Raw genomic sequence first — 54,866 nt, 5'->3', positions numbered from 1 at the left:
GCCGGTCGCCTGAGCGGCGTCGACGTGGAAAATGATGCCCTTTTCGCGGCAGATTTCACCCAGCGTTTCCACGTCCTGGATCACGCCGATTTCGTTGTTCACCATCATCACGGACACCAGCACGGTGTCGGGACGCAGCGCAGCCTTGAAGACGTCCAGGTCGATCAGGCCGTTGTCCTTGACGTTCAGATAGGTGACTTCGAAGCCCTGGCGCTCCAGCTCACGACAGGTGTCCAGAACCGCCTTGTGTTCGGTCTTGACCGTGATGATGTGCTTGCCGCGCTCGGCATAGAAGTTTGCCGCGCCCTTGATGGCGAGGTTGTTGGATTCGGTGGCGCCGGAGGTCCAGACGATTTCGCGCGGGTCGGCATTGACCAGCTTGGCGACTTGTTCGCGGGCGCGTTCGACGGCCTCTTCGGACTCCCAGCCAAATGCATGGCTGCGCGATGCCGGGTTGCCGAAGTTTTCGTACAGCCAGGGCACCATGGCATCGACGACGCGGGGATCGACGGGCGTCGTGGCCGAATAATCCAGATAGATCGGACGGGTGGTCATTTCAACAACTCCTACTTCTTATACGGTGGCGTTGGCAGCAACAGTGGTGGTCGGGGCGTTGGCGGCGGTAGCGCCTCCCACCCGGTTCACGCGCACTGCGCAGGCCTGCGCTTGATTGGTCGCTTCCTGCAATTGGCGCACACGCTGCTGGTCGACGAGATCCTGCAGGGACACCGAATCCAGGTAATCCACCATCTTGCGATTCAACGTAGCCCAGAGTTCATGCGTCATGCACTTGCCCGGCTTGCCGTCGTTGCCGCTCGTACAGTCCCGCTTGCCGCCACAGCTCGTGGCGTCCAGCGGTTCGTCGACGGCAAAGATGATGTCTGCAACAGTCACGTTGCGCGCCAGGCGCGCAAGCGAATAACCGCCGCCCGGGCCGCGGACGCTGTCCACGAGCTCGTGACGACGGAGTTTTCCGAAGAGCTGTTCCAGATACGAAAGCGAAATGTTCTGACGCTGGCTGATGGCCGCAAGAGTGACCGGGCCGCTATGCTGCCGCATAGCCAAGTCGATCATGGCAGTCACGGCGAAACGCCCTTTGGTAGTTAGCCGCATGGTGAATTCCCTGTGATTCCGGCAGTGGCCGCCAGCGAATCCAGCGGTCAATACCCGAGTAATTGGCTCAAGTATAGCCTATTCCCGACTAATTTGGTATGGCTCCCGGCTACAAAAAACCGCGCATCTGCGCGGTTTTTTACTGCCTTCTGCCCTGAGAGCCGCTCTGCGAGCGACTCTGCAACCGGCCGATCAGGCAGCCTGGTACTGGGTAGCGCGCTTGCGGACCAGTTCGAGAACACCCTGACAGGCATCTTCGAGGTAGTCCAGGACTTTGCCGAAACCGTCGGCGCCACCGTAGTACGGATCGGGCACGGTGGCTTCTTCGAACTCATTGGCAAAGCGCATCAGGAGCATCAGCTTGTGCTGGTACGCCTTGGGGCATTGCTGCTGCATGGCGGACAGATTGTCCCAGTCCATGGCGAGGATAAGATCGAAGTCACGGAAGTCTTCCGCGGTGACCTGACGCGCCTCGCAGTGAGTGATCTCGTAGCCGCGCTTACGTGCCGCAGCCTGCGCCCGGGCATCAGGCGCCTCGCCGATATGAAACGCGTGCGTGCCCGCGGAGTCGATGCGCACAACATCGCCCAAACCCGCGTCATTCACCAAATGGCGAAACACGCCCTCTGCGCTCGGCGAGCGACAGATATTGCCCATGCAAACGAAAAGTACCTTGGTCATCATGGAAGCAAGTGTGCGGGAAAACCCGAGATAAGGCAAGCTTTTTTTGCACCTGCGCAATTGACGTAGCGCAAATTAATGGGGCACATAATCCCAAAGAAATCATGGAGTTGCAAGCTTGTATTCAGGTAACCCATGAGACGCAACGCGTGCAAAATTCCGGAATGGTTACACCATGATGGCAGCGCACCACTTTTTGCGCATTTTCAGCTTACCGTAAGCGAACAGACATGAATTGAAACGTTTGGCCCTGCCCTACACCGCCCCGTCCAGCAGCACACGCTGCTTGAGGGCATTGAGCGAGTCTCGGGCGGCAGCAGCCTGTTCGAATTCGAGATTGCGGGCGTGGTCCATCATCAGCTTTTCCAGTCGCTTGATCTCGCGCGCCAGGGCCTTCTCATCCTTCAACAATTCCGCGGGAACTGCCGCTTCCAGCGTGTCGTGTTGGGCAGGCGCCACGATACCGTCAATCAATTCGCGCACCGCCTTGTGCACGCCGCGCGCAGTGATGCCGTTGTCGACGTTGAATTGAAGCTGCTTCGTGCGCCGGCGGGCAGTCTCGTCCATGGCGCGTTTCATCGAATCCGTGATCCGGTCGGCATAGAGAATCGCGTGACCGTTCAGGTTGCGGGCCGCGCGGCCGATGGTCTGAATGAGGCTGCGCTCTGAGCGCAGGAATCCCTCCTTGTCGGCATCCAGGATGGCCACCAGCGACACCTCCGGAATATCCAGACCCTCGCGCAGCAGGTTGATCCCCACCAGGACGTCGAACGTGCCCAAGCGCAGGTCCCGCAGGATTTCAACGCGCTCGACCGTGTCGATGTCCGAGTGCAGGTAGCGCACCTTCACGCCGTGCTCGCTCAGGAAGTCCGTCAGGTCTTCGGCCATCCGCTTGGTCAGCGTCGTGACCAGCACGCGGTCGCCTTGAGAAACACGCGCCTTGATCTGGCCCAGCAGGTCGTCCACCTGCGTGCGAGCGGGCAACACCTGGACGATAGGGTCGACAAGGCCCGTGGGACGCACCACCTGCTCCACGACGTTGTCCGCGTGCTCCTGTTCGTATGCGGCAGGCGTCGCCGAAACAAATACGCACTGGCGCATCCGCGTCTCGAACTCCTCGAGCTTGAGCGGACGGTTGTCCAGCGCCGACGGCAGACGGAAACCGTACTGCACCAGCGTTTCCTTGCGGGACCGGTCGCCGCGGTACATGGCGCTGAGCTGGCCGATCGTGACGTGGCTCTCGTCGATGAACATCAGCGCGTCGGACGGCAGGTAATCAATCAGGGTCGGTGGCGGGTCGCCCGGCGCGGCGCCCGACAAATGACGCGAGTAGTTCTCGATGCCCTTGCAGAACCCAAGCTCCTGCAGCATTTCCAAATCGAAGCGGGTGCGTTGCTCAAGACGCTGAGCCTCGACCAGGTGGCCATCGTCGACGAACCGCTTGACGCGTTCGCGCAGCTCTTCCTTGATGGTTTCGATGGCGCGCAGCACGGTGTCGCGCGGCGTCACATAATGCGAGCCGGGATAGACGGTGAAGCGCGGCAGCTTCTGGCGGATGCGACCCGTCAGCGGATCGAACAGTTCGAGCGTTTCGATTTCGTCATCGAACAACGTCACGCGCAACGCGAGCTCGGCGCTTTCTGCCGGGAAGATGTCGATGGTCTCGCCGCGCACGCGGAAGACCCCACGCGTGAACTCGGCGTCATTACGGGTGTACTGCATGGCCACCAGGCGCGCGAGGATCTCGCGGCGGGCGATCTGGTCGCCCGCGCGAAGGATAAGCACCATCGCGTGATAGTCGCCGGGGTTGCCGATACCGTAGATACACGACACCGTACCCACGATGATCGTGTCGCGCCGTTCGAGCAGGCTTTTGGTGGCCGACAGCCGCATCTGCTCGATGTGTTCGTTGATGGACGAGTCTTTTTCAATGAACAGGTCGCGCGTCGGCACATAGGCCTCGGGCTGGTAGTAATCGTAGTAAGAAACGAAATACTCCACCGCGTTCTTCGGAAAGAACTCGCGCATTTCGGCGTAGAGCTGCGCGGCCAATGTCTTGTTGGGGGCAAGGACCAGCGCCGGGCGGCCCATGCGCGCGATCACGTTGGCCATGGTGTAGGTTTTGCCTGACCCGGTCACGCCCAGAAGCGTCTGGTACATGAGGCCGTCTTCGACACCCTGCGTCAGCCCTGCGATGGCCGTGGGCTGGTCCCCCGCCGGCGGATAGGGTTGATAGAGGTGAAACGGGCTGTCAGGGAAATCGACGAATCCCGGACCTGCGGCGGGAGCCCCCGCGCTCGGGTCTATTGCGCTCTTAGGCATGCTAGACTGTTCCAGGGTAAACCCCCCATTATCCACAGCACTTCGTACTGCGTCCACCCACCTCATCAGAGTCCCATGAGCACCCTATTCGATTCCGTCGAGCTCGCGCCGCGCGACCCCATTCTTGGCCTGAACGAACAATACAACGCGGACACCCGCCCCGGTAAAGTGAACCTGGGCGTGGGCGTGTATTACGATGATCAGGGACGGATCCCGCTCCTGGGCGCAGTGCGCAAGGCCGAAACCGCCCGCATCGAAGCCGCCGCCGCTCGCGGCTATCTGCCTATCGAAGGCATCGCCGGCTACAACGCCGGCGCCCAGGCGCTGCTGCTGGGCAAGGACTCCGCGCTGGCCGCCGCTGGCCGCGTGCTGACCACGCAAGCACTGGGCGGCACTGGCGCCCTGAAGATCGGCGCCGATTTCCTGCGCCAATTGCTGCCGGGCTCCAAGGTCCTGATCAGCGATCCCAGCTGGGAAAACCACCGCGCCCTGTTCGAACGCGCCGGTTTTGAAGTCGGCACCTATGCCTACTACGACGCCACCACCCGCGGCCTGAACTTCGAAGCCATGCTGGCCGACCTGAAGGCCGCGCCCGCCAAGACCGTCGTCGTGCTGCATGCGTGCTGCCACAACCCCACGGGCGCGGATCCCACCCCCGAACAGTGGAAGCAGATCGCCGCTGTCGTCAAGGAAAACAACCTGGTCCCGTTCCTGGACATCGCCTATCAAGGGTTTGGCGACGGCCTGACGGAAGACGCCTCGGTCGTGCGCCTGTTCGCGGACCTGGACATGACCATGTTCATCAGCTCGTCGTTCTCGAAGTCTTTCTCGCTGTACGGCGAGCGCGTCGGCGCGCTGACCGTCGTGGCCGGCAGCAAGGACGAAGCCACGCGCGTGCTGAGCCAGCTCAAGCGTGTCATCCGCACCAACTACTCCAACCCGCCGACGCACGGCGGCACGGTGGTGTCCACGGTGCTGAACACGCCCGAGCTGTTCGCCCTCTGGGAAGAAGAACTGGCCGGCATGCGTGATCGCATCCGCCTGATGCGCGCGCAACTGGTCGACAAGATCAAAGAGCACGGCGGCAAGCAGGACTTCAGCTTCGTGCTGAAGCAGCGCGGCATGTTCTCGTACTCGGGCCTCTCCGCCGCTCAGGTGGACCGCCTGCGTGAAGAACATGGCGTCTACGCCGTGTCCAGCGGACGCATCTGCGTGGCCGCGCTGAACAGCGGCAACATCGACAAGGTGGCAGCTGGCATCGCGGCTGTGCTGTAAATCACTTGGCGGCCCGAGCCGTCTTCAGCCAGATACGGGACCTGCGGGTCCCGTTTTTGCTGCCTTCGAGACTAGCTTGCTTTTTTGCGCTGCGTCCCCCAGAATGGCGCTGTATATATGTACAGTCCGCTCGCACCGGATCATCGCCATGGCCAGCAAACTCACGGATCGCCAACAACAAATCCTGGACCTCATCAGGCAAACGGTCACGCGCACCGGCTTTCCGCCGACGCGTGCCGAGATCGCTCAGGCCCTGGGTTTTCGCTCTCCCAACGCCGCCGAAGACCACCTCAAGGCGTTGGCACGCAAGGGCGCCATCGAGCTCACGGCCGGCGCCTCGCGGGGCATCCGTCTGAAGGACGCCGCCACCGCGCCCGCCCAGACCTCACTCCCCATCCCTGCCCTCGCCCAGCTTCTCCTGCCGCTGGTCGGCCGTGTTGCGGCAGGTAGCCCGATTCTTGCGGCCGAGCATGTCGAACGCGAAGTCGGCGTGGACCCCAGCCTCTTTGCCCAGGCGCCCGACTACCTGCTTAAAGTCCGCGGCATGAGCATGCGCGACGCAGGCATCCTTGAAGGCGATCTGCTGGCTGTCAAAAAGGCATCTGAAGCCCGCAATGGCCAGATCGTGGTGGCTCGTATCGGCGACGATGTCACGGTCAAGCGCCTTCAACGCCAGAACGGCCATATCGAGCTCCTGCCCGAAAATCCCGACTTCGAAACCATCGTGGTCAAGGCCGATCAGGAATTCGCGCTGGAAGGCATTGCGGTGGGTCTTATCCGCACGCAAGCGCTGCACTAGGCCGGAACCGAAACCTGCACATAGCCAAGCCCTGCAGGCGGCTTACGCCGCCGACGCCAGACCTCGCTACCGGTATGCCACATCCAAAAGAAAACCCCGCTCACTGAGCGGGGTTTTTTGCTTTGGGGCGGTCCGCAAGACTTTGGACACCTTTGGGCTTCGGACGCCCTCTTTCGAGAGCGCCCTGGCATTCAAGACGCCATCAGTGCTTCATGACCGGGTCGGTAGAGCCGGGTTCAGCCGGCTTGGCAACCAGGGGCTCCTTGACGGCTTCTTCCTCGGCCAACGGCTCCGGGAGACGCTCCAAGGCCAGTTCCAGCACCTTGTCGATCCAACGCACCGGCACGATCTCGAGGTGGTTCTTGACGTTGTCCGGGATTTCCGCCAAATCCTTGACGTTTTCTTCCGGAATCAGAACCGTCTTGATACCGCCACGGTGAGCCGCGAGCAGCTTTTCTTTCAGGCCGCCGATCGGCAGCACCTCGCCGCGCAGCGTGATCTCGCCCGTCATGGCGACGTCGGCGCGCACCGGGATGCGCGACAGGGCCGACACCATGGCCGTGGTGATCGCGATACCCGCGGACGGACCGTCCTTGGGCGTCGCACCTTCCGGCACGTGCACGTGCATGTCGTGCTTTTCGAAGACGCTGTCGGCAAAGCCCAGGCGGCGAGCCCGCGAACGCACGACGGTGCGCGCCGCTTCGACCGATTCCTTCATCACATCGCCGAGCGAACCCGTACGCTGGATGACGCCCTTACCGGGCATGTCCGCGACTTCGATCGTCAGCAGGTCGCCGCCGACTTCCGTCCACGCCAGGCCGGTCACCTGACCGATCTGGTTTTCCTTTTCGGCCATGCCAAACGCGTAGCGGCGCACACCGAGGTAATCGCTGAGGTTGTCGGCCGTGACGTTGACCGCCTTGACCTCGAGCGTCTTGCCCTCGGCCTTGGCGCGATCGCTTTGGGTCAGCAATTGCTTGATGACCTTGCGGCAGATCTTGCCCACTTCGCGTTCGAGCGCACGGACACCGGCTTCGCGGGTGTAGTAACGCACGATATCGCGCAGCGCGCTGTCGTCGACCGTCAGCTCGGTATCCTTCACGCCGTTGTTCTTCATCAGCTTGGGCAGCAGATGGTCGCGGGCGATGTGGATCTTTTCTTCCTCGGTGTAACCCGACAGGCGGATCACTTCCATACGGTCCAGCAGAGCCGGCGGAATGTTCAGCGTGTTGCTGGTCGCCACGAACATGACGTCGGAGAGATCGAAGTCGACCTCGATGTAGTGGTCCTGGAACGTGTGGTTCTGTTCCGGGTCCAGCACTTCGAGCAGGGCCGACGAGGGATCGCCGCGGAAATCCATGCCCAGCTTGTCGATTTCATCAAGCAGGAACAGCGGATTGCGCACGCCGACCTTTGACATGTTCTGCACGATCTTGCCGGGCATCGAGCCGATGTATGTACGACGGTGACCGCGGATCTCGGCTTCGTCCCGCACGCCGCCCAGGGCCATACGCACGAACTTGCGGTTCGTGGCCTTGGCGATCGACTGACCAAGCGAGGTTTTACCGACACCCGGAGGGCCGACCAGGCACAGGATCGGCGCCTTCACCTTGTCTACGCGCTGTTGCACGGCAAGGTATTCGAGGATCCGTTCCTTGACCTTTTCGAGACCGTAGTGGTCGTTGTCCAGCACCGTCTCGGCGTTGCTGATCGAGTTGTTGATCTTGCTCTTCTTTCTCCAGGGGAGATTGATGAGCGTGTCGATATAGTTGCGCACCACAGTGGCTTCGGCCGACATGGGCGACATGAGCTTGAGCTTCTTGAGCTCGGCATCGGCTTTCTTGCGCGCCTCTTTGGGCATGTGGGCAGCGATGATCTTCTTTTCAAGCTCTTCGATGTCCGCGCCCTCTTCGCCTTCGCCCAACTCCTTCTGAATGGCCTTGACCTGCTCATTCAGGTAGTAGTCGCGCTGGCTCTTTTCCATCTGCTTCTTCACGCGGCCACGAATCCGCTTCTCGACCTGGAGGATGTCGATTTCGGTTTCGAGTTGCGTGAGCAAGCCTTCGAGGCGTTCGGAGGTGCCGGTGATCTCGAGCATCTTTTGCTTCTGCTCGAGCTTCAGGGGAAGATGCGCGGCGATCGTGTCGGCCAGGCGGCCAGCGTCGTCAATGCCAGCCAGCGAGGTCAGGATCTCCGGGGGGATCTTCTTGTTGAGCTTTACGTACTGCTCGAACTGCGCAACGATGGCGCGGCGCAAGGCTTCTGTTTCGGAGCCCTGCATGGCGTCCGGTTCGATAGGCGACACCTGGCAGGTGAAGTGCGAATCGGCGTCTTCGATGGTGTTGATGCGCGCACGCTGCGTGCCTTCAACCAGCACCTTCACGGTGCCGTCGGGCAGCTTGAGCATTTGCAGGATGCCGGCGACGCAGCCAATTTCGTATACGTCTTCAGGCGTGGGGTCATCTTTGCCGGCGGACTTTTGAGCCACCAGCATGATGCTTTTGCCCGCTTCCATCGCGACCTCGAGCGCGCGGATGGAGCGCGGACGGCCGACGAACAGCGGGATGACCATATGCGGGAACACTACGACGTCGCGCAGCGGCAGCAGGGGAAGGTCGATCGGGTCGGAAGGCAGGGTCTGGCTGGCAGACATATGAGGTTCCTCGGTATGACTCGGCGTATGGGGACGGGACACCCGGGTAATACCCGAGCAAACTCGTCAATTACGTCTGTTATGGGAACAATAGCCGAAAATTCAAGATCTCGGCCGCCTGGATCACCAAAAGGCCCCAAAAAGGCCCTGGAACCGTCTTCAGTATGCGGCCATGGCGGCCGGCTGAAAAGCGTGATCGTGGATGGAGAAGCGCCCTAGGCAAAAAAACCCGTTACGAGAACGGGCTTTTTTGAAATATCAGGCGGCGGCGTCGCGGACTTCTCCGCGCTCCGGCTTCTCTGGCGCGGCGTTTTCATCCGCGTAGATCAGCAAGGGCTTGCCCTCGCCTTCGATGGCGTTTTCGTCGAGCACCACACGCTTGACGTTGCCCTGCGAGGGCAGGTCGTACATGGTGTCGAGCAGCGCCTGCTCGATGATGGAACGCAGGCCGCGAGCACCCGTCTTGCGACGCAGCGCCTTGCGGGCGATGGCCTTCAGTGCGGCGGGCCGCACGTCGAGCTCGGCGCCTTCCATGGCGAACAGCTTCTGGAATTGCTTGAGCAGGGCGTTCTTGGGCTCGGTCAGAATCTGGACCAGCGCGGCTTCGTCCAGCTCGTCCAGCGTGGCGACCACGGGCAGACGGCCGACCAGTTCGGGGATGAGACCGAACTTGATGAGGTCTTCGGGCTCGACTTCGGAGAACAGTTCACCGACGCCGCGCTCGGACTTGGCGCGCACGGACGCCGAGAAACCGATACCGGACTTTTCAGTGCGGTCGCGGATGACCTTTTCCAGTCCGTCGAAGGCGCCACCCACGATGAACAGGATGTTGGTCGTGTCGACCTGAACGAAATCCTGGTTGGGGTGCTTGCGCCCGCCCTGCGGGGGCACCGACGCCACCGTACCTTCGATCAGCTTCAACAAGGCCTGCTGCACGCCCTCGCCCGACACGTCGCGGGTGATGGACGGGTTGTCGGACTTGCGCGAAATCTTGTCGATCTCGTCGATGTAGATGATGGCGCGCTGGGCTTTTTCGACTTCATAGTTGCAGTTCTGCAGCAACTTCTGAATGATGTTTTCGACGTCTTCACCCACATAACCGGCTTCGGTCAGCGTGGTGGCGTCGGCCATGACGAAGGGCACGTTCAGCATGCGAGCCAGCGTCTGGGCCAGGAGCGTCTTGCCGGAGCCGGTGGGCCCGATCAGCATGATGTTGCTCTTGGAGAGCTCGACTTCGTCGCCCTTGATTTCGCCGTGGCGAATGCGCTTGTAGTGGTTGTAGACGGCCACGGCCAGCATGCGCTTGGGCGACGATTGCCCAATGACGTACTGGTCCAGGAAAGTCTTGATTTCAGCCGGAGTGGGCAGCTCGGAACGAATCGCCGCGCGCGCAGTGGCCTGCGCCTCTTCACGGATGATGTCGTTGCACAGATCTATGCATTCATCGCAGATGAATACCGACGGACCCGCGATCAGCTTGCGGACTTCGTGCTGGCTTTTATTGCAAAACGAGCAATGCAGCACCTTAGCGTCTGCCGATCCCTTTTTTTCAGGCATATTTCTTTCGTATCTCAGGTAAAGATGCGCCAGGCCGGGTAAATGGCCTAGCGCATGCGCTTACTCAAACATGATGGCAGCGGGTCTGGTTCAACCGGGAAGTCAGCCTTCGGACCGGGAGGCCATGACCTTGTCCACCAGGCCATACGATACCGCATCTTCGGCCGACATGAAGTTGTCACGTTCCGTGTCCAGTTCGATGCGCTCCATGCTCTGTCCGGTGTTGTTGGACAGGATGCGGTTGAGGCGCTCGCGCAGGTCCAGGATTTCGCGGGCCTGGATCTGGATGTCGGAAGCCTGCCCCTGGGCGCCGCCCGAGGGCTGGTGAATCATGATGCGCGAGTTGGGCAGGGTGAAACGCTTGCCCTTCTTGCCAGCCGCCAGCAGGAACGCGCCCATGCTGGCCGCGAGGCCGGTGCACAGGGTGGACACGTCCGGCTTGACGAACTGCATGGTGTCAAAAATGGCCATTCCCGCGTACACCGACCCGCCGGGCGAGTTGATGTACAGGGAAATGTCCTTGTCAGGATTCTCCGATTCCAGGAACAGCAACTGAGCCACGACCAGGTTGGCCGTGGCGTCGTTCACCGGACCCACCAGGAAAATGAGCCGTTCGCGGAGCAGACGCGAATAGATGTCGTAGGCGCGCTCGCCGCGCCCCGACTGCTCGATCACCATGGGAATGTAGCCCAGGCCGGTGGGGGTCACCGAAGACCCGCCATTCATTGCCGCATAGAAATCGGTGAATCTCTGCATAGTGTTACGCCATCCCCATCAACTGATCGAAAGCCACCTTTTCGTCGGTGACCTTGGCCTTTTCCAGAACATGCGCGACGACGTTGTCTTCGAGCACGATAGCCTCGATTTCAGCACGACGCTGGCGGTCTGCCAGGTAATAGCTGACAACCTGGGCGGGTTGTTCGTAGTTCTGGGCGAATTCTTCGATACGTGCGCGCACCTGTTCCGGCTTGGCTTGCAGCTGAGCTTGCTTGACCAGTTCGGACACCAGCAGGCCCAGGCGGACGCGGCGCTCGGATTCGGTCGAGAAAGCCTCGGCCGGGATCGGCACGGATTCGGCGTTGGGCACGCCGCGCTGCTTCAGTTCTTCGCGGGCAGCGGCGATACGGCCTTGCACGTCGTTGTCGATCAGGGCTTTCGGCACGTCGAACTTGCCGGCTTCGACCAGGGCGTCCATGACGCTGGCCTTGGTGCGGCCTTGCGAACGGACCTTGACTTCGCGCTCGATGTTGCTGCGGATGTCGGCCTTGAGCTTTTCGACGTCGCCTTCGGCCTGGCCGAGCGACTTGGCGAATTCGCCGTTCAGTTCGGGCAGGACGCCTTCAGCCACTTCCTTGATGGTGATGGTGAATTCGGCGGTCTTGCCGGCGACTTCGACGCCTTGGTAGTCATCCGGGAACTTGAGCTGGAAAACCTTGGTTTCGCCAGCCTTCAGGCCGCGGGCGGCTTCTTCGAATTCCGGCAGCATGCGGCCTTGGCCGAGCACGAACGGGAAGTCTTCGGCCTTGCCGCCTTCGAACGGCACGCCGTCGATGGTGCCGGCGAAGTCGAGGGTGACGCGGTCGCCGTCGGCGCTGGCGCGGCCTTCACGGGCTTCGAACGTGGCGCGTTGCTTACGCAGCACGTCCAGCGTCTGCTGGACTTCCGCGTCGGTGACGGCGGTTTCGTAGCGGGTGACGGCCAGTTCGGACAGGTCCGGCACGGCGACTTCGGGGTAGACCTCGAACGTGGCGGTGAACGCCAGCGTGTCGTCGGAAACGCCTTCCGTCTTGGGCTCGAGGTTCGGGGCGCCGGCAACGCGCAACTTGGCGCCGTCGATGGCTTGTTCAAAGGCACGGCCAACTTGGCTATTGATCACGTCGTAGCGGATGCTGGGGCCATGGCTGCGCTCGAGCATGGCGAGCGGCGCCTTGCCCGGACGGAAGCCGGGGACCTTGGCGGTCCGAGCCACGCGCTTCAATTGCGCCTGGACTTCCTTTTCGACGTCGGCCACCGAGACGGCCAGATCAACACGGCGCTCCAGGCCGGAGAGGGTTTCAACCACAGGCTGCATTAAAAGACCTATTTTCCGAGAGATGAGATTACGGGCGGATAAACGCGGCATTTTACCGGAAACTTCCGGAACCCTGACGCAAAGGGGCGCGAGCCCCGGATTTGCCCGGATGCTCGCGCCCCGTTTATCGCCCAAAAAGCGAGGACGGACGCCTGGCCGAGAGGTTACTTGGCCTTGGCGATGCGGTCTTCGATGTGCTGTGCACGCTTGGCCGAGGACGGGTGGGAGCTCATCATATCGCTCTTGCCGCCGTCCAGCTCGGCCAGCTTCTGGAACGCGGTCACGAGGCCACGCGTATTCTGTTTCTTGGATTGCAGCAGGTCGAACGAATAATCGTCCGCCGCACTTTCCTGCGATTGCGAGAACTGCGCATTGATGAACTTCTCGGTCAGGTCGCCCAGTTGCGAGGAGCTCAACTGAGCCACCGTCGCGCCGCCAGCCGCGCCCGCCGCATCACGCGCAGCCGACACCGTGTAGGCGGTCTGCATCGCCTTCTTGGTGTGGCCCAGCGCCACGTGACCGATTTCGTGGCCAACCACGCCCATCACTTCGTCGTCCGTCATCATGTCCATGAGACCGCTATACACGCGGATGCAGCCGTTGGCCATTGCCCACGCGTTGACGTCCTTGGTGACATAGACCTTGTAGCTGGCCTTCTGGCCATTGACCGTGCTGCCCAGCGCCTTGGCGATCTTCTGCAGACGGGCGTCGTACTTGCTGCCCGGCGCGGCGATCTTTTCCTGCGAATCGCTTTGCGCGCACGCCTTGTCCGACAGGGTCTTGATCTCGGCATCGCTCAGCGTGGCCGCCTGGACGACCTTGGCGCCGGCGCCGACGAGCCCACCGATGTCCAACGCATGTGCGGCCGAGTAAGGGGCGAGCGCAACGGCCAATGCGGCGACGGTGTAGCGGATCTTCATGGGAACAAACTCCTATTGACTTGTTCTATGCAAACGAGGCGGCAATTCTATATACGCCCACAGCTTTCGAAGCATTCCGGCACAGAGTTTCGCAAATGCGATTTTCTCTTACCAAATAGCCGAGCAATTCGAAGGCTGCCATGCTAAGCATCGCGAGGCCCTTTTAAAGCCGGCCAAAAGAGATGTCCGCTGTCCCATGGCGTTGATAGAATTGCCGCCGCGCTTTTTTCCGCAAACCCAACGGCTCGCACCCAACATGATCCCGAATCCCCCTCCCCGCCTAGGCCTGCTTCCCAGCCTCATCTTCAGTTCGCGCTGGCTGCAGCTACCGCTATACCTGGGCCTCATCGTTGCGCAGGGCGTCTACGTGATGCTGTTCCTCAAGGAACTCTGGCATTTGGTCACCCACGCCACCAGCTTCGGCGAAATGGAAATCATGCTGATCGTGCTGGGACTGATCGACGTGGTCATGATCTCCAACCTGCTGGTGATGGTCATCGTGGGCGGCTACGAGACGTTCGTGTCGCGCCTGCGCCTGCAGAACCATCCCGACCAGCCGGAGTGGCTGAGCCACGTGAATGCCAGCGTGCTGAAAGTGAAGCTTGCGATGGCCATCATCGGCATCTCGTCGATCCACCTGCTGCGCACCTTCATCGAAGCCGGCACCATCGGCACGCCGAACGCGCGCTTCACCGAAGCCGGCGTGATGTGGCAGACCATCATCCACGCCATCTTCATCCTGTCGGCGCTGGGGATCGCCCTGGTCGACAAGCTGTCGACCGGCAGCTCAGCCAAGCACTAAGGCAAGCCAGGACAAAAAAAGCCCCCACGCGCAAAACGTGGGGGCTTTTTTATGGATAGAACACCGGGTCAGAACCCGGAGCACTACCCAAGAAGCTCAGGCCGCGACCTTGATGTTCTTGGCGCTGGGGCCCTTGGGGCCGGTTCCAACGTCGAAAGTGACCCGCTGGTTTTCTTGTAGCGACTTATAGCCTTCGCTACGGATTTCGGAGTAGTGAGCGAAAAGATCCTTGCTGCCGTCGTCGGGCATGATGAAGCCATAACCCTTTTCGGCGTTGAACCACTTGACGATGCCGGTTGCCATGGGATGTCCTTGACCTAAAAAGCGATTGCTCGCGGGACGCCAGATCTTCAAGGATGGGAGAGGATAGCAACCGCGGCACCACTGACGGCGACCAAGGAGAACGCAGACCGCGTCGCTTGAGAATCTCGCTGAAACCAGTTTATTGGTGAACCCGGAAAAACGTCAAATGTCCGAAAGGGCTGGATTCGCGCCCCGAAAAGCCCGCTACACCCGCTAAAGAGCGCAAGCCGGCCCGGGCGGCACGCTCAACATTTTCAACTTGCCACGTACCGATACACGTAGACACTGCGCCATTTTGAAAGCTCTGTGCGTACCGCGCGCCCTACCCTGCGAAACCACCCGATTCGAGGAACTCGCGTTCGGCCTGGGTCGTCTGCCGTGCCAATGCCGCGTTCCGGTGCGGGAAGCGCCCGAACCGCTTGATGATGTCGCGATGCAGGACGGCCCATCGCACGGCTTCCGCGCCCAGCGGCTCCATCAACGCGATGGCCCGATTCTGCGCCGCCAGGTTCTCGGCGTGTTCGAACGGCATGTAGAAAAACTGGCGCAGCGAGGCGTCGACCGCAAGATCATGGCCCGCCGCGATGGCGCGTTCGGCAAAATGCAGCGCCAACGCGTCAGTGGCGAACATATGCCCGGTATCGCGGTAGGCGTTGCGAGGAAACTGGTCCAACAGGATCATCAACGCGATCGCGCCGGCGGGTTCGTCCAGCCAGGCATCGATCCGGCGGGAAGCGGCCGCCATATGAGCGTCTTCGAAGCGCGCTCGAAAGGCCGCATCGAACTGGGCGCTTTTGCTGAACCACTGCGCGGGACCAGCGTCCAGCCAGAATGCGACTACATCGTCGGGTTGCAGGGCGAACGGCTTTGGCGGTGTGGTGGTCATGGCGGCGATGGGCTCGGGGATTTGGACGCGCTGCCGCCGCCGAAGCGTTGGCCGCGAGGAGAATCGGCCGTCAAGGATACCGCGCAGAAAACAAAAAAGGCCCCGCGAGGGGCCTTCTTGAGAAAACTCAGATCCTTACAGGACTTGAATCTTCGTGGCTTGCGGGCCCTTGGGGCCATTGGCCGTCACAAAGCTGACGCGCTGGTTCTCTTCCAGAGACTTGAAGCCCGAGCCCTGAATTTCGGAGAAGTGAGCGAAGAGGTCCTTGCCGCCCGCTTCCGGGGTGATGAAGCCATAACCCTTTTCCGAATTGAACCACTTAACGACGCCGGTTTCCATACTGTATTTCCTAGAGATAATGGGCAAATGCCCGGAGGTCACGAATCAATCAAGGAGGGGACAGTAGAACAATAACGCTGAGCCGGAAAAGGCACGGCACTGATCGAAAATCGCAACGCTTGTGATCGTGTGCCGACACTATCGTTATGTTCCCCTCACAAGTCAACATAATCCTAAAAAATACGTGCCAATAATGCAACAAAGAGAAACTGCGCAGTTATTTCGCACGTTTTTAAAGGGTAAACGAGTCCCTGCATTGGTGTTAACACCAATACATCATAAAAAAACAAACAAGGCTTATATAAATGCCATCAAAAGCGCGTACGACCTGCAATACGCCGTTTGGATGACACTATGGTTTGCCGTCAGGCTTACTCGTCGATAGGTAAACCCAACAAGTCGAGCGCCGCGCCAAAAGCATCGGGACCCGAGCAAAGGAAAACCGCCACGTCGCCGGGATTCATATTTTCCAGCACTTGGTCGATCTGTTCTTGCGCATTATCAACATTGTCGACATTGGCGGCGTGTATGTCCGCTCCTGCATCGACTTTTTCGCGCGGCACGATGTCTGCGATCGCATTGAGATCATCTATGCCCATCACGACATAGACGCTGATGCTTTCGCCATCCAGCGTGGTGTGCAGCTCGACGCCGCCCGCTACGTCGGCAACGTGCCGACTGAGTATTTCCATTTCCATCTTCCTTGATTTGCGGGCTGAGCCCGCCAGGGCGCTGCACCATGCAGGTGCTCACGCACGCCCAGGCGCGACTATAACAGCCTTAGGCTAACGTTTCTTGGACAGGGGGCCCAGAGACTGGCGGGCGGCCCCGGACGTGGCCGCCACGCTACGGCAGCGCACCCCGGCTTCGGCCAACACACGGGCCAGCGGCTTTTGTGCAGCCAGGAAGGCGGTCTTCTCGTCACCGGACAGCTTGCACAGGAAGAGCTGGGCCTGGAGCTGGGTGCGCCGGGCCTTGCGGTTGTCGGCCTCTTTGGCGAGCCATTCGCCCACCCAGGCGGCGGCGGCCTCGGCGTCGCCCTGCTGCTTGACGTGGCCGAGCAGGTCGTAGACGGTCACGCCGTCGATGCGCTCATCCTCGCCGCGCGAGAGGAACAGCTTGGCGGACTGGCCCGTGTAGCCGGGGACGACCGCCAGGCAATCCCGTTCTGCGGGTTTTTTCATGGTGTTTTCGAATGTGGTTTAGCAAGAACCCCGGACTGTAACGCAGGCGCGCGCGCAGTCCTATTGCTGCAGCCGAAGTCTGCTATCGTCGGCGTGTTCTTTTACCCCTACATGGTGAACAACATGCAACGCGATTTCGACTTGGTCGTCACGATTCTGGGCGCCCTGCGCGACGCCCCCGGCCCCAACCTCAGCACGCACGACATCAAGAACGCCGCGCTGGCGCCGCATCCCGAAGAGCAAGGCCTGCAGGTCATCGCGCATCACCTGGACCTGCTGGAAGACGCTGGCCTGGTCAAGCAGGTCAGCGAGACTTCGGCGAACGCCGGTGCGACGCGCTGGCGGATTACCTGGAAGGGTTACGACGCCCTCGAGCAGGATGAGGACGACGAAGAGGATGAGGACTTCGACCCGGAAGAATGAAAGGCCCGGCCCGCCGCTCAGCGCGTCATTGGCGCAACGATTGAGGCAATTGCTGTTGTTGACGGTGTAGCCGGATACGCCGCGTCAGCAGCGCCGCCGCGGCGCCGATCACCAGACTGAACATGAAGGCGGCGATGGACAGCATCGCCGCCAGTTCATCGAACCCGCCCTGGCGCGCCAGCAGCAGCACCACCGCGAAGATTGCCGCCGCCCACCCCAGCAAGCCGATCACCAGTTGCTTGACGGACTGCAGGCGGCCGCACAAGGCGCCGCCGGCAAGCGCGGCGGCCACCATGGCAGCCATGGACCAGAACAGATACTCGTAGTGCATGTGGACGGTCTCCGCCAAGGGCATTGAGGCGCTCGCATTATAGGCGTCGCCTGTGTAGCAGCCCCTCGCGTCCGCCCTCGCCCCGCAGAACTCGGTCAGCCCACCGCCACGACACTGATTTCCACCAGCGCGCCGTAATGGAGTTCGCGCGTGGGCACGATGGCGCGCGCGGGGCGGTGGCTGCCAAAGCACGCTTCGTACACCGCGTTGACCTCATCCCACAGACTGACGTCCGGGATGTAAACGGTGACGTTGACCACGGACGATAACGACGAGCCTGCGGCGTCAAGAATGGCCCACACGCTGCGCAGCGCTTCCCTGGTCTGGCCGGCCGCGTCCGCCGCCAGCACGGGGCGCACGCCGGGTCCGGCCGGCGGCAAAAAACCCAGCTGCCCCGATACGAATACGAAGCCGTTGGCGCGAACCGCCTGGGAATAATGCCCGGCCGGCGGCGTGGCGTCGGGCGTTTGAATGAAGTCCATGCCGAAATCCTTTTTGATGCGCGGCTCACCAGCCACGGAAGCGTTCCCAGCGTGCCACCACGCCCGGCTCACCGGGGCGCACCACCTCGTAGGCGTCGTGCTGCGCGCACGTCGCGCAGGCGTGATTCGGGACAATGCGCAGTTTGGCGCCGATGGGCAGGTCCGGCAGGACCGCGTTGCTGCCAGGGCGCACCTTGATGATCCCCTGCTCCTGGTTGGTTTCGGCCAGCAGCACGTCCGGATAGACCTTGCCGTCCACATCGCACACCAGCCCGTACAACTGATCCACCGGCTGCTTGGCGGTGCCACGATCCCGCGACATGGCCATCCATCCCGCGTCGACCAGAATCCAGCCCTTCTCGGGCTGATGGCCGATGACGGTGGTCAGCACCGTCGCAGCAATGTCGTCCACGCTGCACACGCCCAACCCGGCCATGACCAAATCGAAGAAGACGTACACGCCGGCGCGGACTTCCGTCACGCCATCCAGATTGCGCGCAAAGTGCGCGGTGGGCGTGGAGCCGACGCTGACGACCGGGCACGGCAGGCCCGCGCCGCGGATCGCCTCTGCGCAGCTCACGGCGGCCCAGCGTTCCTGTTCGGCCATGTCCGCAATCGCCTCGACGCTGCGGCAGCCATAGGATTCGCCCGCGTGCGTCATGACGCCGCGCAGGCACGCCCCGTCTTCGTGCAACACGCGCGCGATTGCCAGCAGTTGGTCCGTGTCCTTGGGCTGCACGCCAGCCCGGTGGCCGTCGCAATCGATCTCGATGAGCGCCGGGATCCGATCGCCGGCAGCCTTGGCACGCGCCGACACCGCGCGCGCGGCCTCGATGCTGTCGACGACAACGGTCAGGTCGACGCCGCGCTGTCGCAAAGCCAGCACGCGGTCGAGCTTCGACGGCGACACGCCCACCGCATACAGCAGATCCGTGACGCCAGCGGCGGCGAACTGTTCGGCCTCCTGCAAGGTCGAGACGGCGGCTGGCCCTTGCGGCGTCGTCATCAGCCGGCGGGCGACCTCGATGGACTTGGGCGTTTTCAGATGGGGCCGCAAACGGACGCCGTGGCCGGCCATCAGGGCGTTCAGCCGCGCGATATTGCGCATCATGCGCGTTTCATCGAGCAGCAGACAGGGCGTTTCCAGGGCATCCAGCGTGGATACGACGGTTTCCAGGGTCATGGCAATCTCTTTGCGAGTGAGCGGCAGGCAGGACGGGCCTGCGGGAATCAGCACGCAGTATGGCGCGGAAGGCGCTTACCTTGTTTAATGGCAACTTAATATCCCATTAAGCCGTAACTGAATGATTGCCACTGACGACCTGCGCTTTTTCCTGAGCCTTTCGACCGCCGGCTCGCTTGCGCAAGCAGCGCGCGCGCTGGACGTCACGCCACCCGCGATCACGCAGCGCCTGAACGCGCTGGAAAAGCGGCTGGGCGTACGGCTGGTCAATCGGTCGGCCCGAGGCATCGCGCTGACCGAAGAAGGCCGTCTGTTGGCCATGCGGGCCGCGCAGATCTGCAATGACCTGACCTTGCTGGCCGACGAACTTGCGGGACGCCGCGGCGTCGTGGCGGGACACCTGCGGGTGGTTGCACCGCTGGGCTTCGGGCAACGTTACATCGCCGGATTGGTCGCGAATTTTCGGTCGCGCAGCGAAGACGTCACGGCCAGTTTGACATTGTCGGACGGCCCTCCCCGGCTGGCGTCGGACAACTGGGACGTGATGGTTCATATCGGGGAATTGCGCGACTCCACGCTGGTCGCCTACCCGCTGGCGCCCAACCGGCGCATCCTGTGCGCATCGCCCGCCTACCTGGCGCGCCGTGGCTCGCCGACCACGCCGGAGGACCTGCGCAACCACGACTGCATCGCCTTGCGCGAAAACGACGAGGACGTGACGCTGTGGCGGTTCAGGCGTGCCCGCGGCGCGGGGGTCGCCGTGCGCATCGCGCCCGTCATGTCGTGCAATGCCGGCGCGACGGCGTTGGATTGGGCGCGGGCCGGACACGGCATCATTGCGCGGTCGGAATGGGACGTGACCGCGCACCTGCGCACGGGTGAACTCGTGCCGTTGCTGGCGGGCTGGAATCTGCCCGACGCGAATGTCGTGGCGTTGGTGAAGTCCCGGCAGGAGTTGTCCGCGCGCACGGCGGGATTTCTGGCGTCCCTGCGCGCAGCTTTTGCCCAGCCGCCATGGCGCGAGGCGTCAGCCTAGCAGGCGCGCAGATGGAAAGCCCCAACCCGCTGCTCAGTCGAGCATCGCTTCCGCTTCGATCTCGATCAACCATTCCGGCAGCGACAGCCCGCTGACGATGATCCAGGAAGACGCCGGCGGATCGACCTTGAAGCGGTCCCGCAACGCCTGCGCCACGACTTCCTGTTCGGTGCTCACCGAATCGCAGATGTAGATGCGCAGCATGATGACCTGCGACAGGTTGCCGCCGGCCGCCGCCAGGACGCGCTCGATGTTGTCCAGCGCGGCCTCGGTTTGCACCTGAAGCCCCGGACCGACCGTCTTCTCGTTGGCGTCCACGCCGACCTGGCCGGACAGCAGCATACGGCGCTGCCCGGTCACGATAACCGCCTGGCTGAATCCATACTGCACAGAATTGAATACCGTATCGGGATTGACGACGATTCGGGACATGCGGATCTCCTCAAGACGGCGCTGGGCGGCCGGCCATTCTATCAACCGGTCATACGTCAGGACTCGGCCCTGCGCTGAATCGACCAAACGCGGTATGGATGCGCGGCACGGCGTTTGCTACGCTGGCTCATCTGTTCAGCCAGGGTGGTGGCCATGAGCGAGAAGATTCGAGTGCTGTGCATTCAACCCGCTTCTGCATCCGCGCGTTTCGCGTTCTTGTTGATCGCGCTGAAGTGGTCGATGGGCGCAACCCCCCGGCCGTCGCGGCTGCAGATCGGGCCGCATGACCTGGCGCCAGAAGGCTCGGAAGGCGCGTTCTGGCAGTTTGCGCTTCGTCACGCTTTTTCAAGTCAATCCATTCTGGTCACCCGAGGCGACCACTGGGATGTGGCGGCATCGGTGGACGGCGACGAGGTCCGCGCGTTTGGCAGGACCTTTGCCTTGAGGCAGTGCCTTTTTTGAAGCGCGCCCCTCAGGCGTCTGCAGGCGCCTTGCGGTGATAGGCAGCCAGTTCCTCGGCCGTCCAGCGCTGGCGCGCCTCGTCCTGACAGCAGGTCCGATACACCAGCGCGCCCACGTCCAGAAAGCGCTTCACATCGGCTTCCGTGAGCTTTCCCTGCACCTGCATAAGGCAGTCCGCAAGGGTTGAAAGCACGCCGTCCCACCCGTCGAATCTGCCCGGCGACACCGGCAACGTAATCATGCGCGCCATCATTTCACTATGGTCCATGCTGAGTCTCCGCTCTGATGGGGAGCCGCTCGGTCCGCAACCCACCGGCGCCCCGGCGTCATACAGCAAGTGGCGTTCCCGATGGAAACCGGTGTCAGACACCAAAGGTGGCCGCCGGCACTTTGATGCGGCAGGTGGTCCGGGGTATCGGACACCTGCGGGTTAGGAAACTCGATGCAAGGCTGCTTACGCCCATTACCGGGCCGTCGACCGACCCGTCACCGGATCCGGCGCGCGCCCTCGCAGCAGGGACCCCGGGTGAGCCTGCAGGTAGTCTGCCAACTCCCGTAGCGACCTCGCCGTGCGCGCCAGTTCCTGCAGCAATGCGCTCGTGTTGACGGGCAGGCCGGCATCGGGGCTGAGCAGCCCACCGACGGCGGCGAGCGACCGGCTTGCCTGACGCAACGTCGCGGTCGCCTCGGGCGCAAGCTGTGTGTCCAGCCGCTTCACCAGCTTGGATGTGCCCTGCAGCAGGTTATTGAGTTCAGCGCCCAGACCTTCAAAGGGAATCCTGTCCAGCTTGGTCAGGATGCTGTTGATCTGCAGCTGCAACTGGTCCAGATTGTTCGGCACCGTGGGAATGAAAGGCGCCTCCTCCATCTTGAACGTCACGGGCTCGGCGTCCGGGAAGACCGCAAAGGCGACATACAACTGGCCTGTCAGGAGATTGCCGATGCGCAATTGCGCCCGTAATCCCTGGTCGATCAAGGCCGCCATCAGCTTGCCGCTGGGATGCGTGACCGTAGAGCCCGAAAACTCCTTGATCTCTTCAAACGTTTTGGCGCCCAGCCGTTCCGGATAGAGGGTGGCATCCACCAGGGCATAGAACTGCTGCGTGGTGCGATCGAGTTCCAGTCCGATGGCATCCACCTGTCCGACCGACGCGCCAAACGCGTCGATGGGCGCGCCCACGGACAGTCCGCGCACCGATTGGTCGAACCGCATGCGGATGCGCAGCGGCGTGCCGTCCGGCTGCGCGCGCGCCGCAGTCTCCGAGGGATAGATGACGAACGCGGCGTCCGGCTTGGCTGCGGTGTGTAAACGGGTCTCAACCGAGTCGAAGGCGACGCCGCCCACGATCACCGACACCAACGACTGAGACCGCACTTGCAGCCCGCCTGCGTCCACCGAGAAGTCCACCCCGCTGGCGTTCCAGAAACGCGTGCCTTCGTTGACGAAGGCGTCGTTGGGCGCATCGACAAACACCTGGATATCGACGCCCTGGCCGGTGGCATCCAGGCGATAGCTCACCACCTGCCCTACCGCGATGCGCCGGAAATAGACAGGCGATCCGATGTCCAGCGAACCGAGGTCGTGGCCCTTGAGGGTGAAGCGCTTGCCCGGCCTGTCCTGCGTCACCTCGGGCGGGACTTCCAGACCGACGAAAGCGAACTTGGTCGCCTTGCGCGGATCGCTGTCGCCATTACGGCCGGCGGGATCCAGGCCAATGTAGGCGCCGGACAGCAACGTGTTCAGGCCTGAAACGCCACTGAGCGTCAGGCGCGGCCGCACCACCCAGAACACGGTGCCCTCCTGCAGGAGCCCGGCCGCGTCCTTGTTGAGCTGCACCGTCGCAATCACGCCGGTCCGGTCCTCGTTGAGCGCCACGCGCTGGACGGTGCCGACGTTGACTTCCTTGTAGCGCACCTGTGTCTTGCCGGCCTCCAGCCCTTCCGCCGTCTGGAAGCTGATCGTGGCCTCGGGCCCTGCGTCCATCCAGACCTTCAGCACCAGCAGCAGGCCACCCAGCGCCGCAACAATAGGCACCAGCCAGATCCAGGAAAACCGCCGTCTGCGGCCGGCGGGCGGCGGCTTGTGTGCGACAGCAGGAGCAGTCTCGGGCATTGAAGGCATCCTTCGTGAGCACGCGTCTGGACTCTGGGTGCAATCCCGATAAAGCGTCGCGCCGGGCGGTCCGCCGCGCAACAAGGGTATTCCCCACGTTCCGGCCTGCCCGCTGCGCCAATAGCGAGTAGGATAGCCATCCCAACAAACAGGAAAGATCCGTGAATATCGAAATTCGTCCTGCCGCACCGTCGGACGCGGCCCAGATCCATGCCTTCATTACCGAACTGGCCGTCTATGAACGCGCTGCGCACGAGGTGATCGCCAGCGCCGACGACGTCGAACGCACCTTGTTTGCCGAAGGCGCCCCCGCCCGGGCGTTGATGTGCCTGCTGGACGGCAAGGCCATAGGCTACGCCGTCTATTTCTACAGCTACTCCACCTGGCTCGGAAAAAACGGCATCTATCTCGAGGACCTGTACGTCACGCCCGAGCACCGTGGAATCGGCGCGGGACGCGACCTGCTGCGCCATCTGGCACGCGAGGCCGTGGCGAACGGCTGCGGACGGCTCGAGTGGAGTGTGCTGGACTGGAATCAGCCCGCCATCGACTTCTATCAATCCATCGGCGCGCTGCCGCAGGATGAGTGGGTGCGCTATCGGATGGCCGGCGACGCGTTGGTCAACTTTGCCGAGGGCCGCCGCTAGGGCAGCCGCACCGGTTAGAACTCCGGCAGGTCGAACAGCGTGTGCAAGGTGGAACTGGGCACCGGCACCGATGCAAGGTGTTCACGCCCGCCGGCGTCCACCAGCACACGCACCGCGCGCGAAGCGACGGTGAGGCCGTCGACACTGATCGCGGTCTCGACCTCGGCGCCTTCCTTGATGAGTTCAATGACTTCGGCGGCTGCGGCCGTCGTGGGCTCCGAGATCCAGCCGGGAACGCCGCGCACGGCCTGCCCCCAGCGCACGTAGGCGATATGGCCACTTCCGGCCTCTTTGCGCACGGCGACGATCACATACAAAGACATCCAGGCCTCCCTAACGTTTGGCCTGGATCGTATAACAGCTTGGCGGCCGTGTGATGACCGCGCGCGCGTCAGGGTTCGATGTCGATCGGCGCAAAGGACTTCACCAGGTCGTCGAGCTGCTTGAGTTGCGTCAGGAAGGGCTCGAGCTTGTCCAGCGGCAACGCGCTGGGGCCATCGCATTTCGCGTTCTTGGGATCGGGGTGGGCTTCCAGGAAAAGGCCCGCCAGCCCGACCGCCATGCCGGCGCGCGCCAGGTCTGCGACCTGTTCACGACGACCGCCGGATGCCGCGTCCAGCGACGAACGCTGCTGCAGCGCGTGGGTGACGTCGAAGATCAGCGGGCGGTTGCTGGACACCTTTTTCATGACGCCGAAACCCAGCATGTCGACGACCAGATTGTCGTAGCCAAAGCTGGTGCCGCGATCACACAGAATCAGCTTGTCGTTGCCGGCCTCGGTGAACTTCTCGACGATGTTCAGCATCTGCGCGGGGCTGAGGAACTGCGGCTTCTTGATGTTGACCACGCGCTGCGTCTTGGCAAGCGCGACGACCAGATCGGTCTGGCGCGCCAGAAAGGCCGGCAGTTGCAGGATATCGGCAACTTCGGCCACCGGCGCCGCCTGCCACGGTTCGTGGACGTCGGTGATGACCGGCACACCGAATTCCTTTTTCACGGCTTCGAAGATCTTCATGCCTTCTTCGAGGCCTGGGCCGCGGTACGAATGGATGGACGAGCGATTGGCCTTGTCGAACGACGCCTTGAATACGTAGGGAATGCCCAGTTTGCGGGTGACGCGTTGGTATTCCTCGCACGCGCGCAGCGCCAGATCCTTGGATTCCAGCACATTAATGCCGCCGAACAGCACGAAGGGCCGGTCGTTCGCGCAGGCGATCGAGGGGGAGATAACGACTTCTGGGGCGGTCATGATGGGCGATCCTGTAAAGGTGAAGCAGGTGATAGTGCGTAATGTACAACCTGCTTCCTCGCGCCATCATCTGACCGGCCCCATTTTCAGCTCACAGGGGCTCTGAAGTGATCCCTCGCGCCGCGTTTCCGCCCTGTCAGGCGCGTTCGATCGCCGGGTCGCTGACCAGCCGGTAGGCCACCGCGCCGATGACCGCGCCGACGATAGGCGCCAGCCAGAACAGCCACAACTGTTCCAACGCCCAGCCACCCACGAACAGCGCCGGTCCGGTCGAGCGTGCCGGGTTCACCGACGTGTTGGTGACCGGGATGCTGATGAGGTGAATAAGGGTCAGCGCAAAGCCGATGGGAATGGCCGCAAAGCCGGCCGGCGCCCGCCTGCTGGTGGCGCCGAGAATCACGAAGATAAAGCCGGCCGTCAGCACCACTTCGGTCACCATCGCGGCCAGCAGCGTGTACTTGCCCGGTGAATAGGCGCCATAGCCATTGGCGGCGAAGTGGCTGGCCCTCAGGTCGAAACCCAGCTTGCCGTTGGCGATGCAGGCCAGGACTGCCGCAGCGGCGATGGCGCCCAGGACCTGAACGATGACGTACGGCAGGATTTCTCGGGCGGGGAAGCGTCCGCCGGCCACCAGGCCGACTGTGACAGCAGGATTGAAGTGCCCGCCAGATATGTGGCCCACAGCGAAGACCATCGTCAGGACGGTCAGGCCGAACGCCAGCGCAACGCCCGCGAATCCGATGCCCAGTTGGGGAAAACCGGCGGCAAGCACCGCCGCGCCGCAACCGCCCAGCACCAGCCAGAAGGTGCCGAAGAACTCTGCGCCGCAACGCTTGGGTAGTGAATACATGTCCATCCCTCAGTAACGAAAGCCCTAAGGTATCGGCAAGCGCGCGAGGCAATATTCAAGAATCGAAAATCTTGACGATTCTTGTACGCCGGCACGTCAGGCGTGACGCTGCTCGACAACATAGCCGGGGCGCACGCCGCTTGGGATCGTTCGGATGGCGGATGGGACTGCATTCGCTGGCTGAGTTGGCGAGCGCGATTTCGTTGGCGGAAACAAACAGCGGATGCTAATTTCAGCGGGACGCCTTCGCCGGAGGATCACCGTGAAACTGCTGCTCGCCTTTGTTCCCTTCATCACCTTTGCGCTGTTGGAGCACCGGGTCGGCACCCACGCCGCGCTCGTGGCCGCCACGGCCGTTTCCGCCCTGCTGGTCATCCGGGACCGGTTCGTTCTTCACGTTTCGCCCAAGACACTCGAGGTCGGATCGCTGATCCTGTTCGGGGCGCTTGCCTTCGCGACCCGCTTCCCGGCGTTCAGTCCGTCGCTGTTGAGCGTTCGGCTGCTGGTGGACGCGGGGCTGCTGGCCATCGTGCTGGGTTCGATCTTTGCCGGCCGCCCCTTCACGCTTCAGTACGCGATGGAACGGGTGACGCCCGAAGTGGCCGCCCGCCCGGCGTTCCGGCGCACCGCGGAACGGATCGCGTGGGCTTGGGCAGGCGCGTTCGTCGTCATCGTGCTGGCGGATCTGGCGATGATGTACGTGCCGGCTTTCACCACCACCGTGGGCACGGTGGTCATCCTGGCGGCGCTTGGCGCAGCGGCCCGGTTCACGGCGTGGTTGCCCAAAGCGGGCAGGCGGTAAAGTGCGCTGTCTGAGCCGAATCAGTCCAGCCGGACGCGTTCAGGCCACTGCACTTCAGGAACGGCATTGAGCGCTGGTTTGGCAAACAGATAGCCCTGGAACCGTTCGATTCCAGCAGCCTGCAACCAGCACCACTCCTCGATCCGCTCCACGCCTTCGGCGACGGGCGTGATGCCCATTGCGCTGCACGTGCGGGCAATGCCGCAGACGATTGCCTGGCGCGGTCCGTCCTGATGAATGTTCTGAATGAGCTGCCGGTCGATCTTGAGCTTGTCCGGCTGAAACTCGGCCAGCAGCGACAGGCCCGCATAGCCAGCCCCGAAATCATCGATCGCAACGCCGATGCCGGCGCGGCGCAGCCGTTCGATCGCATCCCTGAAGGCGCGCGGCCGCTCGATCGCTTCCTGTTCGGTGATTTCGACGATCACATGCTGTGGCAACAGCGCGCACGCCGCAATCTGATCCACCAGGCGGTCGACCGCGGCCGGATCTTCAATCAACGACATGGGCAACAGATTGACCGACAGCTTTACATCGGTCAGGCCCAGCCGCCGCGCCAGCTCGAATGCCGAGGCCTTGGATTCCAGATCCACGCGATAACGGTCCGCGGGATCCAGGCTGGCGAACAACTGTTCCGGCGATCCGCCCGATTGACCGCGGATCAGGAATTCAAGGGAGGTGATCTCGCGCCGCAGGGGATCGACGATGGGTTGCAACGCAAAGGGATACGGCCGCGCAGGCGCTGCGGGATCTTCCTGCGCCAACCGAACGCCGCTGGCCGCAAACCGCCAGTTGGCCGCGTCGTCGCCTTCGACGATGTGGTCCGTGCCATGCGCATCGGCATACCAGCCAAGAATCTTTACCACGCGGTCGTCACCGCCCGGCCACCGCGTCGGCTTTTTCATCTTGGCCAGAATGCGCGCAGAAACCTGTTGGGGATCGAGCGCTCGCAGGTCAAGCAGCGCCATCGCATCCCCCCCAAACCGGCGGGTAGGCCCGTGATCCTGCATGAGCAGCACGACGTTCTTGTGGGCATCGTCGCGCCGGATGGCATCGAATATCAGGTTGACCGCCTCGTCGGGGCCTTCCAACAACTGGACGAAATGAACGCCGTCAAAGAGCAATATGCCGGTCACCTGCAGGGCGGCGTTGCGAGCTCGGGCGGGCGTCAGCAGGTCGGTCAGATCCTGCGCGTTCATCGAAGTGACAGCACGGCTGCGGTATATCAGTGTCGATAGCATGGCGTGCTCTATGCAAACGGGTCGGACGGGGAAAGGCTCGCGGCAAGGCTAATGTTCAAGCGAGCAGGCGTGATCTGTGGGGAATCTGTTCGATCGGGCCGTCACTGCGGCACGTCGATGGATCGGCGGTCAACGCGGCGCATGAATCGCTGCCGACGGACTGCGTGGATGGGGCCACGACTTAATAGCGCCACTGGGCGCCACCCTCGCCTGGGAATTCCAGAGTGGGTCTGGACGAATCGGCCTGAAAAGCTCAGGGAAACCGGCGGGTAACCGGACACTTTCCACGAACTGAAGCGGGTTTGGCCTGACCGGCCCAATGATTTTGAAAATGACAGGTTAAAAACCTAAATCATTGAAATCATGGGGGGATTTGGTGGTGCGAAGGAGGGGACTCGAACCCCTACACCTGTTACGGCGTCAGGACCTAAACCTGGTGCGTCTACCAATTTCGCCACCTTCGCAATAGGCCAAGCCCGCTATTGTAGCTTGCTTGTTAAAATCTTGCGTCATGAATCCGCGCCTCGATGCCCTACACCCCTACCCGTTCGAAAAACTGCGGGCTTTGCTAGCCTCAGCCAGCTCGCAACCGGACGGTATTGCGCCCATCAACCTGTCGATCGGCGAGCCCAAACACGCCGCGCCGGAGCGCGTCGCCCAAGCCATCCGCGACAGCATGGCCGGGCTGTCGGTCTACCCCTCCACGAAGGGCGATCCCGCATTGCGCCGGGCGATTTCCGAATGGCTGGCGCGCCGCTACAGCATCCCGACGCCCGATGCCGACACGCAGGTGCTGCCGGCACTCGGATCGCGCGAGGCGCTGTTTGCATTCACCCAGACCGTGATCGATCCGTCGGCGGGTTCGGTGGTGATCTGCCCCAATCCGTTCTATCAGATCTACGAAGGCGCCACGCTGCTGGCGGGCGCCACGCCCTACTTCGTCAACGCCGATCCGGTGCGCAATTTCGGCAGCGACTGGAACCAGGTGCCGGACGACGTCTGGAAGAAGACGCGCCTGGTGTTCGTGTGTTCGCCGGGCAATCCCGCGGGCAACGTGATGTCGCTGGAAGAATGGAAAACCCTGTTCGAATTGTCCGACCGCTACGGCTTCGTGATTGCGTCGGACGAGTGTTATTCCGAGATCTACCTGGACGAAGGCGATCCCCCGCTGGGCGGTTTGCAGGCGGCGCGCCGTCTGGGCCGGGACGACTACCGCAATCTGGTGGCGTTTTCCAGCCTGTCCAAGCGCTCCAACGTGCCGGGCCTGCGCTCCGGGTTCGTGGCCGGCGATGCCGCGCTGATCGGCCGTTTTCTGCTGTATCGCACGTATCATGGCAGTGCGATGAGCCCGATCGTGTCCGCGGCCAGTATTGCCGCGTGGACGGACGAGACCCACGTGAAGGAAAACCGGCGCCAGTACCGCGAAAAATTCGATGCGGTCGTGCCCATCCTGCAGAAGGTGCTGGATGTGTCACGGCCGCAAGCTTCGTTTTATCTGTGGGCGGCAACGCCCGGTTCGGATACGGCGTTCGTGCGCGACCTCTATGGCCGCACCGGTGTTACCGTGCTGCCGGGCAGTTTCCTGGCACGCGAGGCCCATGGCTTCAATCCGGGCCAGGGACGCATCCGCATCGCCCTGGTGGCGCCTTTGGCCGACTGCGTGCAGGCGGCCGAGCGCATCGCCCATTTTGTACATACCTCTGTTTGACCAACCTTTAAAAGCTGAGCCGATATGACTCTCGACCTGCAGACCACCATTGAACAAGCCTGGGAAAACCGGACCAACCTGTCGCCCGTCGACGCCAGCGCCGAAGTGCGCGAAGCCGTCGAGCACACCATCGACGGTCTGGATCTGGGCCGCCTGCGTGTGGCCGAGAAGATCAATGACGACTGGGTCGTGCACCAGTGGATCAAGAAGGCCGTGCTGCTGTCGTTCCGTCTGAACGAGAACGCCATCATGGGCCAGGCGCCCCTGCAGTTCTACGACAAGGTGCCGCTCAAGTTTTCGGAATTCGGCGACAACGCGTTCAAGCAAGGCGGCTACCGCGTGGTGCCGCCGGCCGTCGCCCGCCGCGGCTCGTTCATTGGTCGCAACGTGGTGCTGATGCCCTCGTATGTGAACATCGGCGCATACGTTGACGAAGGCACCATGGTCGACACGTGGGCCACCGTCGGTTCGTGCGCCCAGATCGGCAAGAACGTCCACCTGTCGGGCGGCGTCGGCATCGGCGGCGTGCTCGAGCCCCTGCAGGCCAACCCCACCATCATCGAAGACAACTGCTTCATCGGCGCGCGCTCCGAAGTCGTGGAAGGCGTCGTGGTCGAAGAGAACTCGGTGCTGGCCATGGGCGTGTTCCTGTCGCAAAGCACCAAGATCTACGACCGCGCCACCGGCAAGATCACGTACGGCCGCGTGCCGTCCGGCTCGGTCGTGGTGCCCGGTTCGCTGCCGTCGGCTGACGGTTCGCACAGCCTGGCCTGCGCCGTGATCGTCAAGCGTGTCGATGCGCAGACCCGCGCCAAGACCAGCATCAACGATCTGCTGAGGGCTTGATGAGCAATTCGGCCGTACTGGATCTGGTCAAGGACCTGATCGCCCGTCCCTCGGTGACGCCCGCGGACGAAGACTGCCAGGCGGCGCTTGCCGCCCGACTCGAACGCATCGGCTTCACCTGCGAGACCATCGCGCAGGGCGGCGTGACCAATCTGTGGGCCCGGCGCGGCAGCGCCGCCCCGCTGACGGTCTTTGCCGGCCACACCGACGTGGTGCCCCCGGGCCCGCGCGAAAAGTGGAACAGCGATCCCTTCGTTCCCACCGAACGCGACGGCTGGCTGTATGGCCGCGGCGCGGCCGACATGAAAAGCTCGATCGCCGCCTTTGTGGTGGCGGCCGAGGAGTTCGTGGCGGCCCATCCGGACCATGGCGGTTCGATCGCGCTGCTGATCACCTCCGACGAGGAAGGCCCGTCCATCGATGGCACCGCCATCGTCTGCGACGCTTTGAAAGCGCGCGGCGAGCAGCTGGATTACTGCATCGTCGGCGAGCCCACGTCGGGCGACGTGCTGGGCGACACCTGCAAGAACGGCCGCCGCGGCTCGTTGTCGGGCAAGCTCACGGTCAAGGGCATCCAGGGCCACGTGGCCTACCCGCATCTGGCGCGCAACCCCGTGCACCAGCTTGCGCCCGCGCTGGCCGACATCGTGAACATCGAATGGGACCAGGGCAATGAGTATTTCCCGCCCACGACGTTCCAGGTGTCGAACCTGAACTCCGGTACGGGCGCCACGAACGTGGTGCCGGGCGAGGCAGTGGCGTTGTTCAACTTCCGCTTCTCGACCGCCAGCACGCCGGAAAGCCTGAAGCAGCGGGTTCATGCCGTGCTGGACAAGCATGGCCTGGAATACGACCTGGAGTGGGAACTGGGCGGCGAGCCGTTCCTGACCCCGCGCGGATCGTTGACGGATGCACTGGTCAAGGCGATCCATGCCGAAACCGGCGTGACCGCCGAGCTGTCGACCACGGGCGGCACGTCGGATGGCCGCTTCATCGCCAAGATCTGCCCGCAGGTCATCGAGTTCGGTCCCGGCAACGCCACGATCCACAAGGTGAACGAGCGCATCGAGGTCGCCTCGCTGGAACCGCTCAAGAACATCTATCGGCGCACGCTGGAAAACCTGCTGTTGCCCGCATGATGCACGCGCCGGCGGGATGCAAGTCCCGCCGCGCGATTTTTTTAGCCCCCCTCCCGGGGGCGTTTTTCCGTTTTCCCCCTGGGGCGGTGAATTGAATGCCTGATACGAACGCAACCTCCCGCGAAGAACTGCAGACCGTGCGCGACCTGATCCGCTACGGCGTGTCGCGCCTGAATGGCGCCCAGGTCTCGCTGGGACACGGCAGCGACAATGCCTGGGACGAGGCGGTCTACCTGACACTGCACGCGCTGCACCTGCCGCTGGACACGCTGGATCCGTTCCTGGATGCCCGGGTGGTGCGCGAAGAGCGCGAGCGCGTCCTCGACCTGCTGGACCGCCGCGTGACCGAACGCGTACCCGCCGCCTACCTGACCAACGAAGCCTGGCTTCGCGGTCATCGGTTCTACGTCGACAAGCGGGTCATCGTGCCGCGCTCGCCGATCGCCGAGCTGCTGGACCAGGGGCTGTCGCCGTGGGTGCAGGATGCGCTGGCGGTGGAGAACGTGCTGGACATGTGCACCGGCTCGGGCTGCCTGGCGATCCTGTCGGCGCTGGCCTTTCCCTACGCGCACGTGGACGCCGTGGATGTTTCCGCCGACGCGCTGGAAGTCGCCCGCCGCAACGTCGACGACTACGGGCTTTCCGATCGCCTGGACCTGCACGCCAGCAATCTCTTCGACAACCTGCCCGCGCGCGAATACGACGTGATCGTCTGCAATCCGCCCTACGTGAACAGCGGTTCGATGCGCGCCCTGCCCCAGGAGTATCTGCACGAACCGCAACTGGCGCTGGCCGGCGGCGACGACGGCATGGACCTCGTTCGCCGCATCCTGGACGCCGCGCCACGCTACCTGTCGGAAAACGGCGTGCTTGTGCTGGAAATCGGCCACGAGCGCGATTTCTTCGAGGCCGCCTTCCCGCAGCTTTCGCCCGTCTGGCTGGACACCGAGGAAGCCTCGGACCAGCTCCTGCTGCTTACCCGCGAGCAACTGAGCCTGTGATACGCGCCTCTGGATTGACCCTGCGCCGCGGCACGAAAGTGCTGCTGGACGGCGCCGAATTCGTTGTAAACCCCGGTGAACGGGTCGGCATCGTAGGCAAGAACGGCGCGGGCAAGTCCTCGCTGTTCGCGCTGCTGACCGGCGCGCTGGACCTGGACGCCGGCACCTTGTCGCTGCCCGCCGGCTGGCGCATCGCCAGCGTGGAGCAGGAACTTCACGCCGACGACCGCCCTGCCCGCGAGTTCGTCATCGACGGCGACACGCACCTGCGCGCGTTGCAGGCGCAGCGCGCGACGCTGTCCGACGACCAGGGCACGCAGATCGCGGAAGTGGAAGCCGCGCTGGTGGAAGCCGGCGCCTGGAGCGCCGCCTCGCGCGCCGAGCAACTGCTGGCCGGCTTGGGCTTCAAGCCTGCCGAATGGACGCAGCCCGTCGAGAGCTTTTCCGGCGGCTGGCGCATGCGTCTAGCGCTGGCCCGCGCGCTGATGGCTCCGTCCGAATTGCTGCTGCTGGACGAGCCCACCAACCATTTGGACCTGGACGCCATGTTGTGGCTGGAGAAGTGGCTCGGCGCCTACGAAGGCACCGTCATGCTGATCTCCCATGACACCGAATTCCTGGATGCCGTCGCGCGGTCCATTCTGCATTTCGACCATGCCAAGCTGACGCGGTATCGCGGCGGTTATGGCGACTTCCTGACGCAACGCGCCGAGCGCCTGCGTCAATCCAACATTGCCTATGAGCGCCAGACGCGCGAGACGGCCCGGCTGCAAGGCTTCATCGACCGCTTCAAGGCCAAGGCCTCCAAGGCCAAGCAGGCGCAGAGCCGCGTGAAGGCGCTGGCGCGCATGCAGGTGCTGGCGCCGCTGCAGGCCGAAGCGGGCATCGACATCCGCATTCCGTCACCCGAACAGGTGCCCGATCCGCTGATGACGCTGGAACACCTGTCCGCGGGCTACACGGACGCCGAAGGCAACGCGGTGCCCATCCTGCGCGACGTGACACTGATGGTGCGCGCCGGCAGCCGCGTGGGCGTGTTGGGCGCCAACGGGGCCGGCAAGAGCACGCTGATCAAGACCCTGGCCGAAGAGATCCCCGTGCAGGCGGGCGAGCGCCGCGCCTCGCGCGGCCTGGCCATCGGGTATTTCCACCAGCACCAGCTGGACATGCTGGACGTGGACAGCACGCCGATCGCGCACCTGGCCCGCCTGGCGCCAGAGGCGCGCGAGCAGGAGCTGCGCAATTACCTTGGGGGGTTCGGGTTTTCGGGCGACACGGTCACCAGCAAGGTCGGCCCGATGTCGGGCGGCGAAAAGGCGCGGCTGGCGCTGTCGCTGATCGTCTGGCAAAAGCCCAACCTGCTGCTGCTGGACGAACCCAGCAACCACTTGGACGTGGAGACGCGCGAGGCCCTGGCCACCGCGCTGGCGGACTTCGGCGGCAGCATGCTGCTGGTGTCGCACGACCGGCACCTCTTGCGGACTACGGTGGACAGCTTCTGGATCGTGGCGGACGGTGCGGTGCGCGAGTTCGACGGCGACCTTGAGGACTACCGCGACTGGCTGGCCGCGCGCAACGCGGACGAGCGGGCCGAGGCGCGTGAAAACGCTGAAAGCAGCGGCGAGCCTGTCGTGGATCGCAAGGCGCAACGCCGCGCCGAGGCCGAACAGCGGCAACGCCTGTCTGCACTGCGCAAGCCGCTGGAGTCCAAGCTGGCCAAGGTCGAAACCGAGATGGAAAAGCTGCGCGGCAAATTGGCCGCCCTGGATGCGGTGATCGCCGATCCGGACCTGTATTCCGACGCGCGTCGCGCTGAACGCCAGAAGGTCATGGCGGAACATGGCGAACACGGCAAGCGGATGGGGGAACTGGAAGAACAGTGGCTTGAGCTGCAGGGCTCGCTGGAAGAGATAGACCAGAGCGAAGCCTGATCCAAATGAAATCGGCCCCAATCCGGGGCCGATTTCTTTGGGCTTGAGCGTGCCGCGCGCTTGCGTGGGAAGCGCTGGGCGCGCGCCTGCCGTTACGAGTACGGACGCTCGCGCAGGCGGGTATGGTTGTCGATTACCGTGTCGATGACTTCGCGCAGGATGGTTTCAGCCAGATCGGGCGGAACGCCCGCTTCCAGCGCCAAACGGCGGATGCGCTCGACCTGCTGGGCTTCGCGCTTGGGATCGACCAGGTCCATGCCGTGGTTGGTCTTGAGTTCGCCGATCATGTCGGTGCAACGGAATCGCACGCCAAGCAGCAACATGATCTGCTGATCGATCTCGTCGACTTCGGCGCGCAGGGCCGCCAGCTCGGCTTTGGGGGAATCGTTGGTAGCCATATGTAGTCAACCCTGAACAATGTCGAGCTTGGCGATGCCCAGCGCCAACGTTTTGGCGCCTACGTCGCGGAAGTGGATTTCCGCCTGTGCGTCCTGACCCGCGCCGCTCAGACCGATGATGGTGCCGTCGCCGAAGCGCGCGTGACGGACGCCCTGACCCACACGATACTGCTTGTCGCCCACCGTGACGCCGGTTGCGACGCCACGGGGTTGACGCGGCGCAATGGTGTTGGTTGGCTTGCGGCCGAAGGCATCGCCCCGGTTGCCGCCACCCCAGCCCGCGCCCGTGGCGCTGATCGGCGCCAGTCCAGCCTTGGGTGTCAGCCACTTCAGATGCTGCTCGGGAATTTCGTCCAGGAAGCGCGAGCGCATCGCATAGCGCGTCTGGCCATGCAGCATCCGGCTTTGCGCCAGGCTGATGTACAGGCGCTGACGCGCGCGGGTGATCGCCACATACATCAGGCGGCGTTCTTCTTCGAGGCCGGCGGGCTCGAGGATGCTGTTCTCGTGCGGGAACAGTCCTTCCTCCAGGCCGGTGATGAAGACGGCGTCGAACTCCAGGCCCTTCGCAGCATGCACCGTCATGAGCTGGACGGCGTCCTGGCCTTGTTGGGCCTGGTTGTCGCCGGCCTCGAGCGCCGCATGCGACAGGAACGCGGCCAGTGGCGTCAGGTTGTCTCCCGCAACCGCCGGCGCGTCCACCACGCCCGGCATGAGCGTCGACGACGTGTCTTGATCGGGCACCACGCCGGCGGGCATGCCGTCGTAGTTTTCCTCGGACGCGAACACGGCCGCGGCCGTGATCAGTTCGTTCAGGTTCTCCAGCCGCTCGGCGCCTTCGCGCTCGGCCTTGTAGTGCGCATTCAGGCCACTGGCTTCGAGCATGTGCTCGACCATTTCGGGCAGCGGCAGCTCGCGCGTTTCTTCGATCAGGCGATGAATCAGTTGCGCAAACTGCGCCAGATTCGAACCGCCCTTGCCGCCGACCAGCGCCACCGCGCCATACAGGCTGGTGTCATGCTGCCGGGCGGCGTCGGCCAATTGCTCGAGCGTGCGCGCCCCGATGCCGCGCGTCGGGAAGTTGACCACCCGCATCCACGAGGTGTCGTCGTGCGGATTGGCCATCAGGCGCAGGTAGGCGAGCGCGTGCTTGATTTCCTGGCGTTCGAAGAAGCGCAGGCCGCCGTAGACCTTGTACGGAATGCCGGCGGAAAAGATGGCGTGTTCGATGACGCGCGACTGCGCGTTGCTGCGATACAGCACGGCGATTTCGCGGCGGTCGCTGCCTTCGTGGATGAGCGAACGGATTTCATCCACGATCCACTGCGCTTCCATGCCATCGGACGGCTGTTCGATGACGCGGACCGGCTCGCCTTCGCCTTGATCGGTCCAGAGATTCTTGCCCAGGCGGCCCGAGTTGTGACCGATGAGCGCGTTGGCCGAATCCAGGATGTGACCGTAGGACCGGTAGTTCTGCTCCAGGCGGATGACGGTGCCATGCGCGTAGTCGCGCTCGAAGTCGGCCATGTTGCCGACGTTCGCGCCGCGGAACGCGTAGATGGACTGGTCGTCGTCGCCCACGGCAAAAATGGCCGCGCCGCCGCCGGCCAACAGGCGCAGCCACTTGTACTGCAGCGTGTTGGTGTCCTGAAACTCGTCGACCAGGATGTGCCGGAAACGGCGTTGATAATGTTCGCGTACGGGCGCGTTGCGCGACAGCAATTCGTAGGCGCGCAGCAGCAATTCGGCGAAGTCGACCACGCCTTCGCGCTGGCACTGGGCTTCGTAGAGCTGGTAGATCTCGATCAGGCGGCGGCGATGGGCGTCGTAGGCCTCGACGTCCGGCGGACGCAGGCCCTCTTCCTTGGCGCCGTTGATGAAGCGCTGCACATCGCGGGGCGGGTATTTTTCGTCGTCGACGCCGTTGGCCTTCATGAGACGCTTGATGGCCGCAAGCTGGTCCGTGACGTCGAGGATCTGAAAGCTCTGGGGCAGACCGGCGTCGCGATGATGCGCGCGCAGCATGCGGTTGCACAGGCCGTGGAACGTGCCGATCCAGAGCCCGCGCGTATCGATCGGCAGGATCGCCGACATGCGCGCCAGCATCTCGCGGGCGGCCTTGTTGGTGAACGTGACCGCCAGCAGCCCAAAAGGCGAAGCCTGGCCGGTTTGAATCAGCCAGGCCATGCGGGTGGTGAGCACCCGGGTCTTCCCGCTGCCCGCCCCGGCCAAGACCAGGGCGTGCTGCGGTTCTAACGTTACTGCGGCGCGTTGTTCAGGATTTAGCTTCTCTAGCATCATGCCGCGTAGCGGCGCAGATGTTGAGCGAACTGCTCAAGCCCAGCGATGCCGCTTTGCTGGGCGCGCTGGCACCAGGCCTGCAGGTCGTGAAGGAGCTGTTCGCTGCTGGCGCTGGAGCTTTCCCAGATGCGGCCGAGTTCGCGGCGCATCTGCACCAGCGTCGACAGCGACTTGTTCTGGGCGATGGCCTTGTCCACGGCAGCCAGTTGCTCGGGCTGCAGGATATCTTCGTTGCGATGGATGGCGCGACGCACGCTGTGCAGCTTGGTGTAGCCGCATTCGGCGTTGCCTTCCTGGCGCGAAGCCTTCAGCTTGGCGAGTTCTTCACGGGCGGCGCTCTTGATCACGTCCGCATAGCGGGCCATGACTTCGTAGCGGTGCGTGATCACGCCTTGCAGCGTGCGCAGGTCGATGCCCGTGCGGGAGTCGTCCAGCTTGAGCTTGGGCGCAACCTTCTTGATCTTGGCCAGGCCAAAGAACTTCAGGATGTTGATGTAGCACCAACCGATGTCGAACTCGTACCACTTGGCCGAAAATTTGGCCGACGTGCCGTGGGCGTGGTGGTTGTTGTGCAGCTCTTCGCCGCCGATCACGATGCCCCACGGGAACACGTTGGTGCTGGTGTCCGGGCTGTTGTAGTTGCGGTAGCCCCAGAAATGGCCGATGCCGTTGACGACGCCGGCGGCCCAGAAGGGAATCCAGGCCATCTGGACAGCCCAGACCGTGACGCCGATCGCGCCGAACAGGGCGACGTCGATGGCGAGCATGGTCAGCACGCCCCACAGGCTGTGCTTGCTGTAGACGTTGCGCTCGAGCCAGTCGTCAGGCGTGCCGTGGCCGAACTTGGCCATGGTTTCCTTGTTGTTCGATTCTTCGCGGTACAGCTCGGCGCCGCGGAACAGAACCTTCCAGATGCCGAACAGCATGGGCGAGTGCGGGTCACCTTCCTTTTCGCATTTGGCGTGATGCTTGCGGTGAATAGCCACCCATTCCTTGGTGACCATACCGGTCGTCATCCAGAGCCAGAAGCGGAAGAAGTGCATGACAGCCGGATGGAGATCCAGACCGCGGTGCGCTTGGCTGCGATGGAGAAAAACCGTGACCGCAACAATCGTGATGTGCGTCACGACCAAAGTGAAAACGACGATCTGCCACCAAGTCGCTTGGGTCAGGCCGCCGGCAATGAAGGAGAGGATGTAATCCATAAAGCTGTTATGAGCCTCGCATGAGAAGGTGGCTGAAAGTTTAGCGTACCTTAGCCGTCTGATGACAATCTAGTTTCAAAATAGTTATTGAGAGAAATCAAGGACTAAGGCGCGGTTTTGAGCCAAAAAGCCGCCCTGCGAGCGCTTTGAGCGCGCGCAGAGGCTTTACTTGTGCGGTTGCGGCGGCTTTACCCAGAGGGGGACGGCCTGAAAATCGCAGTCGCACCGGGTTTTGGCACCATTTGGCGTTTAAAGTTCCAGTCAGGCAAACCCGCAGTCTTGAAGGCGCCACGATACCGGGGCACACTGCACCCCGTTCCGCCCGCCCACTGTCTCTTTTCTCCCACGAATGTCGCCCACCACAATGCGTCACCGTTTTTTAACCGTTTTGGCCGCGCTCGGTGTGGCGATATCCGCCCCGGCTTCAGCGCAAACGCTGAAGTCTGGGGACGTCGCCGTCCTGGCTTCTTACTATGAGATCCGCGGGTCGGACTGCTTGGCGCTGCGGGCGCCGCGCGTGTCGATCACCCAGATGCCGACGCTGGGCAAGGCCAGCATCCAGCAGACACGCGGGCAGTCCAATAATTCCGGGCGCTGCGCGTACAAATCGGTGCCGGTGGCGCAGATTGTCTACCAGGCCGACCAGCCGGGTTCCGATACCCTGTCCTGGGAAGTGAAGTACCAGAACAAGACCATCGGAACCCGCCGCTACAGTGCAACGGTGGGCGTTACGCCGGGTCCTTGACCGCGGTTTCCGTTTCTTTGACGTCGGAAGCTTTTACTTCGGCTTCCTCGACGGCGGTTTCCTCGGCAGTAACGGTCTGAGCGTCGGCGCCCGCTTGGGCTTCGGCCTCAGCGCCATCGGCCGCGTCGATCTGGTCGTCCTCGTCGGCGAGGTTGGCTTCAGCAGCCTCGGCGGCATCCGTCCCGGCGCCCTTCTTCTTGCGTTCGAACACAGCGGCAAAGAAGCCGTCGGTGCCGTGCAGATCCGGACGCAGTTGCACGTACGGGCCTTCCAGTTTCAGGGACTCGCAACGGGCGCCCAGGATTTCGGCGGCATCCACACGTTCGAAGTCCGGATGGCTGGCCAGGAAGCGGTCAGCCTGGACTTCGTTTTCCTCGGCCAGCAGGCTGCACGTGGCGTAGACCAGGCGGCCGCCGGGCGCAACGCAGCGCGCGGCGCTGTTCAGGATGCGTTCCTGGAGCTGCCCCAGTTCCGCCAGCGCCTCGGGGTGCTGGCGCCACTTCAGGTCCGGATTGCGGCGCAAGGTGCCGATGCCGCTGCAAGGCGCGTCGACCAGCACGCGCTGGGCTTTGCCGGCCAGGCGCTTCACACGGGCGTCGTTCTCGTTGTCGATCACCACCGGGACCACATTCGAGAGGCCGCTACGGGCAAAGCGCGGCTTGGCGCGCGCCAGGCGGGCCGCCGAGACGTCGAAGGCGTAGAGCCGGCCGGTCGACCGCATCAGCGCGCCCAGCAGCAGCGTTTTGCCGCCGGCGCCTGCGCAGAAATCGATGATCATTTCGCCACGGCGCGGGGCGACCAGCAGGGCCAGCAGTTGGCTGCCTTCGTCCTGGACCTCGATGCTGCCGTTTTCGAACTGGGGCCACCGGTTGATGGCGGGGCGGCCTTCCATCCGGATGCCCCAGGGCGAAAAAGGCATGGCCGTGGGCTCATACCGGCCCGCGCCTTGTTGCAGTTCCGCCAGCATGGCGTCGCGCTCGGCCTTGAGCGGGTTCACGCGCAGGTCCAGGCTGGCCTGGCGGTTCAGGGCTTCCACAAGCGTTTCCGGGCTTTCCATGGCGCTCAGGCGCTCGTCCAGCCAGTCGGGGATGCTGCCGCGCACGGCACGGGGCAAGGTCGCGACGTCGATACGCGTGACCCGTTGCAGCCACTCTGCCTCGGCGGCGTCCATGCCCTCCTGCAGGAACTCGGCGCCCAGGGTCGCGTTCAGGCCCAGGATGGCAAGACGGCGCGACGCGGGGCCAACACCGCTTTCGCCGTACTGGCGGTAGCGGCGCAGGTGGCGTAGCACGTCATAGACGGCCTCGGCGACTTCGGAACGGTCGCGCGCGCCCAGGTTCGGGTGATGGCGCAGCCAGTGCGAGAGCGCGGCGTCGGCCGGATAGGTCCATTGCAGGATTTCGCCCAACACGCGCTGCACCTGATCGATGCGGATGGCCGCATGCGACAGGCGGGGCCGATTGGACTGGGGCTTTTGCGGGGCGTGATCGCGCTCGCCTCCACGCGACTCGCCGCGCTGGCCGCCGAAGGAGGAGCGGGAATCCGAACGTCCCTGCTCATCACGGCGGTCGTGGCCGTACGAATTGCGTTCACCGCCACGGCTTTCGCTGCGATCCTGTCCATACGAACCGCGTTCGCCGCCACGGGCACCGCCGCGATCTTGTCCATAGGAGCCGCGACCCTCGCCCCGCTGGCCGCCGAACGACGAGCGCGAGTCCGCGCGTCCCTGACCTTCACGGCGGTCCTGGCTGTAAGAACCGCGTTCGCCGCCACGGCTTTCGCCGCGATCCTGGCCGAAGGAGCCGCGACCTTCGCCTCGCTGGCCGCCGAACGACGAGCGCGAGTCCGGGCGCCCCTGACCTCCACGGCGATCCGGGCTGTACGACCCGCGTTCGCCGCCACGGCCTTCGCCGCGATCCTGACCAAAGGAGCCCCGGCCTTCGCCACGCTGGCCGCCGAACGACGAGCGGGAGTCCGGGCGTCCCTGGCCTTCACGGCGATCCTGGCTGTACGAACCGCGTTCGCTGCCTCGGCCTTCGCCGCGATCCTGACCATAGGAACCACGCCCTTCGCCGCGCTGACCGCCAAACGACGAACGCGAATCCGGGCGTCCCTGCCCTTCGCGGCGGTCCTGGCTGTACGAACCGCGTTCGCTGCCACGGCCTTCACCGCGCTGTCCGCCAAACGACGAGCGGGAGTCGGGGCGGCCCCGGCCCTCGCCGCGGTCCTGGCCGTAGCCGCCGCGATCGCTCGTGCGCTCGTCGCGCGCGCGGTCGCCGGATTCGGCCCGGTCACGCGGCGCCGGTTTGCGGGCGTCGCCCTTGGGACGCGAGAAAAAAGACCGGCCGTCGCGGCCTTCCGAGGCGGCGCCGAAGGAGCCGGCCGGGCGGGAACGCGGGGATTGGGGTTTAGTCATGGTGTATTCCAGTAGGGCGGAAGCGTTCCGCCCGAAAAATGCTTTTCAGGGCCGTTCAAGCGGCCGGCGACCAGGAAAAAAGGCGCACGGGGTCGCCCTGGACGGCCACGCGGTGATCGTTTGTCAGGGTAACCCGGCCTTCGGCAAGCCAGCGAACGGCAGCCGGAAAGGCCTGGTGCTCCACGGCCAGCACGCGCTCGGCCAGCAAGTCAGGCGTGTCGCCCGCCAGGACCGGCACGCAGCCCTGGGCGATGATGGGCCCGTGGTCCAGCACCGGGGTGACGAAATGCACCGTGCAGCCATGCACGCGCACGCCGGTGGCCAGCGCCTGCGCATGGGTGTGCAGGCCGGGGAATGCGGGCAGCAGCGAGGGGTGGATGTTGACCAGGCGGCCGGCGTAATGATTGACGAAGCCGGGCGTCAGCACGCGCATGAACCCGGCCAGGATGACGTAGTCGGGCGCATAGCGATCGATTTCGGCGGCCAGCGCGGTATCGAAGGCTTCGCGGCTGGCGTAGTCCTTGTGATACAGGGCCGCTGTGGGAATGCCCTGCGCGGCGGCCCATTCGAGGCCGCCGGCGTCGGGACGGCTGGCGATCACGGCGGCGATTTCCGCCGGCCAGTGTTCGTCGCGGCAGGCCTCGGCCAGCGCCTGCATGTTGCTGCCCCGCCCCGAGATCAGGATGACGAGGCGGCGCTTGATAGAAGAAGTTTCCGGCAAGATGAACAATTCCAAGGGAAAACGGGCGGTTCCGGTCCCGAAATCAGGCGCGCGCCCTGCGCACGCCGTGCCCGCAAAGGCGGCTGAGCACCCCCTGCGGGCGGGATACGAACAAACCCGTAATCCAAAATTGTAAACTCTCGCTCGTGAAACCATCGCTGCGCATCTACCGATCCCTGCCCCCGCCCGAACGGCGCGCCCCCTGCGCGCTGACAATCGGCAATTTCGACGGCGTCCATCGCGGGCACCAGGCCATGCTTGCCCGCGTCTGCCAGGTGGCACGCGAACGCGGGCTGACGCCGGCCGTGATGACGTTCGAGCCGCACCCGCGGGAGTATTTCGCCACCCTCAACCAGCGTCCGGAACTGGCGCCGACCCGCATTTCGGGGTTGCGCGACAAGCTGGCCGCGCTGGCGCGCTACGGCATATCGCAGGTCGTGGTCGAGCGGTTCAATGCCCGGCTGGCTGAAATGTCGGCCAACGCCTTCATCGAGCACCTTCTGGTGCAGGGGCTGCAGACCAAATGGCTGCTCGTGGGCGAGGACTTTCGCTTCGGGCACAAGCGCAGCGGCGATATCGACCTGCTGCGCGAAGCCGGCATGGTGCATGGCTTCGAGGTCCAGACGCTGGCGGACGTGACCGACCGTCAAGGTCACCGCATTTCCAGTTCCGAGGTGCGCACCGCGCTGGCCGTGGGCGACCTGGAACGCGCGCGCCATCTGCTGGGCCACCCGTTCCATATCAGCGGGCACGTGATCCACGGCCAGAAGCTCGGCCGTACGCTCGGCTATCCCACCATGAACCTGCGTGTGGCCGAACGATGCGCCGCGCGGTCGGGCATCTACGTCGTGCAGGTTCATGGGCTGGCCGACCGCGCGCTGCCGGCGGTGGCGAGCCTGGGCGTGCGCCCGACGGTCGAGGACCGCGGCAGAGTGCTGCTTGAGTCACACCTGCTCGACGAGTCCGTCAACGCTTACGGTAAACTCGTACGCGTTGAGTTCCTGCAAAAGCTGCGGGACGAAGAAAAATTTCCTGATCTCCCTTCCCTGACTGCCGCCATCGCCGAAGACGCGCGAAACGCGCGCGCCTATTTTGCCGTTCATGGACTATAAAAAGACCCTCAACCTGCCCGACACCCCCTTCCCCATGCGGGGCGACCTCGCCAAGCGCGAGCCCGCCTGGATTGCGCAATGGGAGGAAAACCACGTCTACCAGGCGATCCGTGCGGCCAGCCGCGGCCGTCCGCGCTTCGTGCTGCATGACGGCCCGCCCTATGCGAACGGCGACATCCACATCGGCCACGCGGTCAACAAGATCCTGAAGGACATCATCGTCAAGAGCCGCAACATGGCCGGCTATGACGCGCACTACGTGCCGGGCTGGGACTGCCACGGCATGCCCATCGAGATCCAGATCGAAAAGAAGTACGGAAAGCACCTGCCCGTGGCGGAAGTGCAATCCAAGGCCCGCGCCTACGCCCTCGAACAGATCGATCGCCAGCGCAAGGACTTCAAGCGCCTGGGCGTGCTGGGCGAGTGGGATCGTCCGTACATGACGATGAACTACAGCAACGAGGCCGACGAGATCCGTGCGCTGGGCCGCATCCTGGACAAGGGCTACGTGTTCCGTGGCCTGAAGCCGGTGAACTGGTGTTTTGACTGTGGCTCGGCGCTGGCCGAGGCTGAAGTCGAATACGCGGATCGCGTGGATCCCGCCGTCGACGTCGCGTTCCCGTTCGCCGACCACAAGCGGCTGGCCCAAGCCTTCGGCCTGGATTCGGTGGACGACGGCGCCATCGTGATCTGGACGACCACGCCCTGGACCATTCCGTCCAACCAGGCGCTGAACGTCCATCCCGAAATCGAATACGCGCTGGTGCGGGTCACTTCGGCTGCCACGCCCAAGTTCGGTCCCCTGCTGCTCATCGCCAAGGAACGCGTCGAAGCCTGCCTGAAATCGTGGGACCTCGAAGGCGAAGTCATCGCCACGGCGCCCGGCGAGGCCCTGTCAGGCATCGAGTTCCGACATCCGCTGGCGCAGTTCAACGCCGCCTACGATCGCAAGGCGCCTGTGTACCTGGGCGACTACGTCACGGCAGACTCCGGCACCGGCGTGGTGCACTCGGCGCCGGCTTACGGTATCGAAGACTTTGTGTCGTGCAAGGAGCACGGCATGAAGGACACCGACTTCATCAGCCCGGTGATGGGCGACGGCAAGTACGTGGACAGCCTGGCGCTTTTTGGCGGCCTGTCGATCTGGGACGCAAACCCCAAGATCGTCGAAGCGCTCAAGGAAGCCGGCGCGCTGATGCACGTCGAAAAGCACAAGCACAGCTATATGCACTGCTGGCGCCACAAGACGCCGATCATCTACCGCGCGACCAGCCAATGGTTCGCGGGCATGGATGTCGCGCCCAAGGACGGCAGCCCGACCCTGCGCGAATCGGCGCTGGCCGGCATCGACGCCACGGCGTTCTACCCCGCCTGGGGCCGCGCCCGTCTGCATGCCATGATCGCCAACCGTCCGGACTGGACCCTGTCACGCCAGCGCCAGTGGGGCGTCCCGATGGCGTTCTTCGTGCACAAGGAAACCGGCGAACTGCATCCGCGCACGTCCGAATTGCTGGAACAGGTGGCGCAGCGCGTCGAACAGGGCGGCATCGAGGCCTGGCAGGCGCTCGATCCCCGCGAGCTTCTCGGCGACGAAGCCGACCAGTACGAAAAGAACCGCGACACGCTGGACGTATGGTTCGACTCGGGCAGCACGCACGCCACGGTGCTGGGCGGCAAGGACGGCGAATTCGCCGGTTCGCATGGCGCCGAACTCGCCTGGCCCGCCGACCTCTACCTGGAAGGCTCGGACCAGCATCGCGGCTGGTTCCATTCGTCGCTCCTGACCGGCTGCATGCTGTACGGCCAGCCGCCGTACAAGGCCCTGCTGACGCACGGCTTCGTGGTGGACGGCCAGGGCCGGAAGATGAGCAAGTCGGTTGGCAACGTGATTGCCCCGCAGAAGGTCTCCGATTCCCTGGGCGCCGAAATCCTGCGCCTGTGGGTGGCCTCCACCGACTACTCGGGTGAGCTGTCGATCTCGGACGAGATCCTCAAGCGTGTGGTGGAAGGCTATCGCCGCATTCGCAACACCCTGCGCTTCCTGTTGGCCAACCTGGCTGACTTCGATGCGGTGTCGCAATCGGTGCCTTACGGCGAACTCTTCGAGATCGACCGTTACGCGCTGGCCATGACGGCGCAGATGCAGTCGGAAGTACAGGCCAACTACGAACGCTACGATTTCCATCCGGCCGTCTCGCGGTTGCAGACGTTCTGCTCGGAAGACCTGGGCGCGTTCTACCTGGACATCCTGAAAGATCGCCTCTATACATCGGCCCCCGACAGCCGCGCCCGCCGCTCGGCGCAGACGGCCCTGCTGGACATCACGCAGACGCTGCTCAAGCTGATGGCGCCCATCCTGTCGTTCACGGCGGAAGAGGCCTGGAAGGAACTGGTTGCGTCCGCCCTGAAGAACCAGGCCGACGCCGCCCGCGCCACGATCTTCACCGAGGTCTATCACGTGCTGCCGCCGTTTGCGGACGCCGATGCCCTGACCGCCAAGTGGACGCGCCTGCGCGCCATCCGCGCCGAGGTCCAGCGCAAGCTGGAAGAAGTGCGTACGGCGGGCGATATCGGTTCGTCGCTGCAGGCCGAAGTCGACCTGTACGCCAACGGCGAAGACCAGCAACTGCTGGCCAGCCTGGGCGACGACCTGCGCTTCGTCCTGATCGTCTCGCGCGCCGCGGTGCACGCGGGCGAAGGTGACACCCGCATCGAGGTCACGCCGTCGGCCCACAAGAAGTGCGAACGTTGCTGGCACTGGCGTCTTGACGTCGGCCAGGACGCCGATCATCCCGAGATCTGCGGCCGCTGCGTGTCCAACCTGTTTGGCTCGGGCGAAGCCCGCGACAAGGCTTGAACATGGCCCGCCCCGCCGAACCCGGAGTGACGGGCACCGCCCCCGCCCGCGCCGCGCCCGCGCGCGTGGGTGGCTGGCTGGCGCTGGCGTTGCTGATCATCGTGCTGGACCAGTTGACGAAGGTCTACTTCAACACGTCATTCCAGTACGGCGAGCGCGTCAACATCCTGCCCTTCTTCGACTTCACGCTGGTGTTCAACCGCGGCGCCGCCTTCAGCTTCCTGGCGTCCGAAGAAGGCTGGCAGCGCTGGTTGTTCACCGGGCTCGGTGTCGTGGCGGCGGTGGTCATCGTATGGATGCTGCGCCGTACGCACGGCCAGCCGCGTTTCAGCCTGGCGCTCACGCTCATCCTGGGCGGCGCCATCGGCAACGTCATCGACCGCGTGGTGTATGGCCACGTGGTGGACTTTCTGCTCTTCTACTGGAACGACTGGCAGTTCCCCGCTTTCAACATTGCGGACGTCGGTATCACCTGCGGCGCCGTGCTGCTGGTGCTGGACGAACTGCTTCGTGCCCGCAAGCCGCAAGCGTGACGCGACAAGGGGGGCAACGCCCCCCCTTTTTTCACCGCCTTTTTGCAGTGCCTCTTTGCAACGCCTTTTCGAAGCGCCTGCTTGCGCCCCCATTCAGCAGCCCTCTTTGCGCCCCTTTCTGCTTTCATCAGGCCTACCCATGCTGCGCCTTCCGCGGCTTTCATCCGGTTTGATGCCCCCTCTAATGCATGACGAACGGCGCATTGCGGCAATGCAGAATAAAATCCCTGTCACTTCCACGATTACGCGGCGCTAACCCGCCGCTCCGTCCTCATGCTCGATCTCGCCCGCAAACGCATCGTCCTCGGTCTGACCGGGGGCATCGCCTGCTACAAAATCGCCGAGCTGGTGCGGCGCATGACCGAACAAGGCGCCACGGTGGACGTGGTGATGACCGAGGCGGCCACGCACTTCATCACGCCGGTCACCATGCAGGCACTGTCGGGCCGCCCCGTATTCGTGGACGCCTGGGATGCGCGCGTGCCCAACAACATGGCGCACATCGACCTGACGCGCGGCGCGGACGCCGTGTTGATCGCGCCCGCCAGCGCCGACTTCATGGCCAAGGTGGCACACGGCATGGCCGACGACCTGTTATCCACGCTGTGCGTGGCCCGCGCCTGTCCGCTGCTGGTGGCGCCCGCCATGAACCGCGAAATGTGGGCCAACCCGGCCACGCAGCGCAACGTCGAAACCCTCCGCGGCGACGGCGTGACCGTGCTGGGACCTTCGGCGGGCGAACAGGCCTGCGGCGAAACCGGCGACGGCCGGATGCTCGAAGCCCATGAGATCCTGACCGACCTGATCGCCTTCTTCCAGCCCAAGCTCTTGGCCGGCCGCCACGTGCTGCTGACCGCAGGCCCCACCTCTGAACCCGTGGACCCGGTGCGTGTGCTGAGCAACCGGTCTTCCGGCAAGACGGGCTATGCGCTGGCGCGCGCCGCCCGCGAGGCCGGCGCCCGCGTCACCCTCATCACCGGCGCCACGTTCCTGCCCATCCCGCGCGGCGTAACCGCCCTGCCCGTCACCACCGCGCGCCAGATGCACGACGCCGTGATGGCCAGTGTGGGCGATGCCGACATCTTCATCGCCGTGGCCGCTGTAGCCGACTGGCGGGTCAAGAACGTCAGCACGCAGAAGCTGAAGAAAACCAGCGAAGGCGGCGGCGCGCCGCTAATGGAATTCGAGCCCAATCCGGACATCCTGGCCGAAGTGGCCAAGCTCGAAAATGGCCCCTGGTGCGTGGGCTTTGCCGCCGAAACGGAAAAGCTGGCCGAGCACGCCGAAGCCAAGCGCACGCGCAAAGGCATCCCGCTGCTGGTCGGCAATCTGGCGCACAAGGTCATGGACGCCGACACCACCGAACTGGTGCTGTTCGACGCGCAAGGCACACACCCGCTGCCCGCCGGCAACAAGCTGGATGCCGCGCGCCGTCTCATCGCGGAGATCGCGGCGCGCATGCCGGCCTGACGCGGTGGCGCATTGCCGCGCGTCATGCTCCGACAAGCCGCCGCCTCTTCTCCGGCGCTCCAATAAAAACCGCCAGGCCCTCTCGGGTCTGGCGTTTTGCCTTACAGCGGTTCAAGCCGCTTGCGGCGCCTTACTGCTCCAGGCTGATGTTCGCGGCCTTGACGATGTCCGCCCACTGCTTGCGGTCGTTTTCAAGAAACTCGCTGAACTTCTCGGGCGTCATGCCGGTGACGGGCTCCGAACCCAGGCCGGCCATCTTTTCGATCAGCGCGGGTTGCTTCAGCACGTCCTGCAGTGCGGCGTAATAGGCGGCCAGCACGTCGGCGGGCAAACCGGCGGGCGCGAACACGCCTTGCCACGTCGGCATGTCAAAGCCCTTCAGGCCTTGCTCGTCCAGCGTCGGCACGTTGGGCAATTGCGCGGCGCGCTTGATCGACGCTACCGCAATTGCCCTGACCTTGCCTTGCGACGCCAACGGCGCGGCGGTCGAGATGTTGTCCATCGTCATGGCGATGTGGCCGCCGAGCAGGTCGGTGATCACGGGCGCGGCGCCGCGATAGGCGGCGTGCGGCACCTTGACGCCCAGCTTGTACAGCATGGTCTCGGCGATCAGGTGGTTGGAGATGCCGACGCCCGCGGTGCCGTACGTGGCCGTCGGCGTCTTCTCGAAATATTCCTTCAGTTCGGCCAGGTTGTTGGCCGGCACGTCCTTGTTCACGATGACCACATTGGGCTGCACCGCGGCCAGCGTGATGGGCGTGAAGTCGGCGGGCTTGTAGTTCGTGCCCTTGGGATTCAGGACATGGGTGATGGCCATGGAACCGGCCGCGGCGATACCGATGGTGTAGCCGTCGGCGGGCGCCTGGCTCAGGCGGTACGCCATGATGTTGCCGCCGGCGCCGGCCAGGTTCTCGACGACGACCGGTTGGCCCAGGCGGGCCGACAGCGGCTCGGCCAGCAGGCGGGCCAGCGTATCGGCCGAACCGCCCGGCGCGAAGCCCACGAGCAGGCGCACGGGTTTGGCGGGCTTCCAGGCGTCGGCGGCATACGCCGAAGTGGCCGACAGCGCGGCGACGGCGAATAGAGCGCCAGCGGCGCGGTGCAAGGTACGGCTGATCATAAAAAAACTCCCAACGATTGATTGACGAAGTCGGCTTCGTCTCCTCTCGCCGCTCGCCCGGACCGACCGCGCGAACCTGTGCGGCCGGAACTTCGGGATTGCGTCCGGCGGCGTTATTCCAGTATTTGTGCCAGGGCCTGTGCGACCAGGCGGTTGGACAACAGCACGGGGCGGCCCGATGCCTGCGCCACGGCTTGGCGCATGGACTGCGCGTAGCCCATGCAGTGCATGACGATCAGATCGCACGACGCCAGCTCGCGTCCGGCGGCCTCGAAGTTGCGGGCGGCCTGCTGCGCGTCGGCCTCGTACGGCGACGCGTGCACGACCTGCGTTTCGCATTCCAGCGGCACGGCCATATGAAAAGCGTCGACCTGCGCTTCCAGCGGAACCACCAGCCCGACCTTTCGGCAATGCTGCGCCAGGCCCGCGACCAGGTGATCCACGACCTGCTGCGGCTCGACCACCAGGGTGCGCATCGGCGCGATGGCCGTGCCGGTGCACAGCGGAACCAGGATGTCGTAGCCCTGGCCGTCCGCCTGGCGCATCACGTCGGCCAAGCGCGCCTCGGCAGCGGCTGCGTCCAGTTCGATCTGGGAACCGTCGCGCATGCGCGTGGCGAAGCGGTATTCGCGCGGTCGCGGTGCCAGCGCGGCCAAAGCGGCGGCGTCCAGGCCATCGAGCGCGCCGAACTCATCGATGCGCACATGGGCGCCGAGCACGGGCGCCATCTCCGGCACCACGTCGCTACGCGGCGATTGACCGATGGTGAAGAACGCGACGCGGCGCGGTGTGAGGGCGCTCATTGCGCGGCTCCGTCTTCGCGGCCGACGGTCTGCAGGTGCGCCATCGAACCGTAGCGGGCCTGCAGCGCGCCCCACTCGGCGTCGTCGAAGAAGGTCATGGCGCGCTGCCCGTAGAGCTTGGCGACCTCGATGCAAAAGCGCATGGCGACGTCGGCATCCACGGCGTTGGTGACGCCCGTGGCGCAACCCGGCACGGTGGTCTGCGCCGTCAAGGCCACGCCGACGACCGGCGCGTCCGTGACGATCGCCGGCTGCATCAGGGAGTTCACGTGCCACAACCCATTTTCGTAGGGCGTGATGTCCTGCGTGGTCAAGGGCAGCGTCACCGGCAGTTCACCGCTGACCCAACCCATGACGTCCAGCATGGTCTCGGGAATGCGCAGCAGATAACCCTGCTTGGCGACCGGCGTGAGCGCCACGCCGCGCTTGTTGACCAGGCGGTTGCCGCGCGTCGTGTCCACCGACAGGATCGCGTCCATGCGCGGATCCACTTCGTGCGACATCATCTCGCGCATGGGGAACGGCGAGCGCATCATCGGCACCGGATGATGCGGGCGCGTGCCGGCGCGCGGGCAGATGTGGGTGCGGATGCGGACCGTGCCGGGCAGCACGTCGCCCTGCTTCGCCATCGCCATCAGCTTGAGCGCGGCGGCAATCGCCACGACCGCACCGTCGCTGTCGGACACCAGGCCCGTCACCGCGGGGCGCGCACCGATGCCGCCCAGCCGGCCGACGATGCCCAATTGCGGAGCCGAATCATCCAGGCCGGGAATCACGATGGACAGAAAATCCGTGGCCAAGCCGTCACGCGCAAGAGGCGTGACCTCGACTTCGCAATTGCCCGCGTCGCGTAGCACCCGTGCCACGGATTCGCCCGTGACGTGCGCGGACGACAGCAATTCGATGGCGTCGATCACCTGCTTCATGCCGGGATCTCCACCGGGCCGGGACGGAACATGCGCGGTTCTTCGCGGCCCAGGAAGAGCGGCGCGTCGTGCGGGCCAACCAGCGCGATCTTGGCGCCGCGCACGCGCAGGCCTGCGCCTTCGGGCAGGCCCAGCACCGGCATGGCCGGATTCAGCGTGCAGAACTCGGCAAGGCGCTGGGCGCGCGTTTCGCCGCGGTGGCCGGGAGGATGCGCGTTGGTGTAGTGCGGATTGATCTGGAAGGACACCAGCCCCAGCGCGTCGAAGCCTTTCGGGTCGGTGATGGGCATGTCGTTCGTCGTGCAGATGGTGGGGCACGTCAGGTTGGAACCCGCGCTCCAGCCCAGGTAGGCCGCGCCCTCGCGCACGCGGCGCGCCACGACGTCGAGCAGGCCCTGGCGGCGCAATTCGCCCAGCAGGTTGAACGTGTTGCCGCCGCCCACGATGATGACGGATGCGCCTTCCAGTGCCGCGACCGGATCCTGCGCGGTGTGCAGGCCCTGGATGGCCAGGCCCGTGTCGGCCAATGCCGACGTGACCAGCGCCGTGTAGTCGTCCCAGTTGCGCGTGACCCCCGCGAACGGCACGAACACGGCCGGCGCGCCTTGCGGCAGGGATTCGATCAGTTCGCGGATGTCGGCCATGGCGTGCACCAGATAGCCGGCGTCGCTGCTGGAATTGCTGAGGAGCAGAAGGTTCATGAATGAAGTCCGATAGATGATGGTTCTGGTTGCGGCGGCGGCGAGGCCGCCACAAGGCATTCAGTAGGTCAGTTCAGCCAGTAGGGATCGTTGAGCTCGCGCCCAAGCGCACCGACGTGCTGCAGCACGGATTCGCGCAGCACCGCCACGCGCGCCGCATCAGCCTGGAACGAGACAAACGACAGGCAGAGCCCGCGCAGTTCGCCGGTGGCGGGGTCGCGCACGGCCGCCGCGACGGCGCCGATGCCCGGCATAGCCTGGTCGATCGCCACGCCGCAGTGGTCCGCGCGCGTCTGCGCCACCAACGCGGCCAGGTCGCCGACGGTGGCCGGACAGTCTCGTCCTTCCATCGGCAGCGACTGGGCGGGATCGGCGCCATACAGGGCCTGGAATTCGGTGTCGGTCAGGCGCGACAGCAGCGCCCGGCCCATCGCCGTGCCCGACGCGGCGCGGCGCGATCCGGGCGGCGACAGCACCTGCACGGGGTGCGAGCCATTCAGCCGTTGCAGCACGACGGTCTCGCGCTGATTCAGCGTGGACAGATATGCCGTGAGTCCGCTGTCGTCCGACAGCCGGGCCAGGACCGCGCGGCAGGCCTCGTCCAGCGGCGTGGCGGCCATACCGGCACGCACGGCCTGCGCGAGCAGCGCGCCAGGCCGATAGCGGCGCGTGGCGGCGTCCTGATCGAGCATGCCGTAGTTCTGCATCTGGTTCAGCAGACGCGAAGCCGTGCTTTTGGGCATGGCCAGCCGAGCGGCGACCTCGGTAAAGCTCAGTTCCGCCGCGCCCTCTGCGTACAGCGACAGCACGCGTTGAACGCCGTCAAGAATACTCATGCCTGTTCCATTTAACGGAACCTAAGTTCCTTAATAGCGAACAAGAATAATGCAAGCAGCGGAAACAGGTCAATACGGCCGCGCAAGAAAAAAGGCTCCCGGGTCGCGGGAGCCTTGTTCGTGCGAGCCGTCAGCCCGACTTCAGCCTACTGCTTCGTCAGTTCGGACCACTCGGCCAGCGGCAACGGCGGTTGCGCATGCAGGATGCGACCCAGCACCAGCTTCATCTCATTCCAGCCGCCGCGGCTGGTCGGCCAGACGGACGGCGTAACCGAGCGCCACGTGCCATCCGTCGCACGCTCCGCCATCTTGAACCGGAAGGTGTAGTGACCCGCCATGCCCATGCGCAGGTCCGACACGACCAGCGCATCGCCGATCACGTCATACCGCAGCCAGTCATCCGTGAACCAACGCAGCCGTTCGTGCAGCGGCTCGCCCGCCAGCACGCGTCCGGCGTCCAGATTGAGCGGCAAACGCACCCATTCCGGCGGATCGCGGTCGAACAGGCTGCTCACCGATTCGTAATAGTCGCCATCGCCGGTCTTGGCAAACACCCGCCACACCAGGGTGTTGAACGGCATGGGGACCGCGCGCAATTGCGTCACCGCAACGCCTTGTTCCTGCATGGCGTCCCGCACGCGATGCTCGGCCGCCATGCGGCCAGCCAGCCCGAAACCAAGGTATAGCGTGCTGAAGACCAGCGCCCCCACCATGAAGCGGCGCGCGTTGCGGGTCATTCCGACCGCGATGGCAAACAGGACACCCAACAGCAGCGGCACGGTGTAGACCGGATCGATGATGAACACGGTCGACCAGCTTTCCGGCGTGAGGGCCAGCGGCCAGAATAACTGGGTGCCATAGACGGTGAACGCATCCAGGATGGGATGCGTCACCAGCACCAGCCATATCGTCAGGAACAGCCTTCGCCCGCCGTAGGGCGCATTGGGCCAATACTTGCGTATCAGCCAGGCCAGCAGCATCGCCAGGCCAGTCAGCACGAAAACGGAATGCGAGACGCCGCGGTGATAGGTCATGAGCGACACCGGGTCCGGGTAGCTCATCAGGACATCCAGATCCGGCAAGGTGGCCAGCGCCGCGCCATAGATGAGGGCGCGTCTGCCCTGCACGCGCCCCAGCATGGCGCCTTGAATGCTGGCGCCCAGCACCGCTTGTGTAACTGAATCCATGTTTCTCCAACGTCGAGCGTTCCGCCAAATGGCCTAGCCGCCTCACGGCCGGCCGCGCAGGCGTTAACATACCCGATTGCGTTCAGCTAATTTTCAACTTTGCATCATGGATGAATACATCACCCAGATCGGCCAGTTCATCGAAGCCAACCAGGCTTGGGCCGGGCCGATCACCTTCCTGCTCACGCTGGGCGAGTCCATGGTACTCCTGGGACTTTTCATTCCCGCGACCGCCCTGATGCTGCTGACGGGCGGCCTGATCGGCGCCGGCACGCTCGCGCCCTGGGGCGTGATCGCCTGGGGCATCGCCGGCGCGATCGTGGGCGACGCGCTCTCTTACTATCTGGGCCGCTGGGCGGGACCCAGCGTGCTGCGGCGCTGGCCGCTCAAGCAGCAGCGCACCGGCGTGGCACGGGCTCGGCTGTTCTTCTACCGCTACGGCTTTGCGTCGGTGCTGATCGGCCGCTTTCTGGGCCCCATCCGCTCCACCATTCCCACGGTGGCGGGCGTGATGGGCATGGCGCATGGCCGCTTCCAGCTGGCCAACGTGCTGTCGGCAGTGCTGTGGATGCCGCTGATGCTGGCGCCCGGCTACATCACCGCGCGCAGCCTGGGCACGGCGCAGAACGCGCAGCAGATCGCCATGATGATCGGCGCGGGGCTCTCGGTTTTGCTAGGATGCGGGCTTCTCCTCGCCATGGTGCGCAAGCGCCGCCAACCGGTGCGCGCGCGGCGGGGCAATTGATCCGGAGAG

Annotated in this window: 55 protein-coding genes and 1 tRNA gene (1 of these 56 only partly in view); 20 read left to right on the top strand and 36 right to left on the bottom strand. The window is 64.2% G+C overall.

Translation table 11 applies throughout. The annotated features are described in order from the left end of the window. The 4 genes from MHZ91_RS13500 to uvrB all read right to left on the bottom strand — a co-directional run. Positions 1–555, bottom strand: partial view of an IscS subfamily cysteine desulfurase gene (locus tag MHZ91_RS13500; RefSeq protein WP_175123404.1) — the beginning only. Its footprint begins 657 nt before the window's first position; the window shows 555 of its 1,212 coding nt (coding positions 1–555); the start codon lies at positions 553–555; the stop codon falls past the left edge of the window. Between the two features lie 18 nt (positions 556–573). Beyond that, positions 574–1,113: a Fe-S cluster assembly transcriptional regulator IscR gene (gene iscR / locus MHZ91_RS13495; protein WP_056318865.1), complete on the bottom strand. Its 540-nt coding sequence runs from the start codon at positions 1,111–1,113 to the stop codon at positions 574–576. A gap of 192 nt (positions 1,114–1,305) precedes the next feature. Further along, complete coding sequence (locus MHZ91_RS13490; RefSeq protein WP_006386176.1) at positions 1,306–1,797, bottom strand: low molecular weight protein-tyrosine-phosphatase; 492 nt, start codon at positions 1,795–1,797, stop codon at positions 1,306–1,308. Between the two features lie 252 nt (positions 1,798–2,049). Further along, positions 2,050–4,116 (bottom strand): excinuclease ABC subunit UvrB, encoded by a 2,067-nt coding sequence (uvrB, locus tag MHZ91_RS13485; protein ID WP_175123405.1) that lies wholly within the window; start codon positions 4,114–4,116, stop codon positions 2,050–2,052. A 75-nt stretch (positions 4,117–4,191) separates the two neighbouring features. On the opposite strand from uvrB, the gene MHZ91_RS13480 reads away from it, so the two are divergent. Both MHZ91_RS13480 and lexA read left to right on the top strand, forming a co-directional pair. Continuing rightward, positions 4,192–5,391: an amino acid aminotransferase gene (locus MHZ91_RS13480; protein WP_239214042.1), complete on the top strand. Its 1,200-nt coding sequence runs from the start codon at positions 4,192–4,194 to the stop codon at positions 5,389–5,391. 148 nt (positions 5,392–5,539) lie between these two features. Continuing rightward, positions 5,540–6,190 carry a transcriptional repressor LexA gene (gene lexA, locus MHZ91_RS13475; RefSeq protein WP_191575567.1) on the top strand — a complete coding sequence of 217 codons (651 nt, stop codon included), beginning with the start codon at positions 5,540–5,542 and terminating at the stop codon, positions 6,188–6,190. A 202-nt stretch (positions 6,191–6,392) separates the two neighbouring features. Here lexA and lon read toward each other — a convergent pair whose 3' ends face one another. The 5 genes from lon to MHZ91_RS13450 form a co-directional block, all read right to left on the bottom strand. Beyond that, positions 6,393–8,843, bottom strand: coding sequence for an endopeptidase La (lon, locus tag MHZ91_RS13470; RefSeq protein ID WP_175123407.1), 2,451 nt, complete (start codon positions 8,841–8,843; stop codon positions 6,393–6,395). 258 nt (positions 8,844–9,101) lie between these two features. Beyond that, positions 9,102–10,400 (bottom strand): ATP-dependent Clp protease ATP-binding subunit ClpX, encoded by a 1,299-nt coding sequence (gene clpX, locus MHZ91_RS13465; protein ID WP_056562435.1) that lies wholly within the window; start codon positions 10,398–10,400, stop codon positions 9,102–9,104. 102 nt (positions 10,401–10,502) lie between these two features. After that, positions 10,503–11,156: an ATP-dependent Clp endopeptidase proteolytic subunit ClpP gene (gene clpP / locus MHZ91_RS13460; RefSeq protein WP_175123408.1), complete on the bottom strand. Its 654-nt coding sequence runs from the start codon at positions 11,154–11,156 to the stop codon at positions 10,503–10,505. Between the two features lie 4 nt (positions 11,157–11,160). Further along, positions 11,161–12,471, bottom strand: coding sequence for a trigger factor (gene tig / locus MHZ91_RS13455; protein WP_175123409.1), 1,311 nt, complete (start codon positions 12,469–12,471; stop codon positions 11,161–11,163). A gap of 164 nt (positions 12,472–12,635) precedes the next feature. After that, a complete protein-coding gene (locus MHZ91_RS13450) occupies positions 12,636–13,391 on the bottom strand; it encodes a M48 family metalloprotease (protein ID WP_175123410.1) in 756 nt (251 codons plus the stop codon). A 256-nt stretch (positions 13,392–13,647) separates the two neighbouring features. Between MHZ91_RS13450 and MHZ91_RS13445 the strand changes: the two genes are divergently transcribed. Then, positions 13,648–14,193: a TIGR00645 family protein gene (locus MHZ91_RS13445; RefSeq protein WP_175123411.1), complete on the top strand. Its 546-nt coding sequence runs from the start codon at positions 13,648–13,650 to the stop codon at positions 14,191–14,193. A gap of 96 nt (positions 14,194–14,289) precedes the next feature. Here the strand turns inward: MHZ91_RS13445 and MHZ91_RS13440 are convergent, their stop codons facing one another. The 5 genes from MHZ91_RS13440 to MHZ91_RS13420 form a co-directional block, all read right to left on the bottom strand. Continuing rightward, a complete protein-coding gene (locus MHZ91_RS13440; RefSeq protein WP_042794090.1) occupies positions 14,290–14,496 on the bottom strand; it encodes a cold-shock protein in 207 nt (68 codons plus the stop codon). A gap of 322 nt (positions 14,497–14,818) precedes the next feature. Then, complete coding sequence (locus tag MHZ91_RS13435) at positions 14,819–15,382, bottom strand: DUF924 family protein (protein WP_239214041.1); 564 nt, start codon at positions 15,380–15,382, stop codon at positions 14,819–14,821. 135 nt (positions 15,383–15,517) lie between these two features. After that, positions 15,518–15,721 (bottom strand): cold-shock protein, encoded by a 204-nt coding sequence (locus MHZ91_RS13430; RefSeq protein ID WP_006220190.1) that lies wholly within the window; start codon positions 15,719–15,721, stop codon positions 15,518–15,520. 371 nt (positions 15,722–16,092) lie between these two features. Beyond that, on the bottom strand, positions 16,093–16,413 hold the full coding sequence (locus MHZ91_RS13425) for a hypothetical protein (RefSeq protein WP_175123413.1): 321 nt from the start codon (positions 16,411–16,413) through the stop codon (positions 16,093–16,095). A gap of 93 nt (positions 16,414–16,506) precedes the next feature. After that, positions 16,507–16,905 carry a hypothetical protein gene (locus tag MHZ91_RS13420; RefSeq protein WP_239214040.1) on the bottom strand — a complete coding sequence of 133 codons (399 nt, stop codon included), beginning with the start codon at positions 16,903–16,905 and terminating at the stop codon, positions 16,507–16,509. 123 nt (positions 16,906–17,028) lie between these two features. On the opposite strand from MHZ91_RS13420, the gene MHZ91_RS13415 reads away from it, so the two are divergent. Next, positions 17,029–17,328 (top strand): DUF2513 domain-containing protein, encoded by a 300-nt coding sequence (locus tag MHZ91_RS13415; RefSeq protein ID WP_175123415.1) that lies wholly within the window; start codon positions 17,029–17,031, stop codon positions 17,326–17,328. Between the two features lie 25 nt (positions 17,329–17,353). Here the strand turns inward: MHZ91_RS13415 and MHZ91_RS13410 are convergent, their stop codons facing one another. The 3 genes from MHZ91_RS13410 to MHZ91_RS13400 form a co-directional block, all read right to left on the bottom strand. Next, entirely contained in the window at positions 17,354–17,659 is a 306-nt protein-coding gene (locus MHZ91_RS13410) for a hypothetical protein (protein WP_239214039.1), read from the bottom strand. A 95-nt stretch (positions 17,660–17,754) separates the two neighbouring features. After that, positions 17,755–18,141, bottom strand: coding sequence for a RidA family protein (locus MHZ91_RS13405; RefSeq protein ID WP_239214038.1), 387 nt, complete (start codon positions 18,139–18,141; stop codon positions 17,755–17,757). Positions 18,142–18,166: 25 nt separating this feature from the next. Continuing rightward, positions 18,167–19,324 carry a DSD1 family PLP-dependent enzyme gene (locus MHZ91_RS13400; protein WP_239214037.1) on the bottom strand — a complete coding sequence of 386 codons (1,158 nt, stop codon included), beginning with the start codon at positions 19,322–19,324 and terminating at the stop codon, positions 18,167–18,169. Between the two features lie 121 nt (positions 19,325–19,445). On the opposite strand from MHZ91_RS13400, the gene MHZ91_RS13395 reads away from it, so the two are divergent. Beyond that, the gene (locus MHZ91_RS13395) at positions 19,446–20,360 is read left to right on the top strand and encodes a LysR family transcriptional regulator (protein WP_239214035.1); all 915 of its coding nucleotides are present in this window, start codon (positions 19,446–19,448) and stop codon (positions 20,358–20,360) included. 33 nt (positions 20,361–20,393) lie between these two features. Here MHZ91_RS13395 and MHZ91_RS13390 read toward each other — a convergent pair whose 3' ends face one another. Continuing rightward, entirely contained in the window at positions 20,394–20,792 is a 399-nt protein-coding gene (locus MHZ91_RS13390; RefSeq protein WP_175138357.1) for a RidA family protein, read from the bottom strand. Positions 20,793–20,945: 153 nt separating this feature from the next. On the opposite strand from MHZ91_RS13390, the gene MHZ91_RS13385 reads away from it, so the two are divergent. Then, positions 20,946–21,254, top strand: coding sequence for a hypothetical protein (locus MHZ91_RS13385; protein ID WP_175123421.1), 309 nt, complete (start codon positions 20,946–20,948; stop codon positions 21,252–21,254). 10 nt (positions 21,255–21,264) lie between these two features. Here MHZ91_RS13385 and MHZ91_RS13380 read toward each other — a convergent pair whose 3' ends face one another. Both MHZ91_RS13380 and MHZ91_RS13375 read right to left on the bottom strand, forming a co-directional pair. Continuing rightward, positions 21,265–21,522 carry a hypothetical protein gene (locus MHZ91_RS13380; RefSeq protein WP_175123422.1) on the bottom strand — a complete coding sequence of 86 codons (258 nt, stop codon included), beginning with the start codon at positions 21,520–21,522 and terminating at the stop codon, positions 21,265–21,267. A 195-nt stretch (positions 21,523–21,717) separates the two neighbouring features. Beyond that, on the bottom strand, positions 21,718–23,367 hold the full coding sequence (locus MHZ91_RS13375) for an intermembrane transport protein PqiB (RefSeq protein ID WP_239214032.1): 1,650 nt from the start codon (positions 23,365–23,367) through the stop codon (positions 21,718–21,720). Positions 23,368–23,528: 161 nt separating this feature from the next. Between MHZ91_RS13375 and MHZ91_RS13370 the strand changes: the two genes are divergently transcribed. Beyond that, entirely contained in the window at positions 23,529–24,014 is a 486-nt protein-coding gene (locus MHZ91_RS13370) for a GNAT family N-acetyltransferase (RefSeq protein WP_175123424.1), read from the top strand. 14 nt (positions 24,015–24,028) lie between these two features. Here the strand turns inward: MHZ91_RS13370 and MHZ91_RS13365 are convergent, their stop codons facing one another. The 3 genes from MHZ91_RS13365 to aqpZ form a co-directional block, all read right to left on the bottom strand. Next, on the bottom strand, positions 24,029–24,337 hold the full coding sequence (locus MHZ91_RS13365; protein WP_175123425.1) for a DUF3892 domain-containing protein: 309 nt from the start codon (positions 24,335–24,337) through the stop codon (positions 24,029–24,031). A gap of 68 nt (positions 24,338–24,405) precedes the next feature. Next, complete coding sequence (gene kdsA / locus MHZ91_RS13360) at positions 24,406–25,263, bottom strand: 3-deoxy-8-phosphooctulonate synthase (RefSeq protein ID WP_239214029.1); 858 nt, start codon at positions 25,261–25,263, stop codon at positions 24,406–24,408. A 136-nt stretch (positions 25,264–25,399) separates the two neighbouring features. Beyond that, positions 25,400–26,113 (bottom strand): aquaporin Z, encoded by a 714-nt coding sequence (gene aqpZ, locus MHZ91_RS13355; RefSeq protein WP_175123427.1) that lies wholly within the window; start codon positions 26,111–26,113, stop codon positions 25,400–25,402. Positions 26,114–26,375: 262 nt separating this feature from the next. Between aqpZ and MHZ91_RS13350 the strand changes: the two genes are divergently transcribed. Then, positions 26,376–26,915 (top strand): hypothetical protein, encoded by a 540-nt coding sequence (locus MHZ91_RS13350; protein ID WP_239214027.1) that lies wholly within the window; start codon positions 26,376–26,378, stop codon positions 26,913–26,915. 20 nt (positions 26,916–26,935) lie between these two features. Here the strand turns inward: MHZ91_RS13350 and MHZ91_RS13345 are convergent, their stop codons facing one another. Further along, complete coding sequence (locus tag MHZ91_RS13345) at positions 26,936–28,156, bottom strand: diguanylate phosphodiesterase (protein ID WP_255809574.1); 1,221 nt, start codon at positions 28,154–28,156, stop codon at positions 26,936–26,938. 377 nt (positions 28,157–28,533) lie between these two features. Next, positions 28,534–28,620, bottom strand: a tRNA-Leu gene (locus MHZ91_RS13340). A 47-nt stretch (positions 28,621–28,667) separates the two neighbouring features. Between MHZ91_RS13340 and dapC the strand changes: the two genes are divergently transcribed. The 5 genes from dapC to MHZ91_RS13315 all read left to right on the top strand — a co-directional run bounded on the left by dapC (position 28,668) and on the right by MHZ91_RS13315 (position 34,781). After that, positions 28,668–29,864: a succinyldiaminopimelate transaminase gene (dapC, locus tag MHZ91_RS13335; RefSeq protein WP_239214025.1), complete on the top strand. Its 1,197-nt coding sequence runs from the start codon at positions 28,668–28,670 to the stop codon at positions 29,862–29,864. 24 nt (positions 29,865–29,888) lie between these two features. Then, entirely contained in the window at positions 29,889–30,710 is an 822-nt protein-coding gene (gene dapD, locus MHZ91_RS13330; RefSeq protein WP_175123430.1) for a 2,3,4,5-tetrahydropyridine-2,6-dicarboxylate N-succinyltransferase, read from the top strand. Beyond that, entirely contained in the window at positions 30,710–31,849 is a 1,140-nt protein-coding gene (gene dapE, locus MHZ91_RS13325) for a succinyl-diaminopimelate desuccinylase (protein ID WP_175123431.1), read from the top strand. The genes dapD and dapE overlap by 1 nt, the downstream gene beginning before the upstream one ends. A gap of 95 nt (positions 31,850–31,944) precedes the next feature. Then, positions 31,945–32,850 (top strand): 50S ribosomal protein L3 N(5)-glutamine methyltransferase, encoded by a 906-nt coding sequence (prmB, locus tag MHZ91_RS13320; protein WP_175123432.1) that lies wholly within the window; start codon positions 31,945–31,947, stop codon positions 32,848–32,850. Further along, on the top strand, positions 32,847–34,781 hold the full coding sequence (locus tag MHZ91_RS13315) for an ABC-F family ATP-binding cassette domain-containing protein (protein WP_239214024.1): 1,935 nt from the start codon (positions 32,847–32,849) through the stop codon (positions 34,779–34,781). The genes prmB and MHZ91_RS13315 overlap by 4 nt, the downstream gene beginning before the upstream one ends. Positions 34,782–34,873: 92 nt before the next feature. Here the strand turns inward: MHZ91_RS13315 and MHZ91_RS13310 are convergent, their stop codons facing one another. From MHZ91_RS13310 to MHZ91_RS13300, 3 genes are read right to left on the bottom strand one after another with little or no spacing between them, the layout of a single operon-like run. Next, on the bottom strand, positions 34,874–35,179 hold the full coding sequence (locus MHZ91_RS13310; RefSeq protein WP_175123434.1) for a chorismate mutase: 306 nt from the start codon (positions 35,177–35,179) through the stop codon (positions 34,874–34,876). A gap of 6 nt (positions 35,180–35,185) precedes the next feature. Further along, the gene (locus tag MHZ91_RS13305; protein WP_191575584.1) at positions 35,186–37,480 is read right to left on the bottom strand and encodes a UvrD-helicase domain-containing protein; all 2,295 of its coding nucleotides are present in this window, start codon (positions 37,478–37,480) and stop codon (positions 35,186–35,188) included. Then, the gene (locus MHZ91_RS13300; protein WP_370633069.1) at positions 37,477–38,613 is read right to left on the bottom strand and encodes a fatty acid desaturase; all 1,137 of its coding nucleotides are present in this window, start codon (positions 38,611–38,613) and stop codon (positions 37,477–37,479) included. Before MHZ91_RS13300 ends, MHZ91_RS13305 begins: the two co-directional genes overlap by 4 nt. Between MHZ91_RS13300 and MHZ91_RS28365 the strand changes: the two genes are divergently transcribed. Together MHZ91_RS28365 and MHZ91_RS13295 are read left to right on the top strand one after the other, a co-directional pair. Next, on the top strand, positions 38,533–38,709 hold the full coding sequence (locus MHZ91_RS28365; RefSeq protein ID WP_370633070.1) for a hypothetical protein: 177 nt from the start codon (positions 38,533–38,535) through the stop codon (positions 38,707–38,709). The genes MHZ91_RS13300 and MHZ91_RS28365 overlap by 81 nt on opposite strands. Before the next feature lie 493 nt (positions 38,710–39,202). Continuing rightward, positions 39,203–39,430 carry a hypothetical protein gene (locus MHZ91_RS13295; protein WP_239214023.1) on the top strand — a complete coding sequence of 76 codons (228 nt, stop codon included), beginning with the start codon at positions 39,203–39,205 and terminating at the stop codon, positions 39,428–39,430. Here the strand turns inward: MHZ91_RS13295 and MHZ91_RS28360 are convergent. Both MHZ91_RS28360 and purN read right to left on the bottom strand, forming a co-directional pair. After that, a complete protein-coding gene (locus tag MHZ91_RS28360) occupies positions 39,414–40,841 on the bottom strand; it encodes an RsmB/NOP family class I SAM-dependent RNA methyltransferase (RefSeq protein ID WP_370647809.1) in 1,428 nt (475 codons plus the stop codon). The genes MHZ91_RS13295 and MHZ91_RS28360 overlap by 17 nt on opposite strands. 1,060 nt (positions 40,842–41,901) lie before the next feature. Further along, entirely contained in the window at positions 41,902–42,567 is a 666-nt protein-coding gene (gene purN / locus MHZ91_RS13285) for a phosphoribosylglycinamide formyltransferase (RefSeq protein ID WP_239214021.1), read from the bottom strand. 146 nt (positions 42,568–42,713) lie between these two features. On the opposite strand from purN, the gene MHZ91_RS13280 reads away from it, so the two are divergent. The 4 genes from MHZ91_RS13280 to coaBC all read left to right on the top strand — a co-directional run bounded on the left by MHZ91_RS13280 (position 42,714) and on the right by coaBC (position 48,539). Further along, positions 42,714–43,679 (top strand): bifunctional riboflavin kinase/FAD synthetase, encoded by a 966-nt coding sequence (locus MHZ91_RS13280; protein ID WP_175123439.1) that lies wholly within the window; start codon positions 42,714–42,716, stop codon positions 43,677–43,679. Continuing rightward, a complete protein-coding gene (gene ileS, locus MHZ91_RS13275) occupies positions 43,669–46,536 on the top strand; it encodes an isoleucine--tRNA ligase (protein ID WP_175123440.1) in 2,868 nt (955 codons plus the stop codon). The genes MHZ91_RS13280 and ileS overlap by 11 nt, the downstream gene beginning before the upstream one ends. A gap of 2 nt (positions 46,537–46,538) precedes the next feature. Then, the gene (gene lspA / locus MHZ91_RS13270; RefSeq protein WP_218344749.1) at positions 46,539–47,069 is read left to right on the top strand and encodes a signal peptidase II; all 531 of its coding nucleotides are present in this window, start codon (positions 46,539–46,541) and stop codon (positions 47,067–47,069) included. Between the two features lie 273 nt (positions 47,070–47,342). After that, a complete protein-coding gene (coaBC, locus tag MHZ91_RS13265; protein WP_175123442.1) occupies positions 47,343–48,539 on the top strand; it encodes a bifunctional phosphopantothenoylcysteine decarboxylase/phosphopantothenate--cysteine ligase CoaBC in 1,197 nt (398 codons plus the stop codon). A 130-nt stretch (positions 48,540–48,669) separates the two neighbouring features. On the opposite strand, the gene MHZ91_RS13260 is transcribed toward coaBC, so the two are convergent. From MHZ91_RS13260 to MHZ91_RS13235, 6 genes are all read right to left on the bottom strand, one after another. Further along, positions 48,670–49,659: a tripartite tricarboxylate transporter substrate binding protein gene (locus MHZ91_RS13260; protein ID WP_239214018.1), complete on the bottom strand. Its 990-nt coding sequence runs from the start codon at positions 49,657–49,659 to the stop codon at positions 48,670–48,672. A 113-nt stretch (positions 49,660–49,772) separates the two neighbouring features. Further along, entirely contained in the window at positions 49,773–50,462 is a 690-nt protein-coding gene (locus MHZ91_RS13255) for an AroM family protein (RefSeq protein ID WP_239214017.1), read from the bottom strand. Further along, the gene (locus tag MHZ91_RS13250) at positions 50,459–51,388 is read right to left on the bottom strand and encodes a DUF1177 domain-containing protein (RefSeq protein WP_239214016.1); all 930 of its coding nucleotides are present in this window, start codon (positions 51,386–51,388) and stop codon (positions 50,459–50,461) included. The genes MHZ91_RS13255 and MHZ91_RS13250 overlap by 4 nt, the downstream gene beginning before the upstream one ends. Then, positions 51,385–52,089: a dipeptidase PepE gene (pepE, locus tag MHZ91_RS13245; protein ID WP_175138370.1), complete on the bottom strand. Its 705-nt coding sequence runs from the start codon at positions 52,087–52,089 to the stop codon at positions 51,385–51,387. Before pepE ends, MHZ91_RS13250 begins: the two co-directional genes overlap by 4 nt. A gap of 68 nt (positions 52,090–52,157) precedes the next feature. Beyond that, a complete protein-coding gene (locus MHZ91_RS13240) occupies positions 52,158–52,925 on the bottom strand; it encodes an IclR family transcriptional regulator (RefSeq protein ID WP_191575594.1) in 768 nt (255 codons plus the stop codon). Positions 52,926–53,071: 146 nt separating this feature from the next. After that, a complete protein-coding gene (locus MHZ91_RS13235; protein WP_239214015.1) occupies positions 53,072–54,112 on the bottom strand; it encodes a metal-dependent hydrolase in 1,041 nt (346 codons plus the stop codon). Positions 54,113–54,218: 106 nt separating this feature from the next. Here MHZ91_RS13235 and MHZ91_RS13230 point away from each other — a divergent pair, with 106 nt between their 5' ends. Then, positions 54,219–54,857: a DedA family protein gene (locus MHZ91_RS13230; RefSeq protein ID WP_175123449.1), complete on the top strand. Its 639-nt coding sequence runs from the start codon at positions 54,219–54,221 to the stop codon at positions 54,855–54,857. Positions 54,858–54,866: the final 9 nt, after the last annotated feature.

Origin of the sequence: Achromobacter sp. ACRQX, from assembly GCF_022346505.1 — a bacterium.
Classification (GTDB): domain Bacteria; phylum Pseudomonadota; class Gammaproteobacteria; order Burkholderiales; family Burkholderiaceae_B; genus Achromobacter; species Achromobacter animicus.
This window is presented reverse-complemented; position numbering and strand designations above follow the sequence as displayed.

Bases quoted from the DNA above. Each gene is read 5' to 3' on its own strand.
- iscR (WP_056318865.1), bottom strand. From the start codon at position 1,113: ATGCGGCTAACTACCAAAGGGCGTTTCGCCGTGACTGCCATGATCGAC.
- MHZ91_RS13490 (WP_006386176.1), bottom strand. From the start codon at position 1,797: ATGATGACCAAGGTACTTTTCGTTTGCATGGGCAATATCTGTCGCTCG.
- uvrB (WP_175123405.1), bottom strand. From the start codon at position 4,116: ATGCCTAAGAGCGCAATAGACCCGAGCGCGGGGGCTCCCGCCGCAGGT.
- MHZ91_RS13480 (WP_239214042.1), top strand. From the start codon at position 4,192: ATGAGCACCCTATTCGATTCCGTCGAGCTCGCGCCGCGCGACCCCATT.
- lexA (WP_191575567.1), top strand. From the start codon at position 5,540: ATGGCCAGCAAACTCACGGATCGCCAACAACAAATCCTGGACCTCATC.
- lon (WP_175123407.1), bottom strand. From the start codon at position 8,843: ATGTCTGCCAGCCAGACCCTGCCTTCCGACCCGATCGACCTTCCCCTG.
- clpX (WP_056562435.1), bottom strand. From the start codon at position 10,400: ATGCCTGAAAAAAAGGGATCGGCAGACGCTAAGGTGCTGCATTGCTCG.
- clpP (WP_175123408.1), bottom strand. From the start codon at position 11,156: ATGCAGAGATTCACCGATTTCTATGCGGCAATGAATGGCGGGTCTTCG.
- tig (WP_175123409.1), bottom strand. From the start codon at position 12,471: ATGCAGCCTGTGGTTGAAACCCTCTCCGGCCTGGAGCGCCGTGTTGAT.
- MHZ91_RS13450 (WP_175123410.1), bottom strand. From the start codon at position 13,391: ATGAAGATCCGCTACACCGTCGCCGCATTGGCCGTTGCGCTCGCCCCT.
- MHZ91_RS13445 (WP_175123411.1), top strand. From the start codon at position 13,648: ATGATCCCGAATCCCCCTCCCCGCCTAGGCCTGCTTCCCAGCCTCATC.
- MHZ91_RS13440 (WP_042794090.1), bottom strand. From the start codon at position 14,496: ATGGCAACCGGCATCGTCAAGTGGTTCAACGCCGAAAAGGGTTATGGC.
- MHZ91_RS13435 (WP_239214041.1), bottom strand. From the start codon at position 15,382: ATGACCACCACACCGCCAAAGCCGTTCGCCCTGCAACCCGACGATGTA.
- MHZ91_RS13430 (WP_006220190.1), bottom strand. From the start codon at position 15,721: ATGGAAACCGGCGTCGTTAAGTGGTTCAATTCGGAAAAGGGTTATGGC.
- MHZ91_RS13425 (WP_175123413.1), bottom strand. From the start codon at position 16,413: ATGGAAATACTCAGTCGGCACGTTGCCGACGTAGCGGGCGGCGTCGAG.
- MHZ91_RS13420 (WP_239214040.1), bottom strand. From the start codon at position 16,905: ATGAAAAAACCCGCAGAACGGGATTGCCTGGCGGTCGTCCCCGGCTAC.
- MHZ91_RS13415 (WP_175123415.1), top strand. From the start codon at position 17,029: ATGCAACGCGATTTCGACTTGGTCGTCACGATTCTGGGCGCCCTGCGC.
- MHZ91_RS13410 (WP_239214039.1), bottom strand. From the start codon at position 17,659: ATGCACTACGAGTATCTGTTCTGGTCCATGGCTGCCATGGTGGCCGCC.
- MHZ91_RS13405 (WP_239214038.1), bottom strand. From the start codon at position 18,141: ATGGACTTCATTCAAACGCCCGACGCCACGCCGCCGGCCGGGCATTAT.
- MHZ91_RS13400 (WP_239214037.1), bottom strand. From the start codon at position 19,324: ATGACCCTGGAAACCGTCGTATCCACGCTGGATGCCCTGGAAACGCCC.
- MHZ91_RS13395 (WP_239214035.1), top strand. From the start codon at position 19,446: ATGATTGCCACTGACGACCTGCGCTTTTTCCTGAGCCTTTCGACCGCC.
- MHZ91_RS13390 (WP_175138357.1), bottom strand. From the start codon at position 20,792: ATGTCCCGAATCGTCGTCAATCCCGATACGGTATTCAATTCTGTGCAG.
- MHZ91_RS13385 (WP_175123421.1), top strand. From the start codon at position 20,946: ATGAGCGAGAAGATTCGAGTGCTGTGCATTCAACCCGCTTCTGCATCC.
- MHZ91_RS13380 (WP_175123422.1), bottom strand. From the start codon at position 21,522: ATGGACCATAGTGAAATGATGGCGCGCATGATTACGTTGCCGGTGTCG.
- MHZ91_RS13375 (WP_239214032.1), bottom strand. From the start codon at position 23,367: ATGCCCGAGACTGCTCCTGCTGTCGCACACAAGCCGCCGCCCGCCGGC.
- MHZ91_RS13365 (WP_175123425.1), bottom strand. From the start codon at position 24,337: ATGTCTTTGTATGTGATCGTCGCCGTGCGCAAAGAGGCCGGAAGTGGC.
- kdsA (WP_239214029.1), bottom strand. From the start codon at position 25,263: ATGACCGCCCCAGAAGTCGTTATCTCCCCCTCGATCGCCTGCGCGAAC.
- aqpZ (WP_175123427.1), bottom strand. From the start codon at position 26,113: ATGTATTCACTACCCAAGCGTTGCGGCGCAGAGTTCTTCGGCACCTTC.
- MHZ91_RS13345 (WP_255809574.1), bottom strand. From the start codon at position 28,156: ATGCTATCGACACTGATATACCGCAGCCGTGCTGTCACTTCGATGAAC.
- dapC (WP_239214025.1), top strand. From the start codon at position 28,668: ATGAATCCGCGCCTCGATGCCCTACACCCCTACCCGTTCGAAAAACTG.
- dapD (WP_175123430.1), top strand. From the start codon at position 29,889: ATGACTCTCGACCTGCAGACCACCATTGAACAAGCCTGGGAAAACCGG.
- dapE (WP_175123431.1), top strand. From the start codon at position 30,710: ATGAGCAATTCGGCCGTACTGGATCTGGTCAAGGACCTGATCGCCCGT.
- prmB (WP_175123432.1), top strand. From the start codon at position 31,945: ATGCCTGATACGAACGCAACCTCCCGCGAAGAACTGCAGACCGTGCGC.
- MHZ91_RS13310 (WP_175123434.1), bottom strand. From the start codon at position 35,179: ATGGCTACCAACGATTCCCCCAAAGCCGAGCTGGCGGCCCTGCGCGCC.
- MHZ91_RS13305 (WP_191575584.1), bottom strand. From the start codon at position 37,480: ATGATGCTAGAGAAGCTAAATCCTGAACAACGCGCCGCAGTAACGTTA.
- MHZ91_RS28365 (WP_370633070.1), top strand. From the start codon at position 38,533: ATGGAGATCCAGACCGCGGTGCGCTTGGCTGCGATGGAGAAAAACCGT.
- ileS (WP_175123440.1), top strand. From the start codon at position 43,669: ATGGACTATAAAAAGACCCTCAACCTGCCCGACACCCCCTTCCCCATG.
- lspA (WP_218344749.1), top strand. From the start codon at position 46,539: ATGGCCCGCCCCGCCGAACCCGGAGTGACGGGCACCGCCCCCGCCCGC.
- coaBC (WP_175123442.1), top strand. From the start codon at position 47,343: ATGCTCGATCTCGCCCGCAAACGCATCGTCCTCGGTCTGACCGGGGGC.
- MHZ91_RS13260 (WP_239214018.1), bottom strand. From the start codon at position 49,659: ATGATCAGCCGTACCTTGCACCGCGCCGCTGGCGCTCTATTCGCCGTC.
- MHZ91_RS13255 (WP_239214017.1), bottom strand. From the start codon at position 50,462: ATGAGCGCCCTCACACCGCGCCGCGTCGCGTTCTTCACCATCGGTCAA.
- MHZ91_RS13250 (WP_239214016.1), bottom strand. From the start codon at position 51,388: ATGAAGCAGGTGATCGACGCCATCGAATTGCTGTCGTCCGCGCACGTC.
- pepE (WP_175138370.1), bottom strand. From the start codon at position 52,089: ATGAACCTTCTGCTCCTCAGCAATTCCAGCAGCGACGCCGGCTATCTG.
- MHZ91_RS13240 (WP_191575594.1), bottom strand. From the start codon at position 52,925: ATGAGTATTCTTGACGGCGTTCAACGCGTGCTGTCGCTGTACGCAGAG.
- MHZ91_RS13235 (WP_239214015.1), bottom strand. From the start codon at position 54,112: ATGGATTCAGTTACACAAGCGGTGCTGGGCGCCAGCATTCAAGGCGCC.
- MHZ91_RS13230 (WP_175123449.1), top strand. From the start codon at position 54,219: ATGGATGAATACATCACCCAGATCGGCCAGTTCATCGAAGCCAACCAG.